This is a genomic window from Mycobacterium sp. NGS49, from assembly GCF_059812565.1.
The window spans coordinates 111437-156734 of record NZ_JCALCX010000016.1 but is presented as its reverse complement, the minus strand read 5'-3'; the positions used below and the strand labels follow the sequence as shown (position 1 = coordinate 156734).

The following is a 45298-nucleotide window of genomic DNA, read 5'->3' as shown; positions in this document are numbered from 1 at the left end:
ACGACCCGGCCGGCGCCGACGGTGCGGCCACCTTCACGGATCGCGAACCGCAGACCGTCGTCCATGGCGACGGGCTGGATCAGCTTCACCGAAATGTTGGTGTTGTCACCGGGCATCACCATTTCGGTGCCCTCCGGCAGCGTCACCACACCGGTCACGTCGGTGGTGCGGAAGTAGAACTGCGGACGGTAGTTGTTGAAGAACGGCGTGTGCCGGCCGCCCTCGTCCTTGGACAGGATGTAGACCTGGCCCTCGAACTCGGTGTGCGGGGTGGTGGTGCCGGGCTTGATCACGACCTGGCCGCGCTCGACGTCCTCGCGCTTGATCCCACGCAGCAGCAGACCGACGTTGTCACCGGCCTGGCCCTGGTCGAGCAGCTTGCGGAACATCTCCACACCGGTGACCGTGGTCTTCATGCTGGTCGGCTTGATGCCGACGATCTCGACTTCCTCGTTCACGTTGACCACGCCGCGCTCCACACGACCGGTGACCACAGTGCCACGGCCGGTGATGGTGAAGACGTCCTCGACGGGCATCAGGAACGGCTTGTCGGTGTCACGCACCGGGTCCGGGATCGACTCGTCGACCGCGTCCATCAACTGCTCGACGGACTCGACCCACTTCGCGTCGCCCTCGAGCGCCTTGAGCGCCGAGACCCGCACGACCGGGGCTTCCTCGTCGAAGTCCTGGGCGGCCAGCAACTCGCGGACCTCCAGTTCGACGAGCTCGAGCAGCTCCTCGTCGTCGACGGCGTCGGACTTGTTCAGTGCGACCAGGATGTAGGGCACGCCCACCTGACGGGCGAGCAGCACGTGCTCGCGCGTCTGCGGCATCGGGCCGTCGGTAGCGGCGACCACCAGGATCGCACCGTCCATCTGGGCGGCACCGGTGATCATGTTCTTGATGTAGTCGGCGTGGCCGGGGGCGTCGACGTGCGCGTAGTGACGCTTCTCGGTCTGGTACTCGACGTGCGCGATGTTGATCGTGATACCGCGCTGACGCTCCTCAGGCGCGTTATCGATCTGGTCGAACGCCTTGGACTCGTTCAGGTCCGGGTACTTGTCGTGCAGGACCTTGGTGATAGCCGCGGTCAGGGTGGTCTTGCCGTGGTCAACGTGACCGATGGTCCCGATGTTGACGTGCGGCTTGGTCCGCTGGAACTTCGCCTTCGCCACTTCTATGTCCTCCTGGACTGTTGGTGCTTAAAAAAGCAGTGTTGATTTTTTCTTGGTTTTGCCGCGGTCGTAACCGGGTCAGGTTACTCCCTGTCGAAATTCACTCGCCGGTTGCCTTGGCGATGATCTCCTTCGACACGTTCGCCGGAACTTCGGCGTACGAGTCGAACACCATGGAGTAGTTCGCCCGGCCTTGCGTCTTGGACCGCAGGTCGCCGACATAGCCGAACATCTCCGACAGCGGCACGTGCGCCTTGACGACACGCGCCCCTGCCCGCTCCTCCATGGCCTGAATCTGGCCACGGCGGGAGTTCAGGTCGCCGATCACATCACCCATGTAGTCCTCGGGTGTGGTGACCTCGACGGCCATGATCGGTTCCAGGATCACTGGCTGTGCTTGTGCCGCAGCCTTTTTCAGCACCTGGGAACCGGCGATCTTGAACGCCATCTCCGACGAGTCGACCTCGTGGAACGCACCGTCGAGCAGCGTGACCTTCAAGTTCACCAAGGGGTAGCCGGCCAGCACGCCGTACTGCATGGCGTCCTGGGCACCGGCGTCCACCGACGGGATGTACTCGCGAGGGATGCGCCCACCGGTGACCTTGCTCTCGAACTCGTAGGTCGCACCGTCTTCGCTGGTGAACGGCTCGATGCTGATCAGCACCTTCGCGAACTGGCCCGATCCGCCGGTCTGCTTCTTGTGCGTGAACTCGACCTTTTCCACCGTCCGCTTGATGGTCTCCTTGTACGCGACCTGCGGCTTGCCGACGTTGGCTTCCACTTTGAACTCGCGGCGCATGCGGTCCACCAGGATGTCGAGGTGCAACTCGCCCATGCCACCGATCACGGTCTGCCCGGTTTCGGCGTCTTGGTGGACCTTGAACGTCGGGTCCTCCTCGGCGAGCTTCTGGATCGACAGGCTCAGCTTCTCCTGGTCGCTCTTCGTCTTGGGCTCGATGGCCACCTCGATCACCGGATCCGGGAACGTCATCGACTCAAGCACGATCTGGTTGTTCGGGTCGGCCAGGGTGTCACCGGTGGTGGTGTCCTTGAGGCCGATCACCGCGTAGATGTGACCCGCTGAGGCGGTCTCCACCGGGTTCTCCTTGTTGGAGTGCATCTGGAACAGCTTGCCCAGTCGCTCCTTCTTGCCCTTGGTCGCATTGATGACCTGGCTGCCCGAGTCGACCTTGCCCGAGTACACCCGGACGTAGGTGAGCTTGCCGAAGAACGGGTGCGTCGCCACCTTGAACGCGAGCGCAGAGAACGGCTCGTCAGTGGACGGCTTGCGGACGATCTCGTCGTCCTCTTTGCCGGGCGGGTGGCCGACTGCCGGCGGCACGTCCAGCGGCGAGGGGAGGTAGTCGATGACGGCATCCAGCATCGGCTGCACGCCCTTGTTCTTGAACGCGCTGCCACACAGCACGGGGTACGCCTCGGAGGTGGTGGTGAGCTTGCGGATCGCGCCCTTGATCTCGGCGACGGTGAGCTCTTCTCCACCGAGGTACTTCTCCAGCAACTCTTCGTCGGTCTCGGCGACGGCCTCGAGCAGCTTGGTTCGGTACTCCTGGGCCTTCTCGGCCAGCTCTGCCGGGATCTCGATGGTGTCGTAGGTCTCGCCCAGCTTGGTTTCGCCCCGCCACACCTTGGCGTTCATCTCGACCAGGTCGACGACACCCTCGAAGTCGCCTTCGGAGCCGACGGGCAGCTGGATCGGAATGACGTTGGCGCCCAGCCGCTCCTCCATGGTCCGCACGGAGAAGTAGAAGTCGGCGCCGATCTTGTCCATCTTGTTGACGAAGCAGATGCGCGGCACGTCGTACTTGTCGGCCTGGCGCCAGACCTGCTCGGACTGGGGCTCGACGCCCTCCTTGCCGTCGAACACCGCGACGGCGCCGTCCAGGACACGCAGCGACCGCTCCACCTCGACCGTGAAGTCGACGTGGCCGGGCGTGTCGATGATGTTGATCTGGTTGTCGTTCCAGAAGCAGGTGGTAGCCGCGGAGGTGATGGTGATACCACGCTCCTGCTCCTGCTCCATCCAGTCCATCGTGGCCGCGCCGTCGTGAACCTCACCGATCTTGTAGCTGATGCCGGTGTAGTAGAGGATGCGCTCAGTCGTCGTGGTCTTGCCGGCGTCGATGTGCGCCATGATGCCGATGTTGCGGACCTTGGTCAGGTCGGTCAGCACGTCCTTCTGTGCCACAGAAGTCTTCCCACTCTTTCGTTGCTCAGTTGGCTATCGGATGCGCCAGCGACTACCGCTGGAAGCCGTCACCAGCGATAGTGCGCGAAGGCGCGGTTTGCCTCGGCCATCTTGTGGGTGTCTTCACGCCGCTTCACGGCAGCCCCAAGGCCATTGCTGGCATCCATGATCTCGTTTGCCAGGCGCTCGACCATCGTCTTCTCCCGGCGCTGCCGCGAGAAGCTGACCAGCCAGCGCAGCGCCAGCGTGGTCGACCGGTCCGGGCGTACCTCGACAGGCACCTGGTAGGTGGCACCACCGACGCGGCGGCTGCGCACCTCTAAGGCGGGCTTGACGTTGTCGAGAGCACGCTTGAGGGTGATGACGGGATCGGTGCCGGTCTTGTCGCGCGCCTGTTCGAGCGCACCATAAACAATACGCTCAGCCAGGGATTTCTTCCCCTGCAGCAGAACTTTGTTCACCAGCTGGGTGACCAGCTGCGACCCGTAGACCGGGTCGTTGACCAGTGGACGCTTGGGCGCGGGTCCCTTGCGCGGCATCAGCTCTTCTCCTTCTTGGCGCCGTAGCGACTGCGAGCCTGCTTACGGTTCTTCACACCCTGGGTGTCGAGCGAACCGCGGATGATCTTGTAGCGCACACCTGGCAGGTCCTTCACCCGGCCGCCACGTACCAGCACCATCGAGTGCTCCTGCAGATTGTGGCCCTCACCTGGGATGTACGCCGTGACCTCAACCTGACTCGTCAGCTTCACACGGGCGACCTTCCGAAGCGCCGAGTTCGGCTTCTTCGGAGTGGTGGTGTACACGCGGGTGCACACGCCACGGCGCTGCGGGCTGCCCTTGAGAGCCGCGGTTTTGACCTTGGCGACCTTGTCTCGGCGACCCTTGCGGACCAGCTGATTAATGGTTGGCATCTACCGGCTTTCTGTGTTGCTGTTCTTGTGGTGCGTGTCGAGTGCGGCGTTCAAAAGTCTCTGTACTGCAGTTATGCCCCGCCGCGGAACAACCTCATCACCCCGCGGCCGGGCGTGTCGCATGCGCATGCCCGGACAGATCATCCGTCGCATTGTGGACACGCGAATTGGCCCGGCATTTACGCCCTCACTTCAGGCGTCGTTAGCCGCCAGGCACGAGGTCCCACAATACCCGGCTGAAGTCGGGCAGGTCAAAGCGGTCGGCATCGCCGGCACGAGAGCCGCAGTAGGCTTCCGTTGTGGCGCGAGTGTGAAGCCAGCTTCACAGCCGCCTACGAGTGTGAAGCCAGCTTCACCCTCGGACCACCGAGTCAGTTCTTATCTGCCGCCTCCATGGTGCGACGATCCATGCCGGCCGCCAACCGCAGCACCATGTCGGTGAACACGGCGTCGGTGTCGATTTCGTCCATCACACCGGTCATTTCCAGCAGCACGAAACCGTGCATCGCCGACCAGAACTCCAGAGCGGCATAGAAGGCCTCCTCGCCGTGCAGGCCGTAGGACGACAACACCGCGATGACCGGCGCAGCCGCTCCCCTGGTCACGGCCGTGTACTCGGGATCGTCGCCGCCCAGTGGCATCCGGGTGAATGCGGAGTACCGCCCGGGGTGATGGTGCGCATAGCTGCGGTACGCCCCGGCCATGACCAGCACCGCGTCATCGCGGGCGCGACCCTCCCCGACCCGGTTCAGCATCGTGATGATGTCGTCGATGACCCGGATGCGCACCGCGCGGCGCAGATCCTCCAGGCTGTGGACGTGGTTGTACAACGACGGTCCCTTGGTGCCCAGTTGGGTCGCCAGCGCGTTGATGGTCAGCGAGTCCCAGCCCTCCCGGTCCAGGAACGTCAGAGCCCCGTCGACGATGCCCTCCCGGCTCAGCTTGGCCTGGCGGGCTCCGGACTTGCCGCCGCGCGCACGCCCACCACCCGACGGTGGTTCCGGCTGAGCTGCCATGGCGATTCACCCTTCGGTTGGATGGCCGGTGCTGCGCGCCCGGCCGCGCGGCGGGATGGCCAACTAATGACTCTAGTTGACCAACCCGGGTAGATCGGGTGCGGCGCTCCGTGGTCGCGGCGGCACGCGGAACGCGGAACGCGGCTCCGCCGGAAATGCGCACAGGGCTGTCGTCGCGCGGTCCGATACACGTAATCTCAATCGAGGTCTCGCCCGACAGAGACCACCCACCCAACGAAGGGGGGACCGAAGTGAAATGGACAACCGCCGTGGGGACGCTGGCTGTCTGCGCCGCGACCGTCGTTGCCGTAGCGGCCGCGACCGCTGCACCGGCGCACGCCAAGAACGGCGACACCCATATCACCGGACAGGGCGTCGAGACCACGATCGACTGCAACGACGCCACCCTCATCATCAACGGCACCGCTAATGTGGTCACCGCCAAGGGAACCTGCTGGGCGGTGACGATGATGGGGACATCCAACACGGTCATCGCCGACACGGTCGTCAACGACATCACGGTGTACGGCTATGACGGGACCGTGTTCTACAAGAACGGCGATCCGGTCATCTGGGATCGTGGCCGCGAACTGGGCATGGTCAACCGAATTCAGCGAGTTGGGCCGTGACGGTGCTGATACCCCGGAGGAAACGAGGAACTATGCGCGACAACGGAACTGCCGCCACATTCCGACTGGCCGGACTGGCCCTGACGACCGCGGCCGTGGCCGCCGCCGTCGGGCTGGCCGGCTGCAGTTCGACGGCCGGGCCGCCGGGAAGCAGCACCTCCTCCGCCAAGTCCTCGTCCACGACCACCAGCAGCGGCACCGCGGGCACGACATCCACCAGCGGCGGCGGCCCCACCATGAGCACGTCGGTCCAGGTGGGCGACACCGTCGTCTACGCATCCGTGGGCGAGACGGCCACGATCTCCTGCGAGGCGGGCAAGTCGCTGAATGTGACCGGGTCGGACAACACCCTGACCGTCAACGGCACCTGCGAGACGGTGAGCGTCGGCGGCCGGAAGAACAAAATCACCCTCGACAAGGTCAACACCCGGATCACGGTGCTCGGGATGGACAACGCCATCACCTACAAAGACGGTGACCCCGAGGTCAACGAGATCGGACCCAACAACACCGTGACCAAGGGCGGCTAACCCGCCGGAGCGCCGTGCCGGCCTGCACCGCCGGCGAACCGCCCCGCGCCCTCCAGCGCCTCGCCGGATACCCGGGAAATGCTGGCGAACTCCAGGTCCATTGCTGCGGACTCGGGCAGGCCCCACTGGTGCAGCGCGGAGAGCCGGTCCGACCGCAGACAGTGCTGTGGCAATGCGGCAAGCTCGGCCGCGAGTTCCTGGGCGGCCCGGCGCGCTTCGCCCTTGGGCACCACCCGGTTGGCCAGGCCGATCGCCAGCGCCTCGTCAGCGTTGACCGCACGGCCGGTGAGGATCATGTCCATCGCCCGGCTGTGCCCGATCAGCCGCGGCAACCGCACGGTGCCACCGTCGATGAGCGGCACTCCCCAGCGCCGGCAGAACACCCCGAACACGGCGTCTTCCCCGGCGACCCGTAGGTCGCACCACAACGCCAGCTCCAGGCCGCCGGCCACCGCATAGCCGTCGACCGCGGCGATGACGGGTTTGGACAGCATCATGCGCGACGGACCCATCGGGCCGGGACCCGTGCGATGCACCGAGTTGGCTTGCGGCGTCCCGAAGGCCTTCAAATCGGCTCCGGCGCAAAAGGTTCCGCCTTCACCGCAAAGCACCGCCACCGATGCGCTGTCGTCCCGGTCGAACCGCTCGAAGGCGGTGTAGAGCGCGGCGGCGGTCGGGCCGTTGACGGCGTTGCGGGCCTCGGGCCGGTTGATGCTGACCGTGGTGACCGCGCCGTCGCGTTCCACCCGCACCAAATCGGTCATGTCGCCTCCTGAAGTTGGTTCGTGTCACGCAGTTCCGCCAGCTCGGTGGCGAAGTCGTGGTAGGCCGCCCGCAGTTGAGCCCCCGGCCAGTTCGCGGGGAGCAGTGCCTCGGGCAGAATCGGGTCGGTATTGAGATGGCGCACCATCGCCGCGGCCGCGACGAACCTTGCGGGCATGTCGGTCGCGCGGCCGATGTCCTGCAGCAGCTGGTGACCCGCATCCGCCCAGTGGGTCAGGTCCCACAGCTGTGCGGCGAGCGCCGCCGGGGCGTCGTCGCGGGCCTGCAGCACCCGCACCCGGGCCGCGACCTCCGGCGTCAGTTCCAGGTCGAGATTGTCCGGGCGCATCCAGACGCCTTCGCGTAGTTCACTGAAACGCTTGTCATGCATGGTATTTCGCAGCGCGGCCCGGGTCCGGGCGTCGGTGCCGACGCTGGTGACGACGACCAGGTGCCAGTACCCGCGCCAGACCCGGGTACGTGGCCGCATCGCCTCGTCCTGCCGGCGCTGGCGGGCCAGCAAGCGATCCGAGAGCCGATAGCCGTCCGCGGAGCGGACCAGGTCGCCGGCACTGACCATGCGGGTCAGCGCCACCCGCAGCGTCGCCTCTCTGATACCGAAATCGGCTGTCAGCCTTACCAGGTCACTGGCCGTCGCCCACGCCGGATGCGCACCCAGCAACACGCTGAGCACCACCGACCGGGCGGTCATGCGGGCCAGCGTCCTGGTCATGGCGTTACACCTGGGACGCTTGCCGGCCGTAATCGCCGAACGGTTCGTCGCGGTGCCGGACCGCGTCGCGGAAGCCGTGCTCGACCGCGTCGGCGACGAACGCATGCCCTTCCGGCGTGTGCCGGGCCACCCCGTCGAAGACGGTGCTGACCATCCGGCTGGTGGCGACACCCTGCTGCAGCAGCGCGGAATTGAGCGCGAGTTTGATCATCACCAGCTGGTTGACGGGTAACGCGGCGATTCTGGCGACCAGCCGTTCGGTGCGCTCGTCGAGGTCCGCCGGATCGGGTGCTTCGACCGCAAGGCCCCACTCGGCTGCTTGCGCGCCGGTGATGCAGTCACCGGTGAACAGCAGCCGTTTGGCGCGCTGGTCGCCCAGCCGGTGTGCCCACAGGCCCGCGGCCGGCACACCCCAGACCCGGGTCGGCGGGTAGCCGATCTTCGCGTCGGCGGCGGCGATCACCTGATCGGCGTGCAGCGCGATGTCGGTCCCCCCGGCCACGCAGTAGCCGTGGATCTTGACGACCGTCGGTTTGTCGGCGTGCATCAGGCTGGAGAAGCCGCGCACGAACCGGCTCATCATCTGGTAGTCGATCACCGGATCCCACGGCTGGTTCGGCAGGTGGTTGATGCCCTGGGTTCTGCCGTCCAGAACCGTACCGCGGTAGCCGCCGTCGCCCCCCGCCGAAAAGGACTGCTCCGCATAGACCGACAAGTCGAAGCCCCCGCAGAAGCCGTCCCCGCGGCCGGACACCAATATCACGTGCACAGCGGGATCGAGGTCGGCGCGTTCCACCAACGCGGCAAGCTCCAGGGGCGTGTCCGTCACGATCGCATTGCCCTTCTCGGGGCGGTTGAAGGTGATCCGTGCCACCCGATCGGTCACCTCGTAGGTCATGGTTTTCAGGTTGTCGAAGTCGACGGGCCTGATCGCGTGCGTCACCAGCGTCCCCTCATCCCTTGACCAACGCGCGCTCGATGATCGGCGTCAGGTCCAGACCGCTGGGCATGGTGCCGAACGCTCCGCCCCACTGCCCCTCCAGCCGGGTGGCCAGGAAAGCTTCGGCGACCGCCGGATGGCCGTGGCGCACCAGCAGCGAGCCCTGCAGCGCCAGGCAGATGTCCTCGGCCACCCTGCGGGCGCGGTACTCGATGGTGTCCAGATCGGCCAGTTGCCGGCGCAACCGCTCGACGTGGGTGTCCTGCCGGGCGTCCTGGCCCGCGGTCTGGGCCAATTCGTCGAACAGCACCTCGACGGACTCGGGCCGAGTGACCATGGCGCGCAACGTGTCCAGGGCGCTGACGTTGCCCGAGCCCTCCCAGATACCCATCAGCGGGGCTTCGCGGTAGAGCCGCGGCATGCCGGAATCTTCGACGTAACCGTTGCCGCCCAGGCATTCCAGCGCTTCTGCGGCATGCGGCGTGGATCGCTTGCAGACCCAGTACTTGCTGGCCGCCAACCCGATGCGGCGCAACAGCGCCTCCCTCTCGTCGCCCCGGACGGCCTTGTCGGTGGCCCCGGCCATCCGCATCGCCACCATGGTGGCCGCCTCGGCCTCCACCGCCAGGTCGGCCAGCACGTTGCGCATGAGTGGCTGGTCAATCAAGTAGGCGCCGAACGCCTTTCGATGTTGCGCGTGGTAGATGGCGCGGGTCAGGCCGGTGCGCATGCTGGTGGCGCTGCCCAGGGTGCAGTCCAGGCGGGTGAGGTTGACCATCTCGATGATGGTCGGCACGCCGCGGCCCTCTTCCCCGACCAGCCACGCGGTGGCACCGTCGTACTCGACCTCGCTGGAAGCGTTGGCGTGGTTGCCCAGCTTGTCTTTGAGCCGCTGCAGGAACATTCGGTTGCGGGTCCCGTCGGGCAGGATGCGCGGCAGCATGAAGCAGGACAGTCCGCCCGGCGCCTGGGCGAGCACCAGGAAGATGTCGCACATCGGCGCCGAGGTGAACCACTTGTGGCCCCGCAGGCGGTAGGTGGCGTCAGCGTTGGGAGACGCCTCGGTGGTGCCTGCGCGCACATCGGAGCCGCCCTGTTTCTCGGTCATGGACATGCCCGCGGTGATACCGGCCTTCGTGGCGGCCGGCTTCAGCTCCGGGTCGTATTCCCGGCTGGTGAGCAGCGGCTCGTACACCGCCGCCAATTCCGGGTTGAAGCGCAGCGCGGGCACCACGGCGTAGGTCATCGAGATCGGGCAGATGTGGCCCGGCTCGACCGTCCAGACCGACGTCTTGGCGGCGCGCACCACGTGCGAGCCCGGCCGCTCGTCGGCCCAGGGCGCGGCGTGCAGGCCGTGGGCGATCGCGGTGCGCATCAGTTCGTGGTAGGCCGGGTCGTACTCCACCTCATCCACGCGGTGGCCGACCCGGTCGTGGGTGTGCAGCACGGGCCGGTTGCGGTCGGCCAACTCACCCCAACGTTGCGCCTCGCGGCTGCCCGAGATGGCCCCCAACTCGGTCACCTCATCCAGACCCCATTGGCCGCCCTCGCGAACCAGGGCCTCGATGAGGACGGGCGAGGACGCCGGGTTGTGGTTCTCCAGCGGTGGGACCTGGTTGGTCACGACGTGCGTATCTGGCATGGCACCAATGTTACATTTCTCCGACAACCGCACAATAGGTGTAATGGCCGGTCTGCATCGCTACGCCGACCGCTCGACCACCCGATCGCAGAATGAGCCCAGTACGTCCACCGTCTCCTGCGGTGTCTCGAACGGCCAGAAGTGCCCGGTATCGAACAGATGCAGACCACTGCCAGGTGGCCAACATGGCCAAAATAGCTGGGCCTTCATAAAACTCGCGCGGCTGCAAGCACTGCGGCGATCAGGCCGTCTTGCAGTCCTTCGGTAATCCGTTGCGGTTCGGCATAGGCCCAATGTGACATCGTCGTCACGGCGGATGCGCTGCGGGAGACGTTGCGTATCGCCATATTGACCACCGGCCCTTTCACGAACACGCGCGAACCGAACGTGCTGAAGATATATTCATTCAAGAACGATTATCAGCCCAGGATTAACTGAGTGAATCGTCAGAGATGAGGTAAGCTTCCATGAAGCATTCGCAGAGTGGAGCGAAACGTTGGAGACCGTCGACAAGCCGGCCAATCGCATTGAACGGCGCAAGCAGCGCACCCGCGCGGCGCTCATCACGGCTGCGCAGGAGTTCATGGCCGAGGGCACTCCGCACGTGCCGATCCAGGACATCTGCCAGGCCGCCGATGTCGGGATCGGCTCTTTCTACAACCACTTTGAGAGCAAAGAGCAGCTGTTCGACGCCGCGATCGATACCGCCCTTGATGCGCACGGCGCGCTGCTCGATGCGTTGACGGCGTCGATAGACGATCCAGCCGCGGTATTCGCCTTCAGTTTCCGGCTGACCGGGCGCATGTTTCGGCGTCCGGAGAGCCGGATGGTCCTCAATCACGGACTGGAACTCATCACCGCCGACCGGGGGCTGGCGCCGCGGGCCAGGCGCGACATCGCCGCGGCGAGCGCCTGCGGAAGGTTTCAGGTAGCCGACCCCAGACTGGCGATGGCGGTCGCCGCCGGGGCGTTGCTCGGGCTCGGACAGCTGGTACAAGCTGAACCTGAGCGGGACGCCGCCCAGGCCGCCGACCAGGTCACTGCGGACCTGCTGCGGATGTTCGGGCTATCGGCCGACGAGGCGCGCGAGTTGTGCAGCCAGCCAATGGAATTCGATGGGCTCGAGGCGGCCGAGCTGTCAGAGCCGCGTGTCAGGGGCTAGCCGGCGCACAGCCCTCAAGCGATGATGCTGTCGCGCAGGAATGCGATGTCGTCCTTGCGGCCCTCGTCGGCGGTCTCGCAGATGACTGGGGCGTCCGCGGCCTTGACGACGGCCACAAGCAACTCGGGGTCGATCTGGCCGGCGCCGAAGTTGGCGTGCCGGTCCGCCCCGGAACCCGCAGCATCCCTGGAGTCGTTGCAGTGCACCAGGTCGATACGGCCAGTCAGCGCCTTGATGCGATCCACGGCGTCGATCAGTTCCTCACCCGCCGCCCACGCGTGGCAGGTGTCCAGACAGAAGCCGACTCCCTTGTCGCCGATGCGATCCCACAGCCTGCCGATGGTGTCGAAGTAGCGGGCCATCGCATGATCGCCGCCCGCGGTGTTCTCCAGATAGATCTGCACGTCGGATTCCAGATAATCCAACGCCTTCACCCAGCGTTCGAAGCCGGCCTCCATGTCGTTGTCGTCCGCATGACCGCCATGCACGATCACGGCCGTCGCGTTGATCGCCGCCGCGGCATCGCAGGTGTCCTGCAGGATCTTGCGTGACGGAATCCGGATCCGGTTGTTGGCCGACGCGACATTGATCAGATACGGGGCATGCACATACAGCGGAATGCTGGACGTTTTCAGCACCTCGGCGTCGTCGCGCGGCTTCGGTTTCTTCCAGCTCTGTGGATTGCCGAGGAAGAACTGTACCGCGTCGGCACCGTCTGCCTGAGCGGCGGCGAGGGGGTCGTCTTGGCGGACATGTGAACCGATGAGCACTCAACCAGTCTAGTGAGGCTGCCCTGCGCAATTCGGAGCATATGGTGTTGAGCGTGACGGACGAGGCAACGCTTGCGGTCGGACTTTCGGTGGGGAGAGGCATTTCCGACATCACCGGCGAGGCCGCCGACTGCGGCATGCTCGGCTACGGCAAGACCGAACAGCGCACCGCGGGTATCCACCTGCGGCTGCGGTCGCGCGCCTTCGTGTTCGCGGCTCCGGCAGACGGCGCCCGGGTCCTGGTGGTCGTGGCCGAACTGCCGCTGCCGACGCAGAACGTCACCGACGAGGTGATACGGCGACTGATGAAGTCGTATGGCAACACCTATACGGCGCAGAACACCGTGATCACCACGACCCACACCCACTCCGGGCCCGGCGGCTACTGCGGACACCTGCTGTACAACCTGTCGACCAGCGGTTTCCGGCCGGCGACCTTTGCGGCCATCGTCGACGGCATCGTCGAGTCGGTGCAGCACGCCCATGCCGATCTCGCGCCCGCACAGGTGACGCTGTCGCACGGGGAATTGCGCGGGGCCAGCATCAACCGCTCACCGGCCGCCTTCGACCGCAACCCGGCATCCGACCGGGAACACTTCCCTGGCCGCATCGATCCCCACACCACGCTGGTGCAGCTCAATCGCGGCGACAAAACCGTGGGCACAATCCATTTCTTTCCCACCCACGGCACCAGCATGACCAATCGCAACCTGCTCATCTCCTCAGACAACAAGGGTTTCGCCGCCTATCACTGGGAGCGCACCATCCGCGGCGCGGACTACCTCGCCGGCCAGCCCGACTTCATCGCCGCGTTCGCCCAGACCAACCCCGGCGACATGAGCCCGCACATCGAAGGACCCGTCGCATACGGACCGTCAAGGGCCCGAGACGAATTGGAGAACACCCGGCACATCGGCCTGTCTCAGTTCAGCGACGCTCTCGCCCAACTCGACACCGGGACACCCATCGGCACCGACGTCGACTCCCGGCTGACCTACGTCGATCTCAGCAACGTGTCGGTCCGCGGCGAGTACACCCCCGACGGCCGGGAGCACCGCACCGGGCGGCCCATGATCGCCGCCGCGATGTTCGCCGGGACCGACGAGGGCGAGGGCTTCAGCGGCTTTCACCAGGGACGAAACCCTTTCTGGGACAAGCTTTCCCGCGGTATCTACCGGATTGCGGGGAAGCTGCGTGCGGCGCAGGAGCCCAAGGGCATGGTGATCCCGGCGCACGCACTCAACCGGTTGCAGCCGTTCATTCAGGAGATCGTTCCGGTGCAGCTGCTGCGGATCGGGCGCCTCTATCTGATCAGCATCCCCGGCGAACCGACGATCGTCTCGGGACTCAGATTGCGTCGCACGGTGGCGTCGATTGTCGGCGCCGATCTGGATGACGTGCTGTGCATGGGTTACTGCAACGCCTACATCCATTACGTGACCACTCCGGAGGAGTATCTGGAACAGCGGTACGAGGGCGGCAGCACCCTGTTCGGGCGCTGGGAGTTACCGGCGCTCATGCAGACCGTCGCCGGGCTCGCCGAAGCCATGCGGGACGGCCGTCCGGTACCGCACACGGCCGGCCCCCGGTCCCGCAGGCCACCAAGCTGGCTGCGCACCGCCCCGGCAGACACCGGCTCGTTCGGCGCGATCGTCGCCGCGCCCGCCGCGATCTATCACCCGGGCGAGTCGGTGGAAACCGTGTTCGCCAGCGCCTCGCCCAGCAACGACGTCCACCGCAACCGGACCTTTCTCGAAGTGGTCCGCCTCGCGGGTGACCGATGGGTCCGAGTGGCCGACGACGGCGACTGGTCGACCACCTTCGAGTGGCAGCGCGAAGGACGCAGCGGGTCACACGTGCGGATCCGGTGGGACATTCCCGACGATGCCGCGCCCGGGCATTACCGCATCGTCCATCATGGGATGGCCCGCGACAGCTACGGCAGGCTCGAACCCTTTCAGGCGACCACGCACGAGTTCGCGGTGGGCTAAGTTTGGCGCGAGCAGACGTTAAAGCCCCTAATTCAGGCGCTTAATTGGGCGCCTTTGCGTCTGTTCGCCAGGTGATATTTCAGACGGTCGGCAAGCCCGACGGGGTCGCCGCGCACGTCGTCGACGGTGATCGGTATCCCAAGCCAGCCGCATTCCTGTAGTCGCGCGGTTTTCAGCCGGTCGTGCAAGAGGGCTTCGCGGCCCAAATGCCACCGCACACTGTCGTACTCGGCGTAGACCATGGCCTCGGGCCAGGCGAAGTCGACACGCCAGAGCTTGCCGTAGTCGTCGGTGATGTTGTGCTGCAGGTCGGGCTTGGGAACCTTGTTGTCGATGAACACCAGTCGCGTCTCGCTTTCCATCGGCGACTCGGCGCGCCCGTCAGCGTGCACAATCAACTCCCGCACTCTGACGATGCCGCGTCGGCCCCTCTGCTCGCGGATCGCCGCGTCGAGTTCGCCTCTGCTGCATGCCCTGACGTGCAAGGCAGCGTCCAGCGTGGCGAGACTGCGTCGCCGCGGCAAAGACCGTGCGACCTCGATCGCTGTCCAAGACGGCGCGGTCGCCAGCCGGCCCTCCACACGTCGAAGCGGTGCGCCGACTCGCTGATGCACCATGAGACCCGCGGACGGCCGCATGCGCACTCCCGGGTCGAGGATGTGCAGGCGCGAATTACCCTCGGTGTCAAAGCCGTACAGTGCCGCGGCGGTACTCATGCAGGCGACGATCGGTTCACGGGCAAGCAGGTCCAGGGCAGCCAACTGCTCGAACACGTCCGGTTCGTGTAGGCCGTAGACACCGTGACAGACCCGAATCAGCTTGCCGGATTTCACAAGCCATGCCAGGCGTTTGCGAGTCAAGGTGGTCAGCAACTGGCCAGTCGTCGCGAGTCCGCCGTTGGCCCGCAGAGCACTTTCGATGTCCATGGACCGGATGATGACGAAGAGTGCGCGACGACATCTGCCAGAAGTGAGCCTGGTGGGACGTACTGTGGATAGCCGCTTGGATGGGGATGTGCCAACAGACGCAGAAGCCCCACATTTCCGGAGGAAATGGGGGCTTCTGCGTCTGCTCGCGATAATTACCGGTAGTCGCTGTAGCCGTAGTCGTCCAGCGGAACCGCGGCACCGGTCGCCTGACCGAAGTCCGGGCTGTAGTACTGGTCCTCGTACGACGGGATCGTGTACGCGGCGGCCCGGGCTTCCTCGGTCGGCTGCACCTGGATGTTGCGGTAGCGGTTGATACCGGTACCGGCCGGGATCAGCTTTCCGATGATCACGTTCTCCTTCAGACCCTGCAGCTTGTCGCTGCGGCAGTTGATCGCCGCATCGGTCAGCACTCGCGTGGTCTCCTGGAACGACGCCGCGCTCAGCCACGAGTCGGTGGCCAGCGACGCCTTCGTGATACCCATCAGCACCGGACGGCCGGCGGCGGGCTCGCCGCCTTCGGCCACCACCCGGCGGTTGGACGCCTCGAACTCCGCACGGTCGATCAACGAGCCGGGCAGGAACTCCGTCGAGCCCGAGTCGATGATGGTCACGCGGCGCAGCATCTGGCGCACGATCACCTCGATGTGCTTGTCGTGGATCGACACACCCTGAGCCCGGTAGACCTCCTGGACCTCGCGGACCAGGTGGATCTGCACCTCACGCGGGCCCTGCACACGCAGCACCTCGTGCGGGTCGGCCGAGCCTTCCATCAGCTGCTGGCCCACCTCGACGTGGTCGCCGTCGGCGAGCACCCGCTCGGAACCGTCCTCGTGCTTGAACACCCGCAGGCGCTGACGCTTGGACAGCTTGTCGTAGACCACTTCCTCGCCGCCGTCGTCGGGAACGACGGTGATCTTGTAGAAGCGCTCACCGTCCTCGAGCCGCACCCGGCCGGTGACATCGGCGATCGGTGCCTTCCCACGCGGGATCCGGGCCTCGAACAGCTCCTGGACACGCGGCAGACCGCCGGTGATGTCCTCACCCACACCACCCTGGTGGAAGGTACGCATGGTCAGCTGCGTGCCGGGCTCACCGATGGACTGGGCGGCCACGATGCCGACGGCCTCGCCGATGTCGACCAGCTTGCCGGTGGCCATCGAGCGTCCGTAGCAGGTGGCGCAGACTCCGGTGCCGGTGGTGCAGGTCAGCACCGAACGCACCTTGATCTGCGTGATCCCCGCCGCCAGCAGGGCCTCGATCGACGGGTCGCCCAGGTCCTCACCGCGCGCGACGACGACATTGCCGGCCTCGTCGACCGCGTCGGCACCCAGAGTCCGTGCGTACGCCGAGGTTTCGATGTACGGGTCGCGGATGAGGGTTCCGTCGGGCTGACGCTCGGCCAGTTCGACGACGATGCCGCGCTCGGTCTGGCAGTCGTGCTCGCGCACGATCACGTCCTGGCTGACGTCCACCAGACGACGGGTCAGGTAGCCGGAGTCGGCGGTACGCAATGCGGTGTCCGCCAAGCCCTTTCGAGCCCCGTGGGTGTTGATGAAGTACTCCAGCACGGTCAGGCCCTCGCGGAACGAAGACTTGATCGGGCGTGGGATGAACTCACCCTTGGGGTTGGTCACCAGACCCTTCATGCCGGCCAGCGTTCGGGTCTGGGTGAAGTTACCGGTGGCGCCCGACTCCACGATCGTGATGATCGGGTTGTCACTCGGGTAGTGCTCCCGCAGCGCCTGACCGACCTCGTCGGTGGCTTCCTTCCAGATCTCGACCAGGGCCTCGTTGCGTTCGTCGTGGTTCAACGCGCCACGCTGGAACTGCTTCTCGACCTTCTCCGCGCGCTCTTCGTAGGCGTCCAGAATCTCCTTCTTGCGCGGCGGCACCAGCACGTCGGCCATCGAGACCGTGACGCCGCTCCGGGTCGCCCAGTAGAAGCCGGCGTCCTTGAGCTTGTCGACGGTCTGCGCGACCACGATCATCGGGTAACGCTCGGCCAGGTCGTTGATGATCGCGGCCTGCACCTTCTTGTGCATCTGCTTGTTCACGAACGGGTAGCCCAGCGGCAGCAGCTCGTTGAACAGCACCCGGCCCAGCGTCGTCTCGGCGACCCAGGCATCGCCGGGGTGCCAGCCGTTGGCGCCGAACAACTCGGCCTCCAGCTCGGCCGGCGGACGCAACTGGGTCAGCCGCACCTTGATCTTCGCCCGTACCGAAAGCACCCCGCGGTCGGCGGCCATGATGGCCTCGGCCGGCGAGGAGTAGACACCGGTCTCCGACTGGTCGGTCGACGCGGGCTGGAACTCACCCTTGTCGCCGGCAACCTCGGTGGTCAGGAAGAACAGCCCGGTCACCATGTCCAGTCGCGGCATGGCCAGCGGGCGGCCTGAGGCGGGCGACAGGATGTTGTTCGACGACAGCATCAGGATGCGCGCCTCGGCCTGAGCCTCCGCGCTCAGCGGCAGGTGCACCGCCATCTGGTCACCGTCGAAGTCGGCGTTGAACGCCTCACACACCAACGGGTGCAGCTGAATGGCCTTGCCCTCCACCAGCATCGGCTCGAAGGCCTGGATGCCCAATCGGTGCAGCGTGGGTGCGCGGTTGAGCAGCACGGGGTGCTCGGAGATGACCTCTTCGAGGACGTCCCACACCTGCGGACGCTGACGCTCGACCATCCGCTTGGCGCTCTTGATGTTCTGCGCGTGGTTGAGGTCGACCAGCCGCTTCATCACGAACGGCTTGAACAGCTCGAGCGCCATCAGTTTGGGCAGACCGCACTGGTGCAGCTTGAGCTGCGGGCCGACCACGATGACCGAACGGCCCGAGTAGTCGACGCGCTTGCCGAGCAGGTTCTGACGGAACCGGCCCTGCTTGCCCTTGAGCAGATCGGACAACGACTTCAGCGGCCGGTTGCCCGGCCCCGTAACAGGTCTGCCGCGCCGTCCGTTGTCGAACAGCGCGTCCACCGACTCCTGCAGCATCCGCTTCTCGTTGTTGACGATGATCTCGGGCGCACCGAGGTCGATCAGCCTCTTGAGGCGGTTGTTGCGGTTGATCACGCGACGGTACAGGTCGTTGAGGTCTGAGGTGGCGAACCGGCCACCGTCGAGCTGGACCATCGGGCGCAGTTCCGGCGGGATCACCGGGACGGCGTCCAGGACCATGCCCATCGGCGAGTTGCCCGACTGCTGGAAGGCGGCGACCACCTTCAGGCGCTTGAGGGCACGAAGCTTCTTCTGGCCCTTGCCACTACGAATGACCTCACGCAGGTTCTCGGCCTCGGCGTCGATGTCGAAGTTCTCGATCAGCTTCTGGATCGACTCCGCGCCCATGGCACCGGTGAAGTATTCGCCGTAGCGGTCCTGCAGCTCGCGGTAGAGGTTCTCGTCGACGATCAGCTGCTTGGGGGCCAGCTTGGTGAAGGTGTTCCAGATGTCCTCCAGCCGGTCCAGCTCGCGCTGGGCGCGGTCGCGCAGCTGACGCATCTCGCGCTCGCCGCCGTCCCGCACCTTGCGCTTGGCGTCGGCCTTGGCGCCCTCGGCCTCCAGCTCGGCCAGGTCGGCCTCCAGCTTCTGCGCGCGGGCCTCCAGGTCGGCATCGCGCTGATCCTCGACGGCCTTGCGCTCCACCACCATCTCGGCTTCGAGCGTGGACAGCTCGTTGTGCCGCATCTCGTCGTCGACCGCGGTGATCACGTAGGCGGCGAAGTAGATGATCTTTTCCAGGTCCTTGGGGGCCAGGTCCAGCAGGTACCCCAGGCGCGAAGGCACGCCCTTGAAGTACCAGATGTGAGTCACCGGGGCGGCCAGCTCGATGTGCCCCATCCGCTCACGGCGCACCTTGGCCCGAGTCACCTCGACACCGCAGCGCTCACAGATGATGCCCTTGAAGCGCACCCGCTTGTACTTGCCGCAGTAGCACTCCCAGTCGCGAGTCGGCCCGAAGATCTTCTCGCAGAACAGGCCGTCCTTTTCGGGCTTGAGCGTGCGGTAGTTGATGGTCTCCGGCTTCTTGACCTCGCCGTAGGACCACTGACGGATGTCCTCCGCGGTCGCCAGGCCGATTCGGAGTTCATCGAAGAAGTTGACGTCTAACACGTAACTCCCTTTCCCCTTGCGGGTTTAGTGACTGAAAAGCTGGTTCCTAAGAAGATCAGGCAAGGTCCTCGACAGACGCGGATTCGTTGCGCGACAAGTTGATTCCGAGGTTGGCCGCGGCCCGCTCAAGGTCTTCGTCTTCGCCTTCGCGCAGCTCGATCGCCGCACCGTCGCTGGAGAGCACCTCGACGTTGAGGCACAGCGACTGCAACTCCTTGAGCAGCACCTTGAACGACTCCGGAATCCCCGGCTCGGGGATGTTCTCGCCCTTGACGATGGCCTCGTAGACCTTCACCCGCCCGACGGTGTCGTCGGACTTGATGGTCAACAACTCCTGCAGCGTGTAGGCCGCGCCATAGGCCTGCATGGCCCAGCACTCCATCTCACCGAATCGCTGGCCACCGAACTGCGCCTTACCGCCCAGCGGCTGCTGGGTGATCATCGAGTACGGGCCGGTGGAGCGGGCGTGGATCTTGTCGTCCACCAGGTGGTGCAGCTTCATGATGTACATGTAGCCGACCGTGACCGGGTACGGGAACGGCTCACCGCTGCGCCCGTCGAACAGCACGGCCTTGCCGTCGCCGTTGACCATCACGTCGCCGTCGCGGTTGGGCAGCGTGCAGGACAGCAGGCCCTGCAGCTCCTCTTCCTTGGCGCCGTCGAACACCGGGGTCGACACGATCTGGTTCGGCGCAGCGTGCCGCAGGTCCTCCGGCAGGTTGGCCGCCCAGTCCGGGGCACCCTCGATGTTCCAGCCGGCCTTGGCCACCCACCCGAGGTGGGTCTCCAGGATCTGGCCGATGTTCATCCGTCGCGGCACACCGTGGGTGTTCAGGATGATGTCCACCGGGGTGCCGTCCGGCATGAACGGCATGTCCTCCACCGGCAGGATCTTGCCGATGACGCCCTTGTTGCCGTGCCGTCCGGCCAGCTTGTCGCCGTCGGAGATCTTGCGCTTCTGGGCGACGTAGACCCGGACCAGCTCGTTGACGCCGGCGGGCAGCTCGTCGTCGTCCTCGCGGGAGAACACCCGGATGCCGATGACCTTGCCGGACTCACCGTGCGGCACCTTCAGAGAGGTGTCGCGGACCTCGCGGGCCTTCTCACCGAAGATGGCGCGCAACAGCCGCTCCTCCGGAGTCAGCTCGGTCTCACCCTTCGGGGTGACCTTGCCGACCAGGATGTCGCCGTCCCGGACCTCGGCGCCGATGCGCACGATGCCGCGCTCGTCCAGGTCCGCCAGCACCTCGTCGGAGACGTTCGGGATGTCCCGGGTGATCTCCTCGGCGCCCAGCTTGGTGTCGCGGGCGTCGATCTCGTGCTCCTCGATGTGAATCGAGGTCAGCACGTCCTCTTCGACGAGGCGGTTGGACAGGATGATGGCGTCCTCGTAGTTGTGACCCTCCCACGGCATGACGGCCACCAGCAGGTTCTTACCCAGGGCCATCTCACCGTTCTCGGTGCACGGGCCGTCGGCGATCACCTGGCCGGCTTCCACCCGGTCCCCGGCGTCCACGATCGGCGACTGGTTGGCGCAGGTGCCGTGGTTGGATCGGGCGAACTTGCGCATCCGGTAGGTACGCCGGGTGCCGGTGTCATGCATGACGGTGATGTAGTCCGCCGACACCTCTTCGATGACGCCGGCCTCTTCGGCCACCACCACGTCGCCGGCGTCGATCGCCGCCCGCAGCTCCATCCCGGTGCCCACCAGCGGTGCCTCGCTGCGGACCAGCGGAACCGCCTGGCGCTGCATGTTGGCACCCATCAGGGCACGGTTGGCGTCGTCGTGCTCGAGGAACGGAATCATCGCCGTGGCCACCGACACCATCTGGCGCGGTGAGACGTCCATGTAGTCCACCTCGGAGGAGGGCACGTACTCGACCTCGCCCGCCTTGCGGCGGACCAGCACACGCGGCTCGATGAAGCGGCCGTCGTTGTCGATCGGCGAGTTGGCCTGCGCCACGACGTGGCGGTCCTCCTCGTCAGCGGTCAGGTAGTGGATCTCGTCGGACACCACCCCGTCCACGACCTTCCGGTACGGCGTCTCGATGAAGCCGAACGGATTGACCCGCGCGTACACCGACAGCGAGCCGATCAGACCGATGTTCGGACCTTCCGGGGTCTCGATCGGGCACATGCGGCCGTAGTGCGACGGGTGGACGTCACGCACTTCCAGACCCGCACGCTCACGCGACAGACCACCCGGTCCCAGCGCCGACAGACGCCGCTTGTGGGTGAGACCCGACAGCGGGTTGTTCTGGTCCATGAACTGCGAGAGCTGGCTGGTGCCGAAGAACTCCTTGATCGCGGCCACGACCGGCCGGATGTTGATCAGGGTCTGCGGCGTGATCGCCTCGACGTCCTGGGTGGTCATCCGCTCGCGGACGACGCGCTCCATCCGGGACATGCCGACCCGGATCTGGTTCTGGATCAGCTCGCCCACGGTGCGCAGCCGGCGGTTGCCGAAGTGGTCGATGTCGTCGGTCTCCACCGGCACCTCGGTGCCGCCCGGAACCGTCATCGTGTGCTGGCCCTCGTGCAGGCGGACCAGGTACTCGATGGTGGCGACGACGTCCTCTTCGGTCAGCGTCGAGCTGGTGATCGGATCGCCGACATGCAGGCCGAGCTTCTTGTTGACCTTGTAACGGCCCACCCGGGCCAGGTCGTAACGCTTCTCCTTGAAGAACAGGTTCTCCAGCAGGGTCTGCGCGGACTCCTTGGTGGGCGGTTCGCCCGGTCGCAGCTTGCGGTAGATGTCCAGCAGCGCCTCGTCGGTGCCGGCGGTGTTGTCCTTCTCCAAGGTCCCCATCATGATCTCGGAGAAACCGAACCGCTCATGGATCTGCTCGTTGGTCCACCCCAGGGCCTTGAGCAGCACGGTGACGGGTTGGCGGCGCTTGCGGTCGATACGCACGCCGACGGTGTCGCGCTTGTCGACATCGAACTCCAGCCAGGCGCCGCGGCTGGGGATCACCTTCACGCTGTGCAGCGTCTTTTCGGTGGACTTGTCGATCGTCTCGTCGAAGTACACACCCGGCGAGCGGACCAGCTGGCTGACGACGACACGCTCGGTGCCGTTGATGATGAAGGTGCCCTTCTCGGTCATCATCGGGAAGTCACCCATGAACACCGTCTGGCTCTTGATCTCACCGGTGTTGTTGTTGATGAACTCCGCCGTGACGAACAGCGGAGCCGCGTAGGTCATGTCCTTGTCTTTGCACTCGTCAACCGGCGCCTTGACCTCGTCAAAGCGCGGGTCGGAGAACGACAGCGACATCGAGCCGGAGAAGTCCTCGATCGGTGAGAGCTCGTCGAGCACCTCTTCGAGGCCGCCCTTGGGGCTGACCTCGCCGCGCTCGAGCGCACGCTCCCGCCAACCCTGCGAGCCGATCAGCCACTCGAAAGAGTCGGTCTGAACGTCAAGCAGCCCCGGAACCTCAAGCGGTTCACGGAGCTTGGCGAAAGAAACGCGGTTCGGCGCCCCAGGTACGGAGTTGTTCGGGCTCTGGCGGAAATCAGCCAAGATGCATCCTTCCAGCACCTCGTGCGACGTACGAGAAACCCTGGTAGGGGCCGTGAGAGCCGGTGTGACCCGGTGCCCACCAAAGCCTGTTCGCCGCAGATAATTGTGTCGGTTCGGCTGGCGGACGAACTGTCCGGGTCTCACGCACGCAACTGAATAGCTGAGCCACGGGTTGTGGAGCTCAGGCTAAGACCACGATGTCTTTAGCGGCCAAGAGGCGATTGTGAGGTGGGCAGGAAGTAGCCAGCGCAACGTCCAACGATAGCGCAGACGCGCGCATTCCTCAAATACCCACAACAACTAGCAGTCATACCTTCGTCCTCGGACTTATGGCGACTGACGGCGCTGGCTGGCGACCTCGAGTTGCCCGTGGACAGATACGACACATGCTGCCCAACAGATTGACCCGTTTGGGCCTCGTCGTCAAGGGGTGCGCGCGGCAAGTTGTGGGAAGTTGTGGTGAATTGACGGGGCACCCCACCCGGTGAACTGGGAGCGGCGCCAACCCCTGGCGAGCGGCATAACAAACCGATTCCGGCGTAAAAGAATCAATCCGAGCGCAAGCCGTGGGCGCGGTTGGTTCCCCGAACGCGTGGCGTCCGGGCCCGGGATCAGAACCCGTGCGCCGGCGCCTGGGTGCCTTCGAGGTCCTCGAGGATGGCCGCCTGCGCGTCTTTGGGCAACGTGTGCAACATCGCCCGCACCCGGGCCTGACGGCGGGCGACGGCTTTACGTTCGGGCATGCCGGGCGATGCCACGATCTGCGGCGGCACGCCCTCGATCTCCTCCACACCACCGGCGTGCTGGCCGGCGTCGAGCGCGGCCTGCTCCTCGGCCATGGTGGCCTCGTCCTTCTCCTCGGACATACCGATAGGCCCGATACGGCGGCCGTTGAGGAACTGCCGCACCACCGGTTCATCGCTGGTCAGCAGCACTTCGCGGGGCCCGAACATGACCAGGTGCTTACGGAAGAGCATGCCCATGTTGTCCGGCACGGTCCGGGCGATGTTGATGTTGTGCGTCACGATGAGGATGGTGGCGTCGATCTGGGCGTTGATGTCCATGATCAGCTGGCTCAGGTACGCGGTACGGACCGGGTCCAGACCCGAGTCGGGCTCGTCGCAGAGGATGATCTGCGGGTCCAGCACCAGGGCCCGGGCCAGGCCGGCACGCTTGCGCATACCACCGGAGATCTCACCGGGGAACTTCTTCTCGTCCCCACCGAGACCCACCATCGTCAGCTTCTCCATGACGATGTCGCGGATTTCCTTTTCCTTCTTCTTGGTGTGCTCACGCAAGGGGAAGGCGGTGTTGTCGTAGAGGTTCATCGAACCGAACAGCGCGCCGTCCTGGAACAGCACGCCGAACAGAGTGCGGATCTCGTACAGCTCTTTCGCCGAGCACTCGATGATGTCGGTGCCGTCGATGATGATTGAGCCCCGCTCCGGACGCAGCAGACCGATCAGGGACTTGAGGAAAACCGACTTGCCGGTACCCGACGGGCCCAGGAGGACGCTGACCTCCCCGGAAGGGATCTCGAGCGTGACGTCTTCCCAGATCCTCGAGGATCCGAAGGACTTCGTGAGTCCGTTGACCTCGATGCTGACGCCCATGGGAAATCCTTCCGTCAACGCGCAAATTCGCCACCAGGCCCCGTGTGGCTTGAGTCACTGTAGCGCACGCCCGGTGCGCTACATCAGGGTTGCAAAGATAACGATCTGCAGGGCGACCTGATCAGCCGCGTCATTGCGCCGGCGCCCAGTTGCCGTGGAATCCCATGGGTACCCGCTGCGGCAGGTGCACGGTGGCCGCCGTTTGCAGCGTCTGGGCATCGACCAGCAGCAACTGGCCCTCGTCGCGGCCGCGGTGGTAGCCGTAACCCATCAGGACACCGTCGTCCTCTGCCCCGGGCGAGGGGTTCGGGACGAACGACATCTCGCCGATCACAAGTTCGGGATCCAGCGGTGCAACCTGGCTCGACCCGGTCGCGTAGTCGTGCTTGTACAGGGCGGTCACCATCGGCGTTCCCTGCTCCTGGGCGAGATAGCCGTCATCCACGCCGACGGCGTAGCCGAACCGGTGCCGCGCGCCCGTCAGGGTCTCGTTGATCCGGGGAAACTCCTGCGGCCGGTCGTCGCGACGTTCGGTGGACACCGACCCGGTGGCCAAATTGATGGTCCAGCGCTCCAGCATGGGTTGAGTGTCCCCGGGGCCCCGGCGGTCGCGGTCGAACATCCGCGCGTAACTCACCACGTCGAGCACCAGGTATTCGGAGCCGTTGCGGATTTCGGAGTAAGCGTTGAGCGGGTGGTAGACGTAGCAGGGTTCGATATCGAACCAGCGCACGTCCCGGTTGGAGCCTTCCCGCGGCATCACCCCGATGCGTGCCGGATACTTCGGGTTCCACGCATAGGGCATGCGGTCGGTCGGCTTGGGGTTGCTGTTCATCCGGGCGGCGATCGGACTCGGCACCCGTACGCGCCCCACCAGCGACTGGATCACCAATTGAGCCGGCACGCCCAGCCAGCGCGGGAACTTGACCGGCAGCACCTGCCTGGGGTCGAACGTGACCGGTAGGTCGTAGATGACCACATACTTGTCAGTGAGTGAGAAATCATGCATCATCGGCGACCCACCTACCTGGATGTCGACGGTGCGGCGGGCCCGTCCGCGGGTGTCGATCACCGAGTACTGCACGGTTCGCCCGCGGGCGAATGAGTAGGACACGGCGTGCAGCTCGCCGGTGTGCGGATCGCGGTGCGGGTGGGCGGTGTAGCCGCCGTACAGGGTGCCGTCGAAGTCGCAGGTCCCGACGGTGTCGAGGTCCTCGGTGAGTTCGTAGTTGGCGACTCCGCCCTCGACCAGAGCGAGCGTGCGGCCGGCGTGTGCCAGCACGCTGGTGTTGGCACCCAGAGCCAGCAGACCCGCCCGCGGATCCAGCCTGGCGGGAGCGGACTCACCGAGCTTGGCGGCCACCGCTGCGCTGCGCACCCAGCGGTTGCGGTACCAGCGGGCCTGCCCGTCCTGCAGCGCCACCCCGTGGACCATCCCGTCGCCGCTGAACCAGTGGTAGGTGGCCGGATTCACCTCCGACGCCGGGTTGGGACCGTTGCGCAGATAGCGGCCGTCCAGGTGCTCGGGGATCTGACCGGTCACCTGCAGATCGGTGGCGGTGACTTCGGCCGTAACCGGCGCCAGAAAGTCCTCGAGGTACGGGTTCCGGATTTCGGCCGTCTTCATCGCCGTCATGGCTGAGCTCCTATAACATTGTTATTTCAGCGTTATTGGAACCGTACGCCGCTGATGAGAGGATGGCAAGGATGACTTCCTCCGCCACTCAGCGCAGCATCCGCGACGAGTTGCTGCGCGCCGCCGTGGGGCTGCTCAACGACCATGGCCCCGACGCGCTGCAAACCCGCAAAGTGGCCGGCGCCGCGGGAACGTCCACGATGGCCGTCTACACCCACTTCGGCGGCATTCGCGAGCTCATCGCAGCAGTCGCGGAAGAGGGGTTGCGGCAATTCGGCGCCGCGCTGGCGGTGCCGCAGACCGACGATCCGGTGGCTGACCTGATGGCCGTCGGCGCCGCATACCGGCGTTACGCGATCGAACGGCCGCACATGTACCGGCTGATGTTCGGCAGTACCAGCGCGCACGGCATCAACGCCCCGGCCGGCAACGTGCTGACCCTCACGCTCGCCGAGATCGAACAGCAGGAGTCCAGCTTCGCCCATGTCGTGCGCGCCGTGCACCGGTCGATGCTCGCCGGCCGGATCACGGCATCCGCCGCAGATGACGACGCCGCCGTGGTGGCGACGGCAGCCCAGTTCTGGGCCCTGATCCACGGTTTCGTCATGCTGGAGCTGGCCGGGTTCTACGGCGACGACGGGTCGGCCCTGTTGCCCGTGCTCGCCGGGATGACCACGAATCTGCTTGTCGCGCTGGGTGATTCACCTGAATTGGTGCATCGGTCGCGGCAGGCGCTGGTCGCCGCCCGCTGAGCGCTGCCGGGCACGCGGAAGCCCCCGGTGCCTGCGGCTCCGGGGGCCTCTGCGCAATGACTACTTGACGGTGACGCTGGCGCCGGCGGCCTCGAGCTTGCCCTTGGCCTCGTCGGCGGCCTCCTTGGAGACCTTCTCGAGCAGCGGCTTGGGGGCGCTGTCGACCAGGTCCTTGGCCTCCTTGAGGCCCAGGCCGGAGACGATCTCACGCACCACCTTGATGACGCCGATCTTCTTCTCGCCGGCGGCTTCGAGGATCACGTCGAACTCGGACTGCTCCTCGGCGGCCTCGGCCGGAGCAGCGCCACCGCCACCGCCGGCCGCGGCAACGGCGACCGGGGCGGCCGCGGTGACCTCGAAGGTCTCCTCGAACTTCTTGACGAAGTCCGAGAGCTCCAGCAGGGTCATTTCCTTGAAAGCGTCGAGCAGGTCGTCGCTGGAGATCTTTGCCATGGTGTTTCCTCCTGAGTTTTCTTGAGTTTCTCGGGTTTGTGGGGGTTATTCGGCGGCTTCGGGCGTTGCCTCGGCGGCGGGTGCTTCGCCAGGCGCTTCCGTGCCCTTCTTCTCCTGCAGGGCAGCCAGCAGTCGGGCCATCTGCGACGCGGGCGCGTTGAACAGGCCGGCAGCCTTGGCGAGGTTGCCCTTCATTGCGCCGGCCAGCTTGGCCAGCAGCACCTCGCGGGACTCGAGATCCGCGATGCGCTCCACCTCGGCGACGGTCAGCGGGTGGCCGTCCATGTAGCCGCCCTTGATGACCAGCGCCTTGTGGTCCTTGGCGAAGGTCTTCAACGCCTTGGCCGCGTCCACCGGCTCACCGGTGACGAACGCGATCGCCGTCGGGCCGGCGAACAACTCGTCGAGACCTTCGATCCCGGCCTCCGAAGCCGCCCGCTTGATCAGGGTGTTCTTGGCCACCGCGTAGGTGGTGGACTCCCCCAGCGACCGGCGCAACTCGGCGAGATTGGCCACCGACAAACCGCGGTACTCGGTGATAACCGTCGCCGTCGAGGCCTTGAAGTGTTCTGCGATGTCTGCGACGGCGGTGGCCTTGTCAGCCCTGGCCATGCATACCTCCTACAAGTGTGATGGGCCGCCGGAGGAACGCCGAACGCCCCGGCGCAGGATGCGGCCGGGGCGTCAAATGCGCCGGCGCGCGCGCCGGCGAGAATGCCTCGTCCTCCTGCGTGGGCCGCCGGGAATACCCGGACCTTCAACCGATTGCTCGGTGACCGACGGTCTTCGGTGGATCGGGGACCACAATAGCGTGGCCGGCGCGATCAGCCAAAACGCGGCCGGCGCCTACAGTCCGGCGAGGCGGGCCGCGCCGATCAGGCCGGCGTCGCCACCGAGGGCGGCCGGCGACACCTGCAGGCCGGACAGGAAATTCAGGCCCCGGTAGTCGGCCAGCGCCGACCGCAGCGGATCGAAGAGCAGCCCGCCGGCCTTGGCCACGCCCCCGCCGATGACCACCAGATCAAGGTCGCACACGGCGCCGACCGAGGAGATCATCGCGGCCAGCGCGCGGGTGCCCCGCGCGAACGCCTGCAAGGCCACCCCGTCGCCGGCCGCCGCCGCCTGGGCCAGGTCCCGCGCGCCGGCGCCGGGCGGCGCCGACCAGCCGTTGGCCCGCGCCCAACGCGTCATCGATGGACCCGACGCGATCGTCTCCACGCAGCCGCGGCCTCCGCAGGCGCAGGGCAGCCCGTCCGGTTCGACGACCACGTGGCCGACATGGCCGGCGTTGCCGGTGCGGCCCGTGTACGGCACACCGTCGAGCACCAGACCGCCGCCGACTCCGGTGGACACCACCATGCCAAGCAGGAAGCCCGCGCCGCGGCCGGCGCCGATCCAGTGCTCGCCGAGCGCCATGCAGACGCCGTCACCGCCCAGCCGCACCGGCACTCCGGGCACCGCCGCCACCACCCGGTCGCGCAGCGGGAACCCACGCCAGGCCTTGATGTTCACCGGGCTGACGGTGCCGGTGGCCAGGTCGACGGGCCCGGCCGAAGCGATGCCCACCGCCGCTACGGGTCCGCCGGCCGCGCGCAGCGCGCCGTCGATCATGCTCGCGACCGCATCCCAAACCTGTTGCGCCCCAACCCCGGACGGGGTGGGGCAGGTGGCGTTGTACACCAGCGTGCGGGCGGGATCGGCGAGTGCGGCGGGGTCGGCCAGCCCGGCGGCGATCTTGGTGCCGCCGATGTCCAGACAAAGGGTGAGCATCAGTGGCGGTGGGTGTTGTCGGGCTGGCGCGGGTCGCCAGGATGTTCGTAGCCGGGCGCCAGTTCAACCAGCGCCGCCCGGCGGGCATCGAGCCAGAGCCGAAAAGACCGCCGGCGGGCGGCACCCAGCAGATGCTCAGCGATCGCCGATCGCACCTGCTCGAGTGGCGGGTCGGCGGGCACGGGAGCGCGCCAGCCGTCGCTTCCCACCCGGGCCCGGGCGAACCGTAGCGGGTTGCGGGCGTGGTAGTCGGCCACCTCGTCGGCGCTGACCTCGATACCGGCGGTGACGGCGGCGAACAGGGCCCGCGCCCGTGGGTCGGCCAGCGCGGCCGCCGCGATGCTGCCGATCTCCAGCCGAGCGGTCACGTCGGGCAGCACGTCTTCGGCGGTTGGTGCGCCGGCGCCGTCGAGGCCGCGGGCGGCCGCCTCAGCGGCGATCACGCGCTCGGTGACGAGCAGTTGGGTGAGCCAGCGCCGCAGTTGCCGGCCCTCGCCGGTGCCGCGCGCAGGCAGCGCGTGGGCGCCGGGACCGTCACGCAGCCGCTGCTCGCGGGCGTCGATGTCGGTCACGGCGACCGTTACGCCGGCCACCGTGGCTACATAAAGGAAAGTCATCTCACCGTCACTTTCACCGCGGGCGAATAGATCAGCCGCCCCGCACAGCCAACCCGGACCAGCGCCCACCACTGGCCCGGCTCCAGCCAGGCCGGCGGGCTTACGTCGAAGGCGAGTTCGACACTGCAATGAGCGGGCAGCTCGGCACCGCGCACGGCCGGACCGATCCACTCCCAGGTTCCCCACGGGCTGATCAGGTGCGCCTCGACCGCCAAGTCGGCGCAGGCACGGCTGCCGATGGTGACCGACAGCCGCCGCGCTGACCCCGCGGTCAGCTCGATGTCGGCGGGACCCTCGACGAGGTAGACGAAGTCACCGGCGTGCGAACCGACGTCCACGAACGCGACATCCTCGACCACCTGACGCCACGCGGCCGGCACGTCCGGGTCGGTGACCCGCAGCTGAGCCCGGACCGGGTATCGCCCGGCCGGCGCCGGTGCCGGTATCCCAAGCACGACGTCGGTCTCCAGGTGCTCCCCGGCGCCCAGCGTGAAGGGCAGTTCCGCCGGGGCCACCGACCAGCCGTCCGGACCCAGCACCTGCACCGTGCCGCCCAGCCTGACATCGGTGCAGTCGCTGGCCACCGTCAGGCGCAACCTCACCTCGCCCGCATCCGCACTCACCTGCTGCGGGTGCAGGTGCGCAACCACCGGCAGCCCACCCAGCGGGGCCGGGCCGCGATTGTGCAGCCAGTACCGGGCGTAAAGGGGTTGAGCCGGCTCGGCGTGCGGGGTCAACTCCCCCGGGCCGACGCGGAGGCGGGGGATATCGAGGCGTGCCAGCACGGTAGCCACCTGGTAGCCGTCGAGATCGATGACGCGTCTGCGGCGTTCCGGCTTCTCCAGCAGGTCGGCCTGCGCGAACGCGCGCAGCGTGCCCAGGTCCGAGCCGACGACGACGCGCACGGCCGTGCCGGTCGCTTCCACCAGTCGCAGCGCGACTTCGCCGGGCGCCACGGGTTTCGCGCTGCCGGCGGCCAGCGGGTTGCCGGCGGCCTTCAACGCGCCCAGTTGCACGGAATCCGCGGGCTCGATCCGCAGCAGCGAGCCGGCCGCGGGCAGCGCGCCATGTCGCCGGTCCGGGGTGACCGCCCGCAGCGGATTGGCGAACCGGGCGCTGTGGCCGGGGAGCCCGGCTCGACGCCAGTCGCCGTCGCCGCAGATCAGCGCGTAGTCGAAATGGTGCGTCCAGTGCTGCAATTGGAAGTTCGAACCATCGGGCGCGGTGCGACGCGGCTCGTCGATCCAGGTGCCCGAGGGCCAGCCGGTGCACGACCGCATCAGCGCGGTGTGCAGGGTGCCGTCGGTTTCGACGGCGAAGCTGGGCACGCCGCGGTTGAGCAGCGCGACGGTGTAGTCCTCGAAGGGTTCCGCCCGGGACGGCACGTGCTGGTCGACGAGGATCTCGGCGTCACCGAGGTCGTCGACCAGTGCCGCGATCGCGGCGCCCAGGTTCCGCGCACCCCTGCCGTCGATGATCAGCACCGGCAGCGCGTCCACGGCACTCAGGTCGGCCCCGGGAACCCACTCGGCCGCCAGCGGTTTCGCGGCCGGCACCCAGACCCGCGCCCGGCCGGTGTCGGCCAGCTGGCGCTGCAGTTCGGCGGTATGGGCCGGTCCGGCCCGGTTCAGCACCGCCGCGGTGAAGGCGTTGCGGTCCGGACCACCCAGCGCGATGCGCGCATCCGGCAGGTTGGAGTCGACGTCGAGGTTGCCGTAGCGCGGCTTGCCGGCGCCGCTGCAGGTGGCCGTTACCCCGGCGCGAACCAGCGCGACCATGAGGTCGCGAGCCATCGGTCCCGCCGCCGGCTCCGACGGCGCCACCACCTCGGCAACCGCGATCACCCGGGTTCCGCCGCCGAGGCGGACCCGGACCGCTGAGGACAGCCCGAACCAGCGGTAGGCCGGATTGTCCAGCGTCCACAGGTGTTCTGCGGTGTCCACCGACCGAACACCCGCTGCACCGGCGCGGTGCAGCAACGCGAAACCGCGCCCGACGACGGCATCGCCGACCTCGCTGACCGGCACAGCGCCGGGCACCGGGCACGGCCAGCGCAGCCGCAGCAACCGGTCTTCGCCGACGAAGTCGTCGATGGTGGTGCGACAGTCGACGCGGGCCACCCCCCGCCACAGGGTGAGCGTCTGGGTGTAGCGCAGTACGTCGCCGATGCCGCCGCGCACCACCAGGCGCTCACCGAGCGGACCGCGGTAGGCCTGCACGCTCGCGGCTTGTTCGGAGCTGCCCACCACCGGCCCGCTGGGCAGCAGATGCCAGGGGCCCTCGCCCTGGGTCGGGTGCGAGGCGTATTCCTCGTAGACGGCCAGCTCGTTGCCGACCCGGCCCGCGGCGATCAGCTCCCGGCCGGCACGGATCAGTGACGCCACCGCTCCGCCCCGTTGGGGGTCCACGGCGAGCCGGTAGTGCTCGTTGGCGATCTGTGCCCCGGTGACCGGCTGCCAGCCGTCAGTGTGGCCCGCCGCGACCAGCCGGTAAGTCCGCCATCCCAGCGACGGCACGTCCCCGGCCAGCCACGTCACCGACTGTCCGTCGTGTTCGACGTGCGCGGGCAACTCGGTGCCGTCGGAATCCAGCACCCGCACCCCCGCGCGCAGCGGCCGGTCCAACCGGGCGGTGACGATATCGCTGCGCGGCTGCGTGACGGGGTTCCACACCACCACCGCCTCGGCGGCATCCGCCACCAGACCCGACAGCAGCTGCAGCGCGTTGTCGCGGCAGGCGCTGCCCAGCTCCCACGCGTCCCGCCAGCCGGTCAGCAGATCGAGGTACACCTGGTCGGATTCCGAGCCGGTGATGGCGTCGTGGTGAGCTCCGTAGGCCAGCTGCACCCACGCCTTGGCAAAGGCGGCCTGCGGGTAAGGCGCGCCCGTCAGCGCCCCGGCGAACACCGCGAAGCGCTCGGCGTCGAGCACCGCGTTCTCAGCGGCCCGGTTGGCCTGCTTGGTGTCGATGTAGGACACGTCCTTGCCGGTGTAGATCGGGTTCATGTCGCGGGTCTGCGGCGATGCCACCGCTGACCGCTCGGCGAGTTCGGCACGCACCGCGTCGAAGAACTCCCGCGGCAGCCCGCACACGAATCGCGGCCAGGTGTAACGAGACGCCCAGTCGCGGTGGATCTCGGTGACCCACTTGTTGGGCGGGGTGTAGTCGGTACCCACCGGAAGCAGCACGTTGCGGGTCAGCGCAACCTTTTTCAGCTGTTCGAACAGCGCATAGGTCGCTTGCTGCGCCTCGGTCAGCGTGGTCGAGGAGTCCATCCACCAGCCGGCCGAATAGTGCGCCGGCATGTAGTGGGTGAGCAGGCCGCGGCCCGAGGGGGAGATCCACTCGAACTCGCTGCAGAACTGCATCCGGTCGACCTCACCGCCCGAGGCCGGGCCCCACTGGTGGTGCGGACCGCGGGCCCACGAACTCGAGGTGAGCCCGGCATCGGCGGCCATACCCGGGAACTGCGGATCGTGTCCGAAGACGTCGAGCTGCCAAGCGGTGGCCGGGTCGGCGCCCAGCACCGAACGCTGGAAGCCGATGCCGTGCACGAGATTCCGGATCGTCGTCTCAGGGCTGGTGAGGTTGGTATTGGGCTCGTTGTAGGTGCCGCCCATCACTTCGACCCGACCCTGCGCCAGGAACCTACGCAGGTCGGCGCGGTCCTCGGGGCGGGTGTCCCAGTACGGCTTGAGGTAATCGACCTCGGCGAGCACGAACTTGTACTCAGGTTCCCGGCGCGCCATTTCCAGATGCGCGTGGACCAACTCGAAGCCGTTGGTCTGGCGGGCGCGCCCGGGCGGGTCTTCGTGCCACTGACTGGTGTAGGCGCCCTGGGTGTTCCACCAGACCGGGTCGTAGTGGAAGTGGCTGACCATGTACATCGTCCATCCGGGTTCGGCCACCACGAACTCGAAATCCAGGCCGGTCCCGGCCCCCTGCACCCGCGCGGGAATCCGCTGCCCCACCGCCGGGCCATCCACCGCTACCGCAACCTCGACCACACGCGCACCGGCCGCCACGACCGCCTCGCCACGCAGGCCGGCACCGTCGACACGCAGTGCTACCGGCTCCGCGCATCCGGCGACGGTGACGCGCACCAGCTGCAGCGGCTGGTCCGGCGGGCCGGCGAACAGCTCGGTCGACTCCGCCGAGACCAGTTGCATGACCGCACCTTACGGCGCCTCACCCGCACGCTGAAGACGTCTGCCCACCACAGCAGCCGCCAACCGCACCTCCGACGGTTCCAGCACCTCGAACTCCGCCCCCACCATCGCGAAGTGCAGCACCATCCGCTCGGGGTCGTCTCCGCCGGCCGTCACGATGCAGGCCTGTGTTCCATCGGGCTCGACCGTCATCGAAAGCGGCGAGAAGTGGCGCGCGACGACCGGGGCGGGCAGCCGGTAGCGCACCCGGGCCACATACCGGTAGGGCGCCGCGCTCACCGAGTGCCGGAGGTAGTCGCGTGCATCGGGGGCCGGTCTGGGCAGGAAGGTACTGCCCACGGCGTGCGCCGCACTCATCCGGTCCAGTCGCAGCGTTCGCCAGCCGGCCCGGTCGCGGTCGTAGGCCAGCAGATACCAGCGCCGGCCGGTGGTCACCACCTGATAGGGCTCCACGCGCCGCCGGGTCGGATTGCCGTCTCGGGCGGTGTAGTCGACCTGCACGTGTTCGTGATCCCGGCAGGCGCGGGCCAGCGTCATCAGGACGTCGGGATCTACCGGAGAGTCCGCCCCGTCCGGCGTCAACGTGACCGTCGACTCGAGCACCGCCGCGACCTGGGAGCGCAGCCGGGCCGGCAGCACCTGGTCCAGCTTGCTGAGCGCCCGCAAGGCCGACTCGCCCACGCCGGCCACGCTGCCGCCGGCGGCAAGCCGCAGACACACCGCCACGGCGACCGCCTCGTCCGGATCGAGCAGCAGCGGAGGCAACGCCGCGCCTGCTCCGAGCCGGTAGCCGCCGCCGGAGCCCTTGCTTGCCTGCACCGGATAGCCGAGCTCGCGCAGGCGTTCGACGTCGCGCCGAATACTGCGGCCGGTCACCGAGAGCTGCCGGGCCAGCTCCTGGCCGGTCCAGACCCGACGGGACTGCAACAGACCCAGCAGTTGCAACACCCGGCTCGTCGTCCCCGACATGCAGCAAGTCTGCCCCACTTTTAGGACCGATTCTGTCCGCTATTACTGGAAGGCTCTTGGTCATGGCAGAACTGACATCCCAACTGGCTGATCAACTCGACTGGCACTGGCGCGCGCAACTGCGACCCCGCCTCGACGACTTGACCGACGACGAATACTTCTGGCAGCCAGTGCCCGACTGCTGGACCGTGCATCCGGACGGATCGGTGGATTTCGTGTATCCGAGCCCCAGCCCGACGCCGTTCACCACCATTGCCTGGCGGCTGGCTCACGTCATCGTCGGAGTGTTCGCCATGCGCAACCACCACCACTTCGGCGGTCCGCCCGCCGACTACCAGACTTGGCGTTACGCCACCGACGCCGCGGCCGCCTTGCGGCAACTCGACGAGGAGTACACAACCTGGATCAGCGGGGTGCGGGCGCTGTCGGCCGCGGACCTCACTCGGCCGTGCGGGCCCGCCGAAGGGCCCTACGCCGAGTACGCCCTGAGCGAACTGATCCTGCACATCAACCGGGAGGCAATCCATCACGGCGCCGAAATCGCTTGTCTGCGTGACCTTTACCTGCACACCCGAAAGGACTGACCATGCCCGCTCTCGCCCCTCCGGTCACCGATGAACGCCACGGCCTACGCGAGTACCTCGCGTATCACCAAAGCGCGTACCACGCGGTGTCCTACGGCCTGAGTGACGACCAGGCACGCTCGGCGCCCTCGGCCAGCGCACTGTCGATCGGCGGCCTGATCAAACACGCCACCGGCATGCAACGCGCGTGGATGGCGCGGGTGGCCGCCGCGCCCGGGGCCCCGCCGCCGGACCCGCGGTCGTTCGAGGAACGCTCCGCGGAGTATGCCAACGAGCTGGTGATGCTGCCCGACGAGACCCTGGCCGGGTTGCTGGAGGCATTCGCCGCGCAGAACGCGGAAACGCTGCGGCTGGTGGAAACCGCCGACCTCGACGCCACGGTGCCGGTGCCGCAGGACGCCCCCTGGTTCCCCAAGGACATCGCGGCCTGGTCGGTCCGATGGGTGATCCTGCACGTGATCAACGAGCTGGCCCGCCATGCCGGGCACGCCGACATCATCCGGGAAAGCCTCGACGGCGCGACGATGTACGAGTTGATCGCCGCAGCGGAGAACTGGGAACCGCAGCCGTGGCTGACGGCGTGGCAACCCGGCTGAGCCGGGCCGCGGAACCACAACCGTCGTGCGTTCGCGGCGCGTGAGGGCCCTCACGTGAATTGGGAATTGACTCCCCCGGTTTGGCACACTGCAGAAATGAGTTCCACTAAACACCGAGATGTGGCCAAGCTGGACCGGGTGCCACTACCGGTCGAAGCGGCCCGGGTAGCTGTCACCGGTTGGCAGCTCACCCGCACCGCCGCTCGGGTGGTCACCAAACTCCCGGGCAAGGGGTTGCGCTCTTCCTGGCAACAGAAGGTCATCAAGGAGATCCCGCAGACCTTCGCCGACCTGGGCCCGACCTATGTGAAATTCGGCCAGATCATCGCGTCCAGCCCCGGCGCATTCGGTGAGTCGCTGTCTCGCGAATTCCGCAGCCTGCTGGACCGGGTCCCGCCGGCCGACACCCAAGAGGTGCACAAGCTACTCATCGAGGACCTCGGCGACGAGCCGGCGAACCTGTTCGCGAAATTTGAAGAAGAACCGTTTGCCTCGGCGTCGATCGCCCAGGTGCACTACGCGACCCTGAAGACCGGCGAGGACGTCGTCGTCAAGATCCAGCGACCGGGCATCCGTCGCCGGGTGGCCGCCGACCTGCAGATCCTGCAGCGCTTCGCCCAGGCCGTCGAACTGGCGAAGCTGGGCCGCCGGTTATCCGCCCAGGACGTGGTCGCCGACTTCTCCGACAACCTCGCCGAGGAGCTGGACTTCCGGCTGGAAGCGCAGTCGATGGACGCCTGGGTCTCCCATCTGCACGCGTCCCCGCTGGGCAAGAACATCCGGGTACCGCAAGTGCACTGGAACTTCACCAGCGAACGGGTCCTCACGATGGAGCGGGTGCAGGGCATCCGCATCGACAACGTCGCCGCCATCCGCAAAGCCGGGTTCGACGGCACCGAACTGGTCAAGGCGCTGCTGTTCAGCCTGTTCGAGGGAGGGCTGCGGCACGGGCTGTTCCACGGCGACCTGCATGCGGGCAACCTCTACGTCGACGACCAGGGCCGCATCGTGTTCTTCGACTTCGGGATCATGGGCCGCATCGATCCCCGCACCCGCTGGCTGCTGCGCGAACTGGTCTACGCCCTGCTGGTCAAGAAGGACCACGCCGCCGCCGGCAAGATCGTGGTGCTGATGGGCGCCGTCGGGACCATGAAGCCCGAAGCGGAAGCCGCCAAGGACTTGGAGAAGTTCGCCACCCCGCTGACCATGCAGTCGCTCGGCGATATGTCCTACGCCGACATCGGCCGCCAGCTGTCGGCGCTCGCCGACGCCTACGACGTCAAGCTGCCGCGCGAGCTCGTGCTGATCGGCAAGCAGTTCCTCTACGTCGAGCGGTACATGAAGCTGCTGGCGCCCAAGTGGCAGATGATGTCCGACCCGCAACTCACCGGTTACTTCGCCAACTTCATGGTCGAGGTCAGCCGCGAGCACCAAGCCAACGAGGTGTAGTCACGTGGAAATTCGCAGTGGCACCGCGGTAGCGGGTGATCTGAAGCTGTACTACGAGGACATGGGTGACCCCGGCCATCCGCCCGTGCTGCTCATCATGGGCCTGGGCGCCCAGATGCTGCTGTGGCGTACCGAGTTCTGCGAACAACTCGTCCGCCGGGGATTTCGGGTCATCCGCTACGACAACCGTGATGTCGGGCTGTCCACCAAGACCGAGCGCCACCCCGACCCGCAGCCCCTGGCTACCCGGATGGCGCGCTCCTTACTCGGCCTGCCCAGCCGCGCAGCCTACAAATTGGAAGACATGGCCGACGACGCCGCCGCCCTGCTCGATCACCTGGAAATCGGGGGGGCGCACATCGTCGGAGCATCAATGGGCGGCATGATCGCGCAGGTCTTCGCCGCACAGTACGCGGAACGCACCCAGACGCTGGCGGTGATCTTCTCCAGCAACAATCACCGGTTCCTGCCGCCACCGGCGCCACGCGCCCTGCTCTCCCTGATCAAGGGCCCGCCGGCGAGCGCACCGCGTGAGGTGATCGTCGACAACTCGGTGCGGGTCAGCAAGATTATCGGCAGCCCGCACTACCCGACTCCCGAGGAACAGCTGCGGGCCGAGGCCGCCGAAGCCTACGACCGCAGCTATCACCCGTGGGGGATCGCACAACAATTCAGCGCCATCATGGGCAGCGGCAGCCTGCTGCACTACGACCGGCGCATTACCGCCCCGACTGTCGTTATCCACGGCCGGGCAGATAAGCTTATGCGCCCCTTCGGCGGCCGAGCGGTCGCCAGGGCAATCAACGGCGCCCGATTGGTATTGGTCGACGGCATGGGCCATGATCTGCCCAAGCAGTTGTGGAGTCGCGTCATTGGCGAGCTGACTAGCAACTTCGCTGCCGCCGGTTAAGCCATGGCCGACGGTTTCGGGATGCCCGATGGGTGTCACGCAAGAATAAGAAAAGACGCTACGGTGTGCGCTGGAGGTGGTCCGATATGGCCGAACTGAGACCCTATTACGAAGAGTCGCAAGCGACGTACGACATTTCCGACGACTTCTTCGCGCTGTTCCTGGACCCCAACATGGTGTACACGTGCGCCTATTTCGAGCGCGACGACATGACGCTCGAAGAGGCCCAGATCGCGAAACTGGATCTGGCGCTGGACAAGCTGAACCTCGAACCGGGCATGACGTTGCTCGACGTCGGTTGTGGCTGGGGTGGCGCCGTGGTGCGCGCGGTGCAGAAGTACGACGTCAACGTCATCGGCATCACGCTGAGCCGTAATCACTACCTGCGCAGCAAAGCGAGGCTGGCCGCGCTTCCCACCGCGCGGCACACCGAGGCGCGGCTGCAGGGTTGGGAAGAGTTCCACGACAAGGTCGATCGGATCGTCAGCTTCGAGGCTTTCGACGCGTTCAAGAAAGAGCGCTGGCCCGCGTTCTTCGACCGCGCCTACGAGATCCTGCCCGACGACGGCAGCATGCTGTTGCACAGCATCTTCACCCACGAGCAGACGTACTGGCGGGACCACGGCATCACCGTGACCATGAGCGACCTGCGTTTTTTCCGATTCCTGGCGACCGAGATCTTCCCCGGCGGCGGCATGTGCGGTGAGGTCGACATCATCGACAACGCGAAGAACAGCGGTTTCTCGGTCGGTGAGATCCAATATCTGCAGCCGCATTACGCGCGGACGCTGGACATGTGGGCGGCGAATCTGGAAGCCAACCGCGAGCAGGCCATCGCCATCCAGTCGGAGGTCGTTTACGACCGTTTCATGCGGTATCTGACGGGGTGCGCGAACCTTTTCCGAAAGGGCCTGTCCAACGTCGCGCAATACACGCTGACCAAATAAGAAAAAGTGCCGCTGAACAGCTCAGACGCTGTCGCGGTTTAGTAATGGCGCCCTGGTTCGGCTAACATGCCCGGGGCATGCACGGGGATGCGACGACGCATGCGACCGTGAGCCCTGCGGGGTTCGGAAAGGCAATACAGATGGCTCAGAAGCTGACGCCGCACTTTGACGATGTGCAGGCACATTACGACTTGTCCGACGACTTCTTCCGGCTGTTTCTGGACCCGACCCAGACCTACAGCTGCGCCTATTTCGAACGTGACGACATGACCCTGGAAGAGGCCCAGCTCGCCAAGATCGACCTGGCTCTGGGCAAGCTCGGCCTGCAGCCCGGCATGACGTTGCTGGACGTCGGCTGCGGCTGGGGTGCGACGATGCGCCGCGCAATCCAGAAGTACGACGTCAACGTCATCGGCCTGACCCTGTCCAAGAACCAGGCCGCACACGTGCAGCAGAAGTTCGACGAGATGGACACCCAGCGCACCAGGCGCGTGCTGCTGGAAGGCTGGGAGCAGTTCGACGAACCCGTCGACCGCATTGTGTCGATCGGCGCCTTCGAGCACTTCGGCCACGACCGCTACGACGACTTCTTCGCGCTGGCGCACAAGTTGCTGCCGGCCGACGGTGTCATGCTGCTGCACACCATCACCGCCTTGAGCGGCCCCCAGATGGCCGAACGCGGCATGCCGCTGACCTTCGAGATGGCGCGGTTCGCCAAATTCATCATGACCGAGATCTTCCCCGGCGGCCGGTTGCCGTCCATCGAGAAGGTCACCGACCACTCGGCGAAATTCGGCTTCCGGCTGACCCGCCGCCAGTCGCTGCAACAGCATTACGCCCGGACCCTTGACCTGTGGGCCGCGGCTCTGGGGTCGCGGCGCGAGGAAGCCATCGAGATCCAGTCCGAAGAGGTCTACGAGCGCTACATGAAGTACCTGACCGGTTGCGCCAATTCGTTCCGTACCGGCTACATCGACGTCAACCAGTTCACACTGGAGAAATAGCGGGCAGGCGACCATAGTGACGTTGGTGGGTGAAGTTCGACGGAAACGTTTCCATCAACGTGTTCAAATGAGAGGGATGCGTACCACACGTGTAGGGTGCGCAGGATGATCACCTTGCGGGGGGTGGGCTTGTCCCACGGGAGGACCTATGTCTAATAACTTGACGCGTGCCCGGAGCAGGCGAGAGAACAACGACGACGTCCAGGCGCACTACGACATCTCCAACGAGTTCTTCGAGTTGTTCACGGATCCGACTCGGACCTACAGCTGCGCCTACTTCGAGCGCGACATCATGACTTTGGAGGAAGCCCAGATCGCCAAGCTGGACCTGGCGCTGGGCAAGCTGGGACTCGAGCCCGGAATGACCCTGCTAGATGTGGGTTGCGGCTGGGGTTCGACGATGAAGCGAGCCCTGGAGAAGTACGACGTCAACGTCATCGGACTGACCCTGTCAAAAAACCAGCACGCTTACTGCGAGACACTTCTCGACCAGGTCGACACGAACCGTTCGCACCGTGTCCTGCTGAGCGACTGGGGTGACTTCAACGAACCTGTGGACCGGATCATCACCATCGAGGCGTTAGAGCACTTCGGCTTCCAGCGCTATGACGACTTCTTCGAGTTCGTCTACGGCGCCCTGCCCGAGGACGGGGTCATGCTGCTGCACTCGATCACCGGTTTGACCGGCGGGCAGATCGCCGATCGCGGCATGCCGATTACGTTCGAGATGGCACGCTTCATCAAATTCATCGTGACCGAGATCTTCCCCGGCGGCCGGCTGCCGTCAATCGAGAAGGTCGATGAGCACGCGACGAGGGCCGGGTTCACCGTGAGCCATGTCGAGTCGCTGCAACTGCACTTCGCCAGGACCCTCGACCTGTGGGCAGAAGCCCTAGCGGCGCATAAGGAAGAGGCCATCGAGATCCAGTCCCAAGAGGTGTACGAGCGGTATATGAAGTACCTGACCGGCACCGCCGAGTGCTTCCGAATCGGTTACATCGACTGCCACCACTTCACGTTGCAGAAGTAGTCCGGTGCCGGAGACGGGCGTCTGGCGCCACTTGGGCCAGCAGGCCCGTACCACCGGATCGGGTAGTGTTTCACGTCAAGATCTAGGACCAGTGCGCGCGACTAGGTAGTGCCACATATTCAGGAGAACACCACAGCAATGGCCGAGAATCCGACCGGTGCCATGACGAAGCCAACACAGTTCAAAGACATCCAGGCGCATTACGACGTCTCCGATGACTTCTTCGCGTTGTTCCAGGACCCGACTCGCACCTACAGTTGCGCCTATTTCGAGCCGTGGGACATCTCGCTCGAGGAAGCCCAGATCGCCAAGGTTGACCTGAACCTGGACAAGCTGGATCTCAAGCCGGGGATGACGTTGCTGGACGTCGGCTGTGGCTGGGGCACCACGATGAGGCGCGCGGTCGAGAAGTACGACGTCAACGTCATCGGCCTGACCCTGTCCAAGAACCAGCACGCCCGCTCCCAGCAGGTGCTGGACGAGCTCGACACCGACCGCTCACGCCGGGTGTTGCTGCACGGTTGGGAGGACTTCAACGAACCGGTCGACCGCATCGTCTCCATCGAGGCGTTCGAGCACTTCGGACACGAGAACTACGATGACTTCTTCAAACGGTGTTTCGACATCATGCCCGACGACGGCCGCATGACCGTGCAAAGCAGCGTCAGCTACCATCCGTACAACATGGCCGCCCGCGGCAAGAAGATCACCTTCGAGACGGTGCGCTTCATCAAGTTCATCATCACCGAGATCTTCCCGGGCGGCCGGCTGCCGTCCACTGAGATGATGGTCGAACATGGCGAGAAGGCCGGGTTCATCGTCCCCGAACCTCTTTCGCTACGACCGCACTACATCAAGACGCTGCGCATCTGGGGCGACACGCTGGAGTCCAATCGGGAGAAGGCTATCGAGGTGACCTCGGAGGAGGTCTACCAGCGGTACATGAAGTACCTCCGCGGCTGCGAGCACTACTTCGATTACGAGATTCTCGACGTCAGCCTGGTGACTTACCTCAAGCCCGGGGCCGCCGCGTAGCAGCGACCCAACACCGACCGTGAATCACACCGACCGTGAATCTTACCGCGCGACGCGCGGGCGCAGCGTCGCAAGGTTCACAGTCGCGACGTCAGAGGCGCCGACTCACTCCGCTTCGGCGGTGAAGTTGCGAGTGATCGACGGGTCGACCGGGATACCCGGGCCGGTCGTCGTCGACACAGTCACCTTCTTCAGGTAGCGCCCCTTCGACGATGACGGCTTGTGCCGCAGCACCTCGTCCAGCGCCGCACCGTAGTTCTCGGCGAGCTTCTTCTCGTCGAACGATGCCTTACCGATGACGAAGTGCAGGTTGGCCTGCTTGTCGACCCGGAAGTTGATCTTGCCGCCCTTGATGTCGGCGACCGCCTTGGCCACATCGGGGGTCACCGTGCCGGTCTTGGGGTTGGGCATCAGGCCGCGCGGACCGAGCACCCGCGCGATCCGGCCGACCTTGGCCATCTGGTCGGGCGTGGCGATGGCGGCGTCGAAGTCAAGGAATCCACCCTGAATCTTCTCGATCAGGTCGTCGCTGCCGACCACGTCGGCTCCCGCGGCGATGGCGGCATCGGCCTTCTCGCCGACGGCGAAGACGGCGACCCGAGCGGTCTTGCCGGTGCCGTGCGGCAGGTTGACCGTGCCGCGGACCATCTGGTCGGCCTTGCGCGGGTCGACTCCGAGCCGGATCGCCACCTCGACGGTCGCGTCCTGCTTGATGGACGACGTCTCCTTGGCGAGCCGTGCGGCCTGCAGCGGGGTGTAGAGGTTGCTGCGGTCCACCTTCTCGGCGGCGGCGCGGTAGGCCTTACTGGTCTTGCTCATGTGCTGTCCAATCTGGTGTTGGGTCGTGGTTACCTGCGGGCCGAAGCTGGCCCTCCCACGCGTTCTCGGTTTGTCGGACTATTCGACCGTAATGCCCATCGACCGGGCGGTGCCGGCGATGATCTTGGCCGCGGCGTCGATGTCGTTGGCGTTGAGGTCCGTCTTCTTCGTCTCGGCGATCTCGCGAACCTGGTCCCAGGTCACCTTGGCGACCTTGGTCTTGTGCGGTTCGGCCGAGCCCTTGCCCACGCCGGCGGCTTTGAGCAGCAGCTTGGCGGCCGGCGGCGTCTTCAGCGCGAAGGTGAAGCTGCGGTCCTCGTAAACGGTGATCTCCACCGGGATGACCTGCCCGCGCTGGCTTTCGGTGGCAGCGTTGTAGGCCTTGCAGAATTCCATGATGTTGACGCCGTGCTGGCCGAGTGCGGGCCCGACCGGCGGTGCCGGGTTGGCCTGCCCCGCCACGATCTGCAGCTTGATCAGCCCGGTGACTTTCTTCTTTTTCGGGGCCATGAGTGTGTCCTACATTCCTTCCTGGTTTTGCAAAGTTCGACTGCCCTGCGGGCTAGATCTTGGATACCTGGCTGAAGGTCAGCTCCACCGGTGTTTCGCGGCCGAAGATCGAGACCAGCACCTTGAGCTTCTGCTGTTCGGCGTTCACCTCGTTGATCGTGGCCGGCAACGTGGCGAACGGCCCGTCCATGACGGTCACCGATTCGCCGACCTCGTAGTCGACCTCGAGAACGGGACGTTCCAGGCCGCTTGTTTCGGCCGCGGCGGCGGTGCTGGCCGCACCCTTGGCGGCCTTCTTCGCCGCGCCCGGCGGCAGCAGGAACTTCACCACATCGTCGAGCGACAGGGCCGACGGACGCGAGGTCGCACCCACGAATCCGGTCACTCCCGGGGTGTTGCGCACCGCAGCCCACGAGTCGTCGGTCAAATCCATCCGCACCAGGATGTAGCCCGGCAGCACCTTGCGGTTGACCAGCTTGCGCTGGCCGTTCTTGATTTCGGTCACCTCTTCGGTGGGCACTTCCACCTGGAAGATGTAATCGCCGACGTCGAGGTTCTGCACCCGGGTCTCGAGGTTGGCTTTCACCTTGTTCTCGTATCCCGCGTATGAGTGGATGACGTACCAGTCGCCCGGCTTGCTGCGCAGTTCCGCCTTGAGGGCGGCGGCGGGGTCGACATCTTCGGCCGGAGCCGCGGTGTCCTCCGCACCCGCCGGGGTGCTCCCCTCTTCCACATCGACCGCCTCACCCGCGGACGTGTCACCGTCGAACGTCGTCACGGTTCTCAGTCCTCTCTATCGCTCTCAAGTCTCAGCCGAACACCAACAGCACGAGCTTGCTCAGACCCAGGTCGGCGCTGCCTACCAGCGCCACCATGAAGGCCAGGAAGACCAGCACCACCGACGTGTAGGTGAGCATCTGTTTGCGGTTGGGCCAGATCACCTTCCGCATCTCGGCTACGACCTGCTTGAGGTAGTTGTAGACGAACACGAACGGGTTGACCGAGCTGGACGAACCGGCTTTCTTCGGCTTCTTCGCTTTGTCCTTCTGCGTGGATTTTGCCTTCGAAGTCTTCGACGACTTCGATGCGTCCTTCTTGGCAGAATCCTTCGTGGCGACCTCGACGTCGGTCGATTCGTCGTCGCTGTCCTCGGCCTCCACCGGGCGCACCCGGGACCGCTTTCCCGTGGGACGCTGTGGCCGCGCCGCCGCCTTGGTCACCACGGCACCGCCGTCGCCTGCGGCGTCGTCGGCAACGTCGCCCTCGTCGCTCACCGCGTGCTCCTTCGTTCGCTAGCTGTTTCGCGGGCCGTACCGCTCAACGTGGCCACCTTTCCCAGTGTCCACCATTGCACGGCCCGACCATTCAGCAGGGGCGACAGGACTTGAACCTGCAACCTGCGGTTTTGGAG

Annotated in this window: 39 protein-coding genes and 1 tRNA gene (1 of these 40 only partly in view); 13 read left to right on the top strand and 27 right to left on the bottom strand. The window is 66.3% G+C overall.

The annotated features are described in order from the left end of the window. From tuf to AC5Y7D_RS18605, 5 genes are all read right to left on the bottom strand, one after another. The coding region (gene tuf / locus AC5Y7D_RS18625) for an elongation factor Tu (RefSeq protein ID WP_499926523.1) at positions 1–1175 on the bottom strand (1175 nt) is incomplete at its 3' end. Between the two features lie 100 nt (positions 1176–1275). Then, positions 1276–3381: an elongation factor G gene (gene fusA / locus AC5Y7D_RS18620; protein ID WP_499926521.1), complete on the bottom strand. Its 2106-nt coding sequence runs from the start codon at positions 3379–3381 to the stop codon at positions 1276–1278. Between the two features lie 68 nt (positions 3382–3449). Next, positions 3450–3920, bottom strand: a complete 471-nt coding sequence (rpsG, locus tag AC5Y7D_RS18615; protein WP_065046088.1) for a 30S ribosomal protein S7 — start codon at positions 3918–3920, stop codon at positions 3450–3452. Next, a complete protein-coding gene (rpsL, locus tag AC5Y7D_RS18610; RefSeq protein WP_055578870.1) occupies positions 3920–4294 on the bottom strand; it encodes a 30S ribosomal protein S12 in 375 nt (124 codons plus the stop codon). Before rpsL ends, rpsG begins: the two co-directional genes overlap by 1 nt. 371 nt (positions 4295–4665) lie before the next feature. Further along, positions 4666–5310, bottom strand: a complete 645-nt coding sequence (locus tag AC5Y7D_RS18605) for a TetR/AcrR family transcriptional regulator (RefSeq protein ID WP_499926519.1) — start codon at positions 5308–5310, stop codon at positions 4666–4668. Between the two features lie 251 nt (positions 5311–5561). On the opposite strand from AC5Y7D_RS18605, the gene AC5Y7D_RS18600 reads away from it, so the two are divergent. Then, complete coding sequence (locus AC5Y7D_RS18600) at positions 5562–5939, top strand: DUF3060 domain-containing protein (protein ID WP_499926518.1); 378 nt, start codon at positions 5562–5564, stop codon at positions 5937–5939. Between the two features lie 32 nt (positions 5940–5971). Further along, positions 5972–6469, top strand: coding sequence for a DUF3060 domain-containing protein (locus AC5Y7D_RS18595; RefSeq protein WP_499926517.1), 498 nt, complete (start codon positions 5972–5974; stop codon positions 6467–6469). On the opposite strand, the gene AC5Y7D_RS18590 is transcribed toward AC5Y7D_RS18595, so the two are convergent. From AC5Y7D_RS18590 to AC5Y7D_RS18570, 5 genes are all read right to left on the bottom strand, one after another. Then, positions 6466–7233: a crotonase/enoyl-CoA hydratase family protein gene (locus AC5Y7D_RS18590; RefSeq protein WP_499926515.1), complete on the bottom strand. Its 768-nt coding sequence runs from the start codon at positions 7231–7233 to the stop codon at positions 6466–6468. The two genes, AC5Y7D_RS18595 and AC5Y7D_RS18590, sit on opposite strands and share 4 nt — an antisense overlap. Beyond that, the gene (locus AC5Y7D_RS18585) at positions 7230–7952 is read right to left on the bottom strand and encodes a PaaX family transcriptional regulator C-terminal domain-containing protein (RefSeq protein WP_499926545.1); all 723 of its coding nucleotides are present in this window, start codon (positions 7950–7952) and stop codon (positions 7230–7232) included. The genes AC5Y7D_RS18590 and AC5Y7D_RS18585 overlap by 4 nt, the downstream gene beginning before the upstream one ends. A gap of 16 nt (positions 7953–7968) precedes the next feature. Continuing rightward, positions 7969–8907, bottom strand: a complete 939-nt coding sequence (locus AC5Y7D_RS18580; RefSeq protein ID WP_499926514.1) for a crotonase/enoyl-CoA hydratase family protein — start codon at positions 8905–8907, stop codon at positions 7969–7971. A 10-nt stretch (positions 8908–8917) separates the two neighbouring features. Further along, positions 8918–10546: an acyl-CoA dehydrogenase family protein gene (locus AC5Y7D_RS18575; protein ID WP_499926512.1), complete on the bottom strand. Its 1629-nt coding sequence runs from the start codon at positions 10544–10546 to the stop codon at positions 8918–8920. 206 nt (positions 10547–10752) lie between these two features. Next, entirely contained in the window at positions 10753–10956 is a 204-nt protein-coding gene (locus AC5Y7D_RS18570) for a hypothetical protein (RefSeq protein WP_499926510.1), read from the bottom strand. Positions 10957–11042: 86 nt separating this feature from the next. On the opposite strand from AC5Y7D_RS18570, the gene AC5Y7D_RS18565 reads away from it, so the two are divergent. Then, positions 11043–11708, top strand: coding sequence for a TetR/AcrR family transcriptional regulator (locus AC5Y7D_RS18565; protein ID WP_499926508.1), 666 nt, complete (start codon positions 11043–11045; stop codon positions 11706–11708). Between the two features lie 14 nt (positions 11709–11722). Here the strand turns inward: AC5Y7D_RS18565 and AC5Y7D_RS18560 are convergent, their stop codons facing one another. Further along, positions 11723–12478 (bottom strand): deoxyribonuclease IV, encoded by a 756-nt coding sequence (locus tag AC5Y7D_RS18560; protein WP_499926506.1) that lies wholly within the window; start codon positions 12476–12478, stop codon positions 11723–11725. Positions 12479–12531: 53 nt separating this feature from the next. Between AC5Y7D_RS18560 and AC5Y7D_RS18555 the strand changes: the two genes are divergently transcribed. Beyond that, positions 12532–14469: a neutral ceramidase gene (locus tag AC5Y7D_RS18555; RefSeq protein WP_499926504.1), complete on the top strand. Its 1938-nt coding sequence runs from the start codon at positions 12532–12534 to the stop codon at positions 14467–14469. A gap of 32 nt (positions 14470–14501) precedes the next feature. On the opposite strand, the gene AC5Y7D_RS18550 is transcribed toward AC5Y7D_RS18555, so the two are convergent. The 5 genes from AC5Y7D_RS18550 to AC5Y7D_RS18530 form a co-directional block, all read right to left on the bottom strand. After that, on the bottom strand, positions 14502–15395 hold the full coding sequence (locus AC5Y7D_RS18550) for a type IV toxin-antitoxin system AbiEi family antitoxin (protein WP_499926502.1): 894 nt from the start codon (positions 15393–15395) through the stop codon (positions 14502–14504). 155 nt (positions 15396–15550) lie between these two features. Beyond that, complete coding sequence (locus AC5Y7D_RS18545) at positions 15551–19501, bottom strand: DNA-directed RNA polymerase subunit beta' (RefSeq protein WP_499926500.1); 3951 nt, start codon at positions 19499–19501, stop codon at positions 15551–15553. A gap of 55 nt (positions 19502–19556) precedes the next feature. Further along, positions 19557–23042, bottom strand: coding sequence for a DNA-directed RNA polymerase subunit beta (rpoB, locus tag AC5Y7D_RS18540; RefSeq protein ID WP_499926498.1), 3486 nt, complete (start codon positions 23040–23042; stop codon positions 19557–19559). Positions 23043–23635: 593 nt separating this feature from the next. Next, positions 23636–24637 (bottom strand): ABC transporter ATP-binding protein, encoded by a 1002-nt coding sequence (locus AC5Y7D_RS18535; protein WP_499926497.1) that lies wholly within the window; start codon positions 24635–24637, stop codon positions 23636–23638. A 130-nt stretch (positions 24638–24767) separates the two neighbouring features. After that, entirely contained in the window at positions 24768–26273 is a 1506-nt protein-coding gene (locus AC5Y7D_RS18530) for a carotenoid oxygenase family protein (RefSeq protein WP_499926495.1), read from the bottom strand. Positions 26274–26344: 71 nt separating this feature from the next. Here AC5Y7D_RS18530 and AC5Y7D_RS18525 point away from each other — a divergent pair, with 71 nt between their 5' ends. Next, positions 26345–27025, top strand: coding sequence for a TetR/AcrR family transcriptional regulator (locus tag AC5Y7D_RS18525; protein ID WP_499926494.1), 681 nt, complete (start codon positions 26345–26347; stop codon positions 27023–27025). Between the two features lie 60 nt (positions 27026–27085). Here the strand turns inward: AC5Y7D_RS18525 and rplL are convergent, their stop codons facing one another. The 6 genes from rplL to AC5Y7D_RS18495 form a co-directional block, all read right to left on the bottom strand. Beyond that, positions 27086–27478 carry a 50S ribosomal protein L7/L12 gene (gene rplL, locus AC5Y7D_RS18520; protein WP_499926492.1) on the bottom strand — a complete coding sequence of 131 codons (393 nt, stop codon included), beginning with the start codon at positions 27476–27478 and terminating at the stop codon, positions 27086–27088. Between the two features lie 45 nt (positions 27479–27523). After that, positions 27524–28090 carry a 50S ribosomal protein L10 gene (gene rplJ, locus AC5Y7D_RS18515; protein ID WP_499926490.1) on the bottom strand — a complete coding sequence of 189 codons (567 nt, stop codon included), beginning with the start codon at positions 28088–28090 and terminating at the stop codon, positions 27524–27526. A gap of 234 nt (positions 28091–28324) precedes the next feature. Further along, entirely contained in the window at positions 28325–29248 is a 924-nt protein-coding gene (locus AC5Y7D_RS18510) for an ROK family protein (protein ID WP_499926488.1), read from the bottom strand. Beyond that, positions 29248–29865, bottom strand: coding sequence for a DUF7158 domain-containing protein (locus AC5Y7D_RS18505; protein WP_499926486.1), 618 nt, complete (start codon positions 29863–29865; stop codon positions 29248–29250). Before AC5Y7D_RS18505 ends, AC5Y7D_RS18510 begins: the two co-directional genes overlap by 1 nt. Continuing rightward, positions 29862–34034, bottom strand: coding sequence for a glycoside hydrolase family 38 N-terminal domain-containing protein (locus AC5Y7D_RS18500; RefSeq protein WP_499926484.1), 4173 nt, complete (start codon positions 34032–34034; stop codon positions 29862–29864). Before AC5Y7D_RS18500 ends, AC5Y7D_RS18505 begins: the two co-directional genes overlap by 4 nt. Positions 34035–34043: 9 nt before the next feature. Beyond that, positions 34044–35003 carry a helix-turn-helix transcriptional regulator gene (locus AC5Y7D_RS18495; RefSeq protein ID WP_499926483.1) on the bottom strand — a complete coding sequence of 320 codons (960 nt, stop codon included), beginning with the start codon at positions 35001–35003 and terminating at the stop codon, positions 34044–34046. A 62-nt stretch (positions 35004–35065) separates the two neighbouring features. Between AC5Y7D_RS18495 and AC5Y7D_RS18490 the strand changes: the two genes are divergently transcribed. The 8 genes from AC5Y7D_RS18490 (at position 35066) to mmaA4 (ending at position 42558) form a co-directional block, all read left to right on the top strand. Beyond that, the gene (locus AC5Y7D_RS18490) at positions 35066–35587 is read left to right on the top strand and encodes a DinB family protein (protein ID WP_499926481.1); all 522 of its coding nucleotides are present in this window, start codon (positions 35066–35068) and stop codon (positions 35585–35587) included. Between the two features lie 2 nt (positions 35588–35589). Next, positions 35590–36183, top strand: a complete 594-nt coding sequence (locus AC5Y7D_RS18485; RefSeq protein ID WP_499926479.1) for a DinB family protein — start codon at positions 35590–35592, stop codon at positions 36181–36183. Between the two features lie 96 nt (positions 36184–36279). Beyond that, positions 36280–37632 (top strand): ABC1 kinase family protein, encoded by a 1353-nt coding sequence (locus AC5Y7D_RS18480; RefSeq protein WP_499926477.1) that lies wholly within the window; start codon positions 36280–36282, stop codon positions 37630–37632. Between the two features lie 4 nt (positions 37633–37636). Next, on the top strand, positions 37637–38542 hold the full coding sequence (locus AC5Y7D_RS18475) for an alpha/beta fold hydrolase (RefSeq protein ID WP_499926475.1): 906 nt from the start codon (positions 37637–37639) through the stop codon (positions 38540–38542). Between the two features lie 86 nt (positions 38543–38628). Beyond that, on the top strand, positions 38629–39489 hold the full coding sequence (locus tag AC5Y7D_RS18470) for a cyclopropane mycolic acid synthase family methyltransferase (protein WP_499926473.1): 861 nt from the start codon (positions 38629–38631) through the stop codon (positions 39487–39489). 140 nt (positions 39490–39629) lie between these two features. Then, a complete protein-coding gene (gene mmaA2, locus AC5Y7D_RS18465; protein ID WP_499926472.1) occupies positions 39630–40493 on the top strand; it encodes a cyclopropane mycolic acid synthase MmaA2 in 864 nt (287 codons plus the stop codon). Positions 40494–40641: 148 nt separating this feature from the next. After that, complete coding sequence (locus AC5Y7D_RS18460) at positions 40642–41523, top strand: cyclopropane mycolic acid synthase family methyltransferase (RefSeq protein ID WP_499926470.1); 882 nt, start codon at positions 40642–40644, stop codon at positions 41521–41523. A gap of 138 nt (positions 41524–41661) precedes the next feature. Next, positions 41662–42558 (top strand): hydroxymycolate synthase MmaA4, encoded by an 897-nt coding sequence (gene mmaA4 / locus AC5Y7D_RS18455; RefSeq protein ID WP_499926468.1) that lies wholly within the window; start codon positions 41662–41664, stop codon positions 42556–42558. A 105-nt stretch (positions 42559–42663) separates the two neighbouring features. Here mmaA4 and rplA read toward each other — a convergent pair whose 3' ends face one another. The 5 genes from rplA to AC5Y7D_RS18430 form a co-directional block, all read right to left on the bottom strand. Beyond that, entirely contained in the window at positions 42664–43377 is a 714-nt protein-coding gene (gene rplA / locus AC5Y7D_RS18450; RefSeq protein ID WP_499926466.1) for a 50S ribosomal protein L1, read from the bottom strand. Between the two features lie 78 nt (positions 43378–43455). Beyond that, on the bottom strand, positions 43456–43887 hold the full coding sequence (gene rplK / locus AC5Y7D_RS18445) for a 50S ribosomal protein L11 (RefSeq protein WP_459361342.1): 432 nt from the start codon (positions 43885–43887) through the stop codon (positions 43456–43458). Between the two features lie 52 nt (positions 43888–43939). Continuing rightward, complete coding sequence (gene nusG, locus AC5Y7D_RS18440) at positions 43940–44665, bottom strand: transcription termination/antitermination protein NusG (protein WP_499926464.1); 726 nt, start codon at positions 44663–44665, stop codon at positions 43940–43942. A gap of 31 nt (positions 44666–44696) precedes the next feature. After that, a complete protein-coding gene (gene secE / locus AC5Y7D_RS18435; protein ID WP_499926462.1) occupies positions 44697–45161 on the bottom strand; it encodes a preprotein translocase subunit SecE in 465 nt (154 codons plus the stop codon). 95 nt (positions 45162–45256) lie between these two features. After that, positions 45257–45298 (bottom strand) — tRNA-Trp (locus AC5Y7D_RS18430) (it continues 31 nt past the right edge of the window).

What these genes read in the sequence shown, in the direction of transcription:
- AC5Y7D_RS18460 (WP_499926470.1), top strand. Translation starts at nt 40,642, where the DNA reads ATGTCTAATAACTTGACGCGTGCCCGGAGCAGGCGAGAGAACAACGAC.
- AC5Y7D_RS18500 (WP_499926484.1), bottom strand. Translation starts at nt 34,034, where the DNA reads ATGCAACTGGTCTCGGCGGAGTCGACCGAGCTGTTCGCCGGCCCGCCG.
- rpsL (WP_055578870.1), bottom strand. Translation starts at nt 4,294, where the DNA reads ATGCCAACCATTAATCAGCTGGTCCGCAAGGGTCGCCGAGACAAGGTC.
- AC5Y7D_RS18510 (WP_499926488.1), bottom strand. Translation starts at nt 29,248, where the DNA reads ATGCTCACCCTTTGTCTGGACATCGGCGGCACCAAGATCGCCGCCGGG.
- AC5Y7D_RS18605 (WP_499926519.1), bottom strand. Translation starts at nt 5,310, where the DNA reads ATGGCAGCTCAGCCGGAACCACCGTCGGGTGGTGGGCGTGCGCGCGGC.
- rplA (WP_499926466.1), bottom strand. Translation starts at nt 43,377, where the DNA reads ATGAGCAAGACCAGTAAGGCCTACCGCGCCGCCGCCGAGAAGGTGGAC.
- AC5Y7D_RS18530 (WP_499926495.1), bottom strand. Translation starts at nt 26,273, where the DNA reads ATGACGGCGATGAAGACGGCCGAAATCCGGAACCCGTACCTCGAGGAC.
- rplL (WP_499926492.1), bottom strand. Translation starts at nt 27,478, where the DNA reads ATGGCAAAGATCTCCAGCGACGACCTGCTCGACGCTTTCAAGGAAATG.
- AC5Y7D_RS18525 (WP_499926494.1), top strand. Translation starts at nt 26,345, where the DNA reads ATGACTTCCTCCGCCACTCAGCGCAGCATCCGCGACGAGTTGCTGCGC.
- AC5Y7D_RS18550 (WP_499926502.1), bottom strand. Translation starts at nt 15,395, where the DNA reads ATGGACATCGAAAGTGCTCTGCGGGCCAACGGCGGACTCGCGACGACT.
- AC5Y7D_RS18595 (WP_499926517.1), top strand. Translation starts at nt 5,972, where the DNA reads ATGCGCGACAACGGAACTGCCGCCACATTCCGACTGGCCGGACTGGCC.
- mmaA4 (WP_499926468.1), top strand. Translation starts at nt 41,662, where the DNA reads ATGGCCGAGAATCCGACCGGTGCCATGACGAAGCCAACACAGTTCAAA.
- AC5Y7D_RS18505 (WP_499926486.1), bottom strand. Translation starts at nt 29,865, where the DNA reads ATGACTTTCCTTTATGTAGCCACGGTGGCCGGCGTAACGGTCGCCGTG.
- AC5Y7D_RS18590 (WP_499926515.1), bottom strand. Translation starts at nt 7,233, where the DNA reads ATGACCGATTTGGTGCGGGTGGAACGCGACGGCGCGGTCACCACGGTC.
- rplK (WP_459361342.1), bottom strand. Translation starts at nt 43,887, where the DNA reads ATGGCCCCGAAAAAGAAGAAAGTCACCGGGCTGATCAAGCTGCAGATC.
- mmaA2 (WP_499926472.1), top strand. Translation starts at nt 39,630, where the DNA reads ATGGCTCAGAAGCTGACGCCGCACTTTGACGATGTGCAGGCACATTAC.
- AC5Y7D_RS18490 (WP_499926481.1), top strand. Translation starts at nt 35,066, where the DNA reads ATGGCAGAACTGACATCCCAACTGGCTGATCAACTCGACTGGCACTGG.
- AC5Y7D_RS18535 (WP_499926497.1), bottom strand. Translation starts at nt 24,637, where the DNA reads ATGGGCGTCAGCATCGAGGTCAACGGACTCACGAAGTCCTTCGGATCC.
- AC5Y7D_RS18470 (WP_499926473.1), top strand. Translation starts at nt 38,629, where the DNA reads ATGGCCGAACTGAGACCCTATTACGAAGAGTCGCAAGCGACGTACGAC.
- rpsG (WP_065046088.1), bottom strand. Translation starts at nt 3,920, where the DNA reads ATGCCGCGCAAGGGACCCGCGCCCAAGCGTCCACTGGTCAACGACCCG.
- AC5Y7D_RS18485 (WP_499926479.1), top strand. Translation starts at nt 35,590, where the DNA reads ATGCCCGCTCTCGCCCCTCCGGTCACCGATGAACGCCACGGCCTACGC.
- AC5Y7D_RS18480 (WP_499926477.1), top strand. Translation starts at nt 36,280, where the DNA reads ATGAGTTCCACTAAACACCGAGATGTGGCCAAGCTGGACCGGGTGCCA.
- rplJ (WP_499926490.1), bottom strand. Translation starts at nt 28,090, where the DNA reads ATGGCCAGGGCTGACAAGGCCACCGCCGTCGCAGACATCGCAGAACAC.
- AC5Y7D_RS18495 (WP_499926483.1), bottom strand. Translation starts at nt 35,003, where the DNA reads ATGTCGGGGACGACGAGCCGGGTGTTGCAACTGCTGGGTCTGTTGCAG.
- AC5Y7D_RS18575 (WP_499926512.1), bottom strand. Translation starts at nt 10,546, where the DNA reads ATGCCAGATACGCACGTCGTGACCAACCAGGTCCCACCGCTGGAGAAC.